Origin of the sequence: Aquimarina sp. AU119 (genome assembly GCF_900312735.1) — a bacterium.
In the GTDB taxonomy this organism is placed as follows: domain Bacteria; phylum Bacteroidota; class Bacteroidia; order Flavobacteriales; family Flavobacteriaceae; genus Aquimarina; species Aquimarina algiphila.
The window spans coordinates 57672-115342 of the sequence record NZ_OMPF01000021.1 but is presented as its reverse complement, the minus strand read 5'-3'; the positions used below and the strand labels follow the sequence as shown (position 1 = coordinate 115342).

53 protein-coding genes (2 of these 53 cut by a window edge) are annotated in these 57671 nt (G+C 32.2%); 20 read left to right on the top strand and 33 right to left on the bottom strand.

Annotation, left to right across the window (positions count from 1 at the left end; translation table 11 throughout):
• Positions 1–2385, bottom strand: the 5' portion of a protein-coding gene (locus DK442_RS17180; RefSeq protein WP_109437132.1) for a M14 family metallopeptidase. Its footprint begins 96 nt before the window's first position; 2385 of the gene's 2481 nt are visible here — the first part of the coding sequence; its start codon is at positions 2383–2385; its stop codon lies beyond the left edge, outside the window.
• A gap of 126 nt (positions 2386–2511) precedes the next feature.
• Here DK442_RS17180 and bshC point away from each other — a divergent pair, with 126 nt between their 5' ends.
• Positions 2512–4107 carry a bacillithiol biosynthesis cysteine-adding enzyme BshC gene (gene bshC, locus DK442_RS17175; RefSeq protein ID WP_109437131.1) on the top strand — a complete coding sequence of 532 codons (1596 nt, stop codon included), beginning with the start codon at positions 2512–2514 and terminating at the stop codon, positions 4105–4107.
• 120 nt (positions 4108–4227) lie between these two features.
• Here the strand turns inward: bshC and DK442_RS17170 are convergent, their stop codons facing one another.
• Positions 4228–4773 carry a pyridoxamine 5'-phosphate oxidase family protein gene (locus tag DK442_RS17170; protein ID WP_109437130.1) on the bottom strand — a complete coding sequence of 182 codons (546 nt, stop codon included), beginning with the start codon at positions 4771–4773 and terminating at the stop codon, positions 4228–4230.
• Positions 4774–4969: 196 nt separating this feature from the next.
• On the opposite strand from DK442_RS17170, the gene guaA reads away from it, so the two are divergent.
• The 5 genes from guaA to DK442_RS17145 all read left to right on the top strand — a co-directional run bounded on the left by guaA (position 4970) and on the right by DK442_RS17145 (position 12104).
• Entirely contained in the window at positions 4970–6499 is a 1530-nt protein-coding gene (gene guaA / locus DK442_RS17165) for a glutamine-hydrolyzing GMP synthase (protein ID WP_109437129.1), read from the top strand.
• 231 nt (positions 6500–6730) lie between these two features.
• Positions 6731–8893, top strand: a complete 2163-nt coding sequence (locus DK442_RS17160) for a LysM peptidoglycan-binding domain-containing protein (protein ID WP_109437128.1) — start codon at positions 6731–6733, stop codon at positions 8891–8893.
• Between the two features lie 577 nt (positions 8894–9470).
• Entirely contained in the window at positions 9471–10007 is a 537-nt protein-coding gene (locus tag DK442_RS17155) for a DUF922 domain-containing protein (RefSeq protein ID WP_109437127.1), read from the top strand.
• Positions 10008–10025: 18 nt separating this feature from the next.
• Positions 10026–10250, top strand: a complete 225-nt coding sequence (locus DK442_RS17150) for a DUF3820 family protein (protein ID WP_109437126.1) — start codon at positions 10026–10028, stop codon at positions 10248–10250.
• A 285-nt stretch (positions 10251–10535) separates the two neighbouring features.
• Entirely contained in the window at positions 10536–12104 is a 1569-nt protein-coding gene (locus DK442_RS17145; protein WP_109437125.1) for an amidohydrolase family protein, read from the top strand.
• Between the two features lie 72 nt (positions 12105–12176).
• Here DK442_RS17145 and lysA read toward each other — a convergent pair whose 3' ends face one another.
• Positions 12177–13409 (bottom strand): diaminopimelate decarboxylase, encoded by a 1233-nt coding sequence (gene lysA / locus DK442_RS17140; RefSeq protein ID WP_109437124.1) that lies wholly within the window; start codon positions 13407–13409, stop codon positions 12177–12179.
• A gap of 153 nt (positions 13410–13562) precedes the next feature.
• On the opposite strand from lysA, the gene DK442_RS17135 reads away from it, so the two are divergent.
• The 3 genes from DK442_RS17135 (at position 13563) to DK442_RS17125 (ending at position 16095) form a co-directional block, all read left to right on the top strand.
• Positions 13563–14198 carry an LON peptidase substrate-binding domain-containing protein gene (locus DK442_RS17135; protein WP_109437123.1) on the top strand — a complete coding sequence of 212 codons (636 nt, stop codon included), beginning with the start codon at positions 13563–13565 and terminating at the stop codon, positions 14196–14198.
• Positions 14199–14325: 127 nt separating this feature from the next.
• Entirely contained in the window at positions 14326–15519 is a 1194-nt protein-coding gene (gene sucC / locus DK442_RS17130; RefSeq protein WP_109437122.1) for an ADP-forming succinate--CoA ligase subunit beta, read from the top strand.
• A 75-nt stretch (positions 15520–15594) separates the two neighbouring features.
• Positions 15595–16095: a cupin domain-containing protein gene (locus DK442_RS17125; protein ID WP_109437121.1), complete on the top strand. Its 501-nt coding sequence runs from the start codon at positions 15595–15597 to the stop codon at positions 16093–16095.
• 39 nt (positions 16096–16134) lie between these two features.
• Here the strand turns inward: DK442_RS17125 and DK442_RS17120 are convergent, their stop codons facing one another.
• Positions 16135–19413, bottom strand: coding sequence for a S41 family peptidase (locus DK442_RS17120; RefSeq protein ID WP_109437120.1), 3279 nt, complete (start codon positions 19411–19413; stop codon positions 16135–16137).
• A gap of 289 nt (positions 19414–19702) precedes the next feature.
• Here DK442_RS17120 and DK442_RS17115 point away from each other — a divergent pair, with 289 nt between their 5' ends.
• Complete coding sequence (locus DK442_RS17115; protein ID WP_109437119.1) at positions 19703–20068, top strand: hypothetical protein; 366 nt, start codon at positions 19703–19705, stop codon at positions 20066–20068.
• A 98-nt stretch (positions 20069–20166) separates the two neighbouring features.
• Here the strand turns inward: DK442_RS17115 and DK442_RS17110 are convergent, their stop codons facing one another.
• Together DK442_RS17110 and DK442_RS17105 are read right to left on the bottom strand one after the other, a co-directional pair.
• Positions 20167–21771 carry a class I SAM-dependent methyltransferase gene (locus DK442_RS17110; protein ID WP_109437118.1) on the bottom strand — a complete coding sequence of 535 codons (1605 nt, stop codon included), beginning with the start codon at positions 21769–21771 and terminating at the stop codon, positions 20167–20169.
• Positions 21772–21843: 72 nt separating this feature from the next.
• Positions 21844–22110 (bottom strand): DUF1456 family protein, encoded by a 267-nt coding sequence (locus DK442_RS17105; RefSeq protein WP_109437117.1) that lies wholly within the window; start codon positions 22108–22110, stop codon positions 21844–21846.
• Between the two features lie 113 nt (positions 22111–22223).
• Here DK442_RS17105 and DK442_RS17100 point away from each other — a divergent pair, with 113 nt between their 5' ends.
• The 4 genes from DK442_RS17100 (at position 22224) to DK442_RS17085 (ending at position 24526) form a co-directional block, all read left to right on the top strand.
• Positions 22224–22625, top strand: coding sequence for a hypothetical protein (locus DK442_RS17100; RefSeq protein WP_109437116.1), 402 nt, complete (start codon positions 22224–22226; stop codon positions 22623–22625).
• A gap of 264 nt (positions 22626–22889) precedes the next feature.
• Positions 22890–23327 carry an Hsp20/alpha crystallin family protein gene (locus tag DK442_RS17095; protein ID WP_109437115.1) on the top strand — a complete coding sequence of 146 codons (438 nt, stop codon included), beginning with the start codon at positions 22890–22892 and terminating at the stop codon, positions 23325–23327.
• 161 nt (positions 23328–23488) lie between these two features.
• The gene (locus tag DK442_RS17090; RefSeq protein ID WP_109437114.1) at positions 23489–24343 is read left to right on the top strand and encodes an SPFH domain-containing protein; all 855 of its coding nucleotides are present in this window, start codon (positions 23489–23491) and stop codon (positions 24341–24343) included.
• A 3-nt stretch (positions 24344–24346) separates the two neighbouring features.
• Entirely contained in the window at positions 24347–24526 is a 180-nt protein-coding gene (locus tag DK442_RS17085; protein WP_109437113.1) for an Arc family DNA binding domain-containing protein, read from the top strand.
• A 77-nt stretch (positions 24527–24603) separates the two neighbouring features.
• Here DK442_RS17085 and DK442_RS17080 read toward each other — a convergent pair whose 3' ends face one another.
• On the bottom strand, positions 24604–25362 hold the full coding sequence (locus DK442_RS17080) for a LytTR family DNA-binding domain-containing protein (RefSeq protein ID WP_109437112.1): 759 nt from the start codon (positions 25360–25362) through the stop codon (positions 24604–24606).
• A gap of 1 nt (position 25363) precedes the next feature.
• Positions 25364–26425 carry a sensor histidine kinase gene (locus DK442_RS17075; protein WP_160114232.1) on the bottom strand — a complete coding sequence of 354 codons (1062 nt, stop codon included), beginning with the start codon at positions 26423–26425 and terminating at the stop codon, positions 25364–25366.
• Positions 26426–26694: 269 nt separating this feature from the next.
• On the opposite strand from DK442_RS17075, the gene DK442_RS17070 reads away from it, so the two are divergent.
• The gene (locus DK442_RS17070) at positions 26695–29076 is read left to right on the top strand and encodes a carboxypeptidase regulatory-like domain-containing protein (protein WP_109437110.1); all 2382 of its coding nucleotides are present in this window, start codon (positions 26695–26697) and stop codon (positions 29074–29076) included.
• Between the two features lie 311 nt (positions 29077–29387).
• Positions 29388–29837 carry a DUF1569 domain-containing protein gene (locus tag DK442_RS17065; RefSeq protein ID WP_109437109.1) on the top strand — a complete coding sequence of 150 codons (450 nt, stop codon included), beginning with the start codon at positions 29388–29390 and terminating at the stop codon, positions 29835–29837.
• A gap of 135 nt (positions 29838–29972) precedes the next feature.
• Here DK442_RS17065 and DK442_RS17060 read toward each other — a convergent pair whose 3' ends face one another.
• The 3 genes from DK442_RS17060 to DK442_RS17050 all read right to left on the bottom strand — a co-directional run bounded on the left by DK442_RS17060 (position 29973) and on the right by DK442_RS17050 (position 31996).
• On the bottom strand, positions 29973–30635 hold the full coding sequence (locus DK442_RS17060; RefSeq protein ID WP_109437108.1) for a suppressor of fused domain protein: 663 nt from the start codon (positions 30633–30635) through the stop codon (positions 29973–29975).
• 85 nt (positions 30636–30720) lie between these two features.
• Positions 30721–30999: a DUF3144 domain-containing protein gene (locus DK442_RS17055; protein WP_109437107.1), complete on the bottom strand. Its 279-nt coding sequence runs from the start codon at positions 30997–30999 to the stop codon at positions 30721–30723.
• 439 nt (positions 31000–31438) lie between these two features.
• Positions 31439–31996, bottom strand: a complete 558-nt coding sequence (locus tag DK442_RS17050) for a lysozyme inhibitor LprI family protein (RefSeq protein ID WP_109437106.1) — start codon at positions 31994–31996, stop codon at positions 31439–31441.
• A gap of 184 nt (positions 31997–32180) precedes the next feature.
• Here DK442_RS17050 and DK442_RS17045 point away from each other — a divergent pair, with 184 nt between their 5' ends.
• Positions 32181–32894 (top strand): hypothetical protein, encoded by a 714-nt coding sequence (locus DK442_RS17045; protein WP_109437105.1) that lies wholly within the window; start codon positions 32181–32183, stop codon positions 32892–32894.
• A 66-nt stretch (positions 32895–32960) separates the two neighbouring features.
• On the opposite strand, the gene DK442_RS17040 is transcribed toward DK442_RS17045, so the two are convergent.
• The 11 genes from DK442_RS17040 to DK442_RS16990 all read right to left on the bottom strand — a co-directional run bounded on the left by DK442_RS17040 (position 32961) and on the right by DK442_RS16990 (position 45380).
• Positions 32961–33305, bottom strand: a complete 345-nt coding sequence (locus DK442_RS17040; RefSeq protein ID WP_109437104.1) for a 5-carboxymethyl-2-hydroxymuconate Delta-isomerase — start codon at positions 33303–33305, stop codon at positions 32961–32963.
• Positions 33306–33446: 141 nt separating this feature from the next.
• Positions 33447–33731 carry a hypothetical protein gene (locus tag DK442_RS17035; protein WP_109437103.1) on the bottom strand — a complete coding sequence of 95 codons (285 nt, stop codon included), beginning with the start codon at positions 33729–33731 and terminating at the stop codon, positions 33447–33449.
• Between the two features lie 28 nt (positions 33732–33759).
• Entirely contained in the window at positions 33760–34794 is a 1035-nt protein-coding gene (locus DK442_RS17030) for an NmrA family NAD(P)-binding protein (RefSeq protein ID WP_109437102.1), read from the bottom strand.
• Positions 34795–34919: 125 nt separating this feature from the next.
• Positions 34920–35786 (bottom strand): AraC family transcriptional regulator, encoded by an 867-nt coding sequence (locus DK442_RS17025; RefSeq protein ID WP_235010982.1) that lies wholly within the window; start codon positions 35784–35786, stop codon positions 34920–34922.
• A gap of 31 nt (positions 35787–35817) precedes the next feature.
• The gene (locus DK442_RS17020) at positions 35818–36837 is read right to left on the bottom strand and encodes an adenosine deaminase (protein WP_235010981.1); all 1020 of its coding nucleotides are present in this window, start codon (positions 36835–36837) and stop codon (positions 35818–35820) included.
• Between the two features lie 62 nt (positions 36838–36899).
• On the bottom strand, positions 36900–38906 hold the full coding sequence (gene uvrB / locus DK442_RS17015) for an excinuclease ABC subunit UvrB (protein WP_109437100.1): 2007 nt from the start codon (positions 38904–38906) through the stop codon (positions 36900–36902).
• A 305-nt stretch (positions 38907–39211) separates the two neighbouring features.
• Positions 39212–39655 (bottom strand): DUF6438 domain-containing protein, encoded by a 444-nt coding sequence (locus DK442_RS17010; RefSeq protein WP_109437099.1) that lies wholly within the window; start codon positions 39653–39655, stop codon positions 39212–39214.
• Positions 39656–39710: 55 nt separating this feature from the next.
• Positions 39711–40667 carry a hypothetical protein gene (locus tag DK442_RS17005; RefSeq protein ID WP_109437098.1) on the bottom strand — a complete coding sequence of 319 codons (957 nt, stop codon included), beginning with the start codon at positions 40665–40667 and terminating at the stop codon, positions 39711–39713.
• A 115-nt stretch (positions 40668–40782) separates the two neighbouring features.
• Entirely contained in the window at positions 40783–43608 is a 2826-nt protein-coding gene (locus DK442_RS17000) for a T9SS type B sorting domain-containing protein (RefSeq protein WP_109437097.1), read from the bottom strand.
• Positions 43609–43633: 25 nt separating this feature from the next.
• Entirely contained in the window at positions 43634–44473 is an 840-nt protein-coding gene (locus tag DK442_RS16995) for an ABC transporter permease (protein WP_109437096.1), read from the bottom strand.
• Positions 44474–44477: 4 nt separating this feature from the next.
• Positions 44478–45380, bottom strand: coding sequence for an ABC transporter ATP-binding protein (locus DK442_RS16990; RefSeq protein WP_109437095.1), 903 nt, complete (start codon positions 45378–45380; stop codon positions 44478–44480).
• A 147-nt stretch (positions 45381–45527) separates the two neighbouring features.
• Here DK442_RS16990 and DK442_RS16985 point away from each other — a divergent pair, with 147 nt between their 5' ends.
• Positions 45528–46595: a hypothetical protein gene (locus tag DK442_RS16985; RefSeq protein ID WP_109437094.1), complete on the top strand. Its 1068-nt coding sequence runs from the start codon at positions 45528–45530 to the stop codon at positions 46593–46595.
• Between the two features lie 206 nt (positions 46596–46801).
• On the opposite strand, the gene DK442_RS16980 is transcribed toward DK442_RS16985, so the two are convergent.
• The 10 genes from DK442_RS16980 to DK442_RS16935 all read right to left on the bottom strand — a co-directional run bounded on the left by DK442_RS16980 (position 46802) and on the right by DK442_RS16935 (position 55683).
• Positions 46802–47662, bottom strand: coding sequence for a tail fiber protein (locus DK442_RS16980; protein ID WP_160114231.1), 861 nt, complete (start codon positions 47660–47662; stop codon positions 46802–46804).
• A gap of 233 nt (positions 47663–47895) precedes the next feature.
• Complete coding sequence (locus tag DK442_RS16975) at positions 47896–48669, bottom strand: sulfite exporter TauE/SafE family protein (protein WP_109437092.1); 774 nt, start codon at positions 48667–48669, stop codon at positions 47896–47898.
• Between the two features lie 57 nt (positions 48670–48726).
• A complete protein-coding gene (locus DK442_RS16970) occupies positions 48727–49785 on the bottom strand; it encodes a nucleoid-associated protein (protein WP_109437091.1) in 1059 nt (352 codons plus the stop codon).
• An 86-nt stretch (positions 49786–49871) separates the two neighbouring features.
• Entirely contained in the window at positions 49872–50378 is a 507-nt protein-coding gene (locus tag DK442_RS16965) for a hypothetical protein (protein WP_109437090.1), read from the bottom strand.
• Between the two features lie 42 nt (positions 50379–50420).
• Positions 50421–51437 (bottom strand): COX15/CtaA family protein, encoded by a 1017-nt coding sequence (locus DK442_RS16960; RefSeq protein WP_109437089.1) that lies wholly within the window; start codon positions 51435–51437, stop codon positions 50421–50423.
• 63 nt (positions 51438–51500) lie between these two features.
• A complete protein-coding gene (locus tag DK442_RS16955) occupies positions 51501–51818 on the bottom strand; it encodes a four helix bundle protein (RefSeq protein ID WP_200825127.1) in 318 nt (105 codons plus the stop codon).
• A gap of 113 nt (positions 51819–51931) precedes the next feature.
• Positions 51932–53356, bottom strand: a complete 1425-nt coding sequence (locus DK442_RS16950) for a CCA tRNA nucleotidyltransferase (RefSeq protein WP_109437088.1) — start codon at positions 53354–53356, stop codon at positions 51932–51934.
• 8 nt (positions 53357–53364) lie between these two features.
• Entirely contained in the window at positions 53365–53934 is a 570-nt protein-coding gene (locus tag DK442_RS16945) for an L-threonylcarbamoyladenylate synthase (protein WP_109437087.1), read from the bottom strand.
• Between the two features lie 9 nt (positions 53935–53943).
• Positions 53944–54876, bottom strand: coding sequence for a glycosyltransferase family 2 protein (locus tag DK442_RS16940; RefSeq protein ID WP_109437086.1), 933 nt, complete (start codon positions 54874–54876; stop codon positions 53944–53946).
• A 3-nt stretch (positions 54877–54879) separates the two neighbouring features.
• On the bottom strand, positions 54880–55683 hold the full coding sequence (locus DK442_RS16935; RefSeq protein WP_109437085.1) for a glycosyltransferase family 2 protein: 804 nt from the start codon (positions 55681–55683) through the stop codon (positions 54880–54882).
• 136 nt (positions 55684–55819) lie between these two features.
• Here DK442_RS16935 and DK442_RS16930 point away from each other — a divergent pair, with 136 nt between their 5' ends.
• Positions 55820–56467 carry a bifunctional 2-polyprenyl-6-hydroxyphenol methylase/3-demethylubiquinol 3-O-methyltransferase UbiG gene (locus DK442_RS16930; protein ID WP_200825126.1) on the top strand — a complete coding sequence of 216 codons (648 nt, stop codon included), beginning with the start codon at positions 55820–55822 and terminating at the stop codon, positions 56465–56467.
• A gap of 10 nt (positions 56468–56477) precedes the next feature.
• The gene (locus tag DK442_RS16925) at positions 56478–57263 is read left to right on the top strand and encodes a Kdo domain containing protein (RefSeq protein ID WP_109437084.1); all 786 of its coding nucleotides are present in this window, start codon (positions 56478–56480) and stop codon (positions 57261–57263) included.
• A 7-nt stretch (positions 57264–57270) separates the two neighbouring features.
• Here the strand turns inward: DK442_RS16925 and DK442_RS16920 are convergent, their stop codons facing one another.
• Positions 57271–57671, bottom strand: partial view of a LytTR family DNA-binding domain-containing protein gene (locus tag DK442_RS16920; RefSeq protein ID WP_109437083.1) — the 3' portion only. The gene runs 346 nt beyond the window's last position; only the last 401 of its 747 coding nucleotides appear in the window; its start codon lies off the right edge, out of view — the gene reads right to left on this strand; the stop codon is at positions 57271–57273.

The window sequence follows — 57671 nt, the reverse complement described above, 5'->3', positions numbered from 1 at the left end:
CATATAGATAATACTTCCACTACCGATTTGAGACTCTCCAAAGACAAGAGAGTTATTTAGGTTTTTTAGGGCATCTTTTCCTGCAAATCCAGATACACTTTGTGGCTGTTCTATGTAGGCTATATTATAACCATCCTTAAGAAATTTATAAGAATTACTTCCTAGTTTTAGACTAAAATACGTATCGTCATATCCAAAAGCCATAGGATGGGATGGATCTACTTTTGTTTTAAAAATACTTCCTGTAATAAAATCTTTGACACTTTTACGTTCTCGTTGATCATAAGGAATAAGATTGCCTATAGAATCCTTATCTTTTTCACTTGCTTCATTTTTCTTAAGGTCAAAACCTTCTTTATCAGCAAAAACACTTACCGCGTTAGCAATAGCAATTACTTTTCCACCGCTACGCACCCATTTTTTTATTTTATCCAACGTGGTTTTATCGAGATATCCATTATAATACCCGTTTGGCATAATGAGCACGTCATATTTACTAAGGTCGATTCTTTTGAAATATTTGGTATCAATGGAAGTAATAGGAAATTTTAGTTGTTGTTCAAAGAAATGCCATATTTCTCCATAACTTAAAGATGAAGTATAATCACCTTTTAATACTGCAATTTTTTGATTATTAATTAGTTTTACTTCTGGAGATCCAAAATCTACGCCATTGCCAGAGAAACTTGTAGGAGTGGTATAGAGTTTACGATAATGTTTGTTAGCAATGTCAACTACTATTTGATCATAATTTTTAGTTTTACGATTATCACTTTTTGTAATAATTAAGCTCCCTTTTTTAAAGCTTTCGGTACCATTTGTAAAATCTTTTTCACTAAAACGTACCCTGATATTATGTTGCAATAAATCAGCCATAAAAGAAGCATCCTCAATACTATTCCACTTGCTTATATATCCAGCTCCAGAAGAAGATACGGTATTGTTTATAGTAGTAGTCTTTTTGTTTCCATTAGCAGCAATTAATGAAGTTGACGCAATGGCATCTAACCCGTATGCATGAGGAATACTCCAGGCGGTAATATCATAGGTAAGAGGATTGCTTAATTTTGCATCGGGTTCAAAGAGCACCTTTACCATTTTTCCTTTGGGTTGATTTACGCTTACTACTAATGCTCCATTACCATTAATACTACCTGCTTTATTTTCTTTAAAGTTAAATCCTGAAATTTTTGCAGTATTAGAGAATCCATATTTAATTTCATGTTTATCCAATAAATTTGTCAGCGCATTAATTTTGTCGGCTTTTCCAGTTAGAACATAACTCTTATATTTTAAATTAGAATTCTCAAAGAATTTCTTAAACTCAGTAGTTAATTTTTCTACATTTTTAGATGCAATTTCGATTGTTGATAACCCGGTTGTTGTATGATGTAAAGCTCTGTCTTTAAGAGTTAAGACATAGCCTTCATCAGTTTGAATACCTAATCCGGCACGTCCATGACCCGCTTGTTCATAAGTCATTCCGATTGCTCCCATAAAAGTTGGGTAAGTATCTCCATAACTTGGATATAATAAATCAAAGCGTTCTCTCGTATAGAACAGCCAGCCTTCTGCATCAAAGTACCTGGCATGATTCTTACCAATTTGTGTTTGAAAATCTCTTTGCCAGGGTGTTATAATTTCGTGAAAAGGTTCTGCTGCAGGAGCAAAATAGTAAGGCTCATTAATACCTTGTTCATGAAAATCTACATGTACATGAGGCATCCAGGTATTGTATACTTTTAAACGCTGTTGCGATTCTACTTGAGTAGCCCAAGCCCAATCCCTATTAAGATCAAATAAATAATGGTTAGGTCTTCCTCCTGGCCAAGGTTCATTATGTTCTGTAGCCAATTGATCTACGTTATATGGTGTTGCTTTTACCTGATTATACCAGTTTGCGTATCGATCACGACCATCGGGATTAATACAAGGGTCTATAATAACCACTGTGTTTTGTAACCAGGATGTCTTTTTGGTAATAAGTTCATAGATAGTTTGCATTGCAGCTTCTGTACTAGAAGCCTCATTTCCGTGTACATTATAACTAAGCCAAACAATAGCGGTTTGGGGTGAAGCCGTACCTTCTGCTATTCCTGCATTTCTGAGGTTATCTAATCTGATGTTCTCAATATTATTAATGTTCTCTTCAGAAGAAATGATAGCATATGTTAATGGTCTGCGTTCATTAGTTTTTCCATAGGTATGATACGTAACCATTTTAGAATGATCAGCAACATGGTTGAAATAATTAATTACTTCGGCATGACGTGTAAATTGATCGCCAATTTCATAACCTAAAAATTCTGCCGGAGATTGTAATTTGTTTTGAGAGTAAGTTAAACATGTCGTTACGACAAAGAAAGTGAATATTATTTTTTTCATTGATTGATGATAGTTTTAAAAGGGTAAAATACCGAGTTAAATTTAGGATATAATCTGTATTAACTAAAATTTAGGATTTACAATCACAATCTAATGTATATTTAACCTCTCAAAAAAAACATACGTATGCCTAGTGACTGTATTCCGTTTCGTGATACGAATTACTTTTCATCTCTTATTTGTGATTATTTAGACGAAAAAGCTGAATTACAACCTTTTTATAATCGTTTTCCTAAATTAGAAAACTTCAAAGACCAAATTGAAGAGAAAAAACAATCATTTTCTGATGAGAATAGAAAGATACTTGTTAGTGCATTAGCAAATCAATACAAATCTGTTACAATATCTGAAGCTACTCAGGAAAATGTTGAGTTGCTTAAAACTAAAAATACCTTTACCGTTGTAACAGGACATCAATTAAATCTTTTTACAGGGCCGTTATATTTTTTGTATAAGATTATTTCTACAATAAATCTAACTAAGGTTTTAAAAGAAAAGCATCCAGAAAATAACTTTGTTCCAGTGTATTGGATGGCGACCGAAGATCATGATTTTGATGAGATTAATTATTTTAATCTTTTTGGTAAAAAGATCCAATGGAATCGTAAGGATGGTGGGGCCGTAGGCAGATTTGATACAAAAGGGCTTGATAAAGTTTTAGAGGTTTTTTCTTCGGAAATCGGATTAGGTCGTAATGCAGAACAACTTAAATTACTATTTAAAGAAGCATATTTAGAACACAGCAATCTTACTGAAGCTACCCGTTATTTAGCAAATAGACTTTTTGGAGCGTATGGTTTAGTAATTATTGATGGGGATGATGCAGATTTGAAACAACTTTTTGTTCCATATGTAGAAAAAGAACTGGTAGAACAAGTTTCATATGCTAAAGTTTTACCAAAAACAAAGGAATTAGAATTACAAGGATATAAGGTACAAGTAAACCCCAGAGAAATCAATCTTTTTTACCTAGCAGAAGGTTTAAGAGAACGTATCATAGAAAATGAAGGAAAATATTTTGTTAACGAAACAGATATTTCTTGGAGCAAGAGTGAAATATTAAAAGAACTCTCTGAGTTCCCAGAGAGGTTTAGTCCCAATGTTATGATGAGGCCTTTATATCAAGAGGTTATTTTACCTAACTTATGTTATATTGGTGGAGGTGGTGAATTAGCATATTGGTTTGAATTAAAAGATTATTTTGAAGCTGTTCAGATACCTTTTCCAATGCTTTTACTTCGTAATTCGACACTGATTCAGACTGAAAAACAAGCAGAAAAAATTGAGAAATTAAATGTTTCTGATACAGAATTATTTTTAAAGCAGCATGAATTAATTAATCGCAAAGTGCGTCGTATCTCTAATATAAATATCAATTTTGACCCGCAGCGTAAACATCTTAAAAAACAGTTTGAAGAGATGTATACATTAGCAGAACAAACAGATGTTACTTTTTATAATGCTGTAAAAGCACAAGAAGTAAAACAACTTAAAGGATTGGATGCGTTAGAAAAGAGATTGTTAAAAGCGCAAAAAAGGAAGTTAAGTGATCATGTAAAGCGTTTAACAACAATGCAAAACGAATTGTTTCCTAATCAAAGCTTACAAGAACGTAATACGAACTTTTCTGAATTATATTTAGAATATGGAGAAGATTTGATACCTATGTTGCTAAAGTATCTAGATGCTCTTAAAGGACAGTTTTTGGTTTTGAAAAAGTAAGTAGGTATTAGCTTTTAGATGAACTCATATTTATTAGATATGAGATATTACATTCTAATATGATTTTAACTATGAATCAAACGTATTATGAAATTCCCGATACGATATATTTTATGTAGTTTACGGAACCAGGAACATACCTTTCCAATTTGTGTTTTCTTTTTTAAACAGTACCCTAATATGATTTGGTCGTTTCAAACGTAAATATTCAATACGGTTTGGAATTAATTTGATGACCGAAAAAAAATGCTTCCCTTCTAGATAATCAACTGCTTCAGGATTTTTTATAGCTTTACCTGGGGATAGTTTAGAAGTGTATTCTTTCCTGGAGTTTTGTGGTATTTGATTCCAAATTGATTGTAATTTGGAATCATCAGTAATAATTTTAGCATTAGCTTGTATTGAAATTTGTAATAATCGCTCGGTATCAAAAAATAATAAGCTAACTGCATCATGCTCTTTGATATGATTCATTTTTTCAGACCTTTTGTCTGTATAAAAAATAAGTTGTAGTTGATCATTGGTTTCTCGAAGTACAACGGTACGCATTTTTGGTGTTCCGTTAATATCTGAAGTCGCTAGTGTAAAGTATCTAAAAGGATGGTCCTTATTTTTTGAGGCAGCTTTTAAGTCTCTGATAATTGAAGAAAAGATGATGTCGGGCATGTGCGAATTTTTTTCTTAAAGTTAATCAATTTAATGAGGGAATCAAAAGTAAAAGGATCTGGATAGTATTATGAAAAAGTAGATTATAATGAGGAAAACGATAAGATCTATGCTTTAAAAATAACCTGTTATAAATAAAGTGAAAAATTATTCTATTCAGGATTTCAGGGTTATTAATTTAATTTTATTTTTGCCTATGCAAAACAACGTACTTATTTTAGATTTCGGATCGCAATATACTCAGCTTATTGCACGAAGAGTTAGAGAGTTAAATATATATTGTGAAATTCATCCCTACAATAACTTACCAGATAATGTGTCAGATTTTAAGGCAGTAATCCTTTCTGGTTCACCTTTTTCGGTTAGAGGAGAAGATGCTCCACATCCTGATTTATCAGAAATTCGAGGAAAAAGACCGCTATTGGCAGTGTGTTATGGAGCTCAGTATTTGGCACATTTTAGCGGAGGAGAAGTTGCTCCGTCCAATACAAGAGAATATGGTAGAGCGAATTTATCATTCGTAAAAGGAGGAGAACAGTTTTTTGAAGATATTACAACAGGTTCGCAGGTATGGATGAGTCATAGTGATACAATTAAAAAATTACCTACTAGCGCGATTAAACTGGCAAGTACAGGAGATGTAGAGAATGCGGCATATAGGATTGAAAATGAAGAAACTTATGCAATTCAATTTCACCCTGAAGTATATCACTCTACCGATGGGAAGAAATTATTAGAGAATTTCTTGATTAAGATTGCAAATATTTCACCTGACTGGACGCCAGATTCTTTTGTGGATTCTACTGTAGCAGAGCTGAAAGAAAAAGTAGGTAATGATAAAGTTGTTTTGGGATTAAGCGGAGGTGTCGATTCTACTGTCGCAGCTGTATTACTACATAAAGCTATAGGAGAAAATCTACATTGTATTTTTGTGAATAATGGATTACTTCGTAAAAATGAATTCTCGGCTGTATTAAAACAATACGAGGGGATGGGACTTAATGTAAAAGGAGTGGATGCTTCGGCACGTTTTTTGGATGCGCTTGCAGGAGAAAGTGATCCTGAAGGAAAACGAAAAACTATAGGAAGGATTTTTATTGAAGTATTTGATGATGAATCGCATAAAATAAAAGATGCAAAATGGCTTGGACAAGGAACGATTTATCCTGATGTGATTGAGTCGGTTTCAGTTAATGGACCTTCTGCTACTATAAAATCTCATCATAATGTTGGTGGTTTACCTGACTTTATGAAGCTAAAAGTTGTAGAGCCATTGCGTATGTTGTTTAAAGATGAGGTGAGAAGAGTAGGAGCGTCGATGGGGCTTGATCCAGAATTGTTAGGGAGACATCCTTTTCCAGGCCCGGGATTAGCTATTCGAATTCTAGGGGATATAACACCTGAGAAAGTTTCTGTTTTGCAAGAAGTAGATGCTATTTTTATAAATGGTTTGAAAGAGAATGGACTGTATGATAAAGTCTGGCAGGCAGGAGCAATTCTCTTACCAGTGCAAAGTGTAGGGGTTATGGGAGATGAACGTACTTATGAAAATTGTGTTGCTTTAAGAGCTGTAGAAAGTACCGATGGTATGACTGCTGATTGGGTAAATCTTCCTTATGAATTTTTACAAAATACTTCTAATGCAATAATAAACAGAGTAAAAGGCGTTAATAGAGTAGTATATGATATTAGTTCTAAACCTCCTGCAACCATAGAATGGGAATAAAAGAGTGTTTTAATTCTAATTTTTGAAGTAAGGAATAAAAATAAGTAGTATAAAACCTTCTGTTAAGAAATTGTTGTCTAACCAAGATTCTTTTTAATAGCGTAGGTTTTATCTAATTCTTAAAGCCATAAAATAATATATAATACGCATAATCAAAAATTTTGAAACCAACCAAAATAGTTGTTAAGCGAATTAGACCTGACCATTTAAAAAAAACAATAAACATAACAGATGAAAAAGTTTTTATTGATCTTTTTGTTATTAATAGCAGCAGGTTCTGCCTATGCTCAGAGGTATAAAAGTCACACCGTTGCTAAAGGAGAAAATGTGTATAGAATAGCAAAACGCTATAATACTACTCCAGAAGCAATATATAAAATAAACCCTACAGCAAAAGATGGAGTTAAAGAAGGTGAAATTCTTGCTATTCCTATAGTCGATGATGAAGAATACAAAACGCATGTAGTAGAAAAAGGAGATACCGTATATAATCTTTCTAAAAAATATAATATTTCTACAGAAACATTCTATTTACTGAATCCAGAAGCAAAAAACGGTATTAATATAGGTCAGGTTCTTAACGTAGGAAAAATAGAGAAGAAAGATCCGTCTGCTATTGATGGTGGCTCGGTAGTTGGTAAAGAGAATGTTCTGGATAGTTTAAAAATCATACCTAAAGAACGAAAAATTGTTCGATTTATAACTCATAAGGTTAAGAGAAAAGAAACTTTATATGGTATTTCTAAAAGATATAAGGTTACTGTCGAGGATATAAAAAAACATAATAAAAGATTGTATTCTGAACAGATCAAAAAGAAAGATAAATTAAGAATACCTGTGTTTGAAGATGAATCTAGCCCAACCGAAATAGTTATAGATAGTACAACTACTAGATTGTCAACAACCACTAGATATACAATTAAACCAAAAGATACAAGATATAGTATTTCCAGAAGACACGGGATTACTATTGGAGAGTTAGAACGGCTTAATCCTAATATGGATACTAACCTTCCCGTGGGGATGCAAATTACGGTTCCAACATCTATTTTCGTTTCGTTAGAAGATACAGTTCAACCGGGCTTTGAGTTATATGAAGTTAAACCCAAAGAAACTATTTACAGAATCTTAAAACGTACAGGGATATCTGCAGATTCTTTATTTAAAATGAACCCGTACTTAAGGGATGGTTTAAAAGCGGGAATGGTAATTACAATTCCCAAGGATACATTAATTACAACGACTAATCTTGTTGAAGCTGGTGGAATTATTGATTTAGGCAAAAGTCTAAATAATTTCGCCCCCAAAAAAGTAGCTGTAATGCTTCCTTTTAGCTTAGATACATTAAATTTTGAAGCCATAAAAGATACAGAAGAGTATCTAAAAAATAAGACAAGCCTTAGAATTGCGTTAGATTTGTATAGTGGAGTTTTAATTGCTGTAGATTCTGCAAGAACAAGAGGGATAACTACAGAGCTAAATGTTTTTGACACGAAGAAGAATAATAATGAAAAATATATAAAGGAGTTAATTGGTCAAAATAATTTTGAGAATACAGATGTTGTTATAGGGCCTTTATATCAAAACAATGCAGAAGTAGTGGCATCTGAACTTAAAAAGTATAATACGCCAATATTTTCTCCAGCTTCAAGAAAAGAATCAGCGCTATATGATAATTTCTTTCAGACAAGACCAACCAATGTAATGCTTCAGGATAAAATCATTTCTTATGTAGAAAAAGACTCTACTGCTAAGAATATTATTATTATTGCACAGCAAGGTAAAAGGCATGAAGAAATAAAAGAAAAATTAAAAGATAAATTTCCTAATGCAAAGATTGCTAAAATAGAAGAAGGAAATTACCTTTATGAAGTTCGGCTTAATAAAGTTTTACATAAAAGTATGCCAAATTGGGTGTTTCTGGAGTCCAATGATGTTGCTATGTTAAGTAATGTAATTCCGTTACTTAATGCTAAAGCAGAAAGCCATCAAGTTACCTTATTCACGACAGATAAAAATACTGCTTTTGATAGTGATGATATAAAGAATGAACAATTGTCAAAACTTCATCTCCATTATCCATCTGTGGACAAAGAATTTGATAATAAAGTAGTAGTAGAAGGAGAAGAAGTAACACCTTTTGTTAAAAGATATAAGAAAGAATATGGTATAGATCCTAATAATTGGGCTATACGAGGTTTTGATATTGCATATGATATTTTGTTAAGATTAGGAGCAGCCGAAAATTTATATCAAGCTGCATCTTTTGAGGGAACTACAGAATATGTAGAAAATAAATTTGAATATTCTAAAAAACTTTTAGGAGGATATTATAATAAAGCGTCCTATCTCATTAAGTTTGATGATGATCTTAAATTAACAATAGTAGAGTAATTTTTGTTAAAGTTTAGCGACTTTAAAAAAGTTATCTTAAGTTTGAAAAATCTAATAAGTATTAATTGGGAATTTTAATACTTAGAGTATTTTCTTATTCAATATAAGTTTTGAATACAGTTAAAATAAAATTTGATCAAAGTAGTGGGGACTTTGATAATGATGCTTCTTAGCGATTTTGATATCAATAACATAAGGTTAACAATTAATCTTAAAATGTTTTAGTTGAAAAAATAATAAAGTCAATAGCATAAATAATACTATGTATTGATAAAATAAAAAAAGATTTTTCTATATCTTTGATATTGTTTGGGTTATCTTTTTTTAATGTTTTTTATTTATAAAATAAGATATCCTTGGCATTATAATTGATAAGTTTTTAAATGTTAAGAAAAACAAAAAAATAATGTAAGATAGATTCTAGAAATTATGTATAATTTAAAAATAGATTGTATATTTAGAATCAAAAAGTAAAGCTATTTTATAGTATGTCAACAATATCTGCCCCATATTGTATCCCTTGACATTGTAAAATGGAAAAATAATAACTATTGGTTGGGCATAATTGTTTGCAATTATGAGTAAGTACTTTACTATTGTTTTAATTTTATTTATTACCAATAATAATGGTTTTGTAGGTAAATTCTCGTACGCAGAAAAAGATACTTTGGAATGGTCGGATTTTAGGGGTAAACCTAAATTTGATAGTCATTTTGCGGCTAGTGTGAATACGGGGATAACTTATCAATGGTCCTATGGTAAAGATAAAGGAGAAATCGAATTAAATTATCAGGTTGATAGTTTTTGCTATCCTTCTCTGTCTTGGGTTAAAAAAGGACATATGTCTGAAGATCTTCTTTCTCACGAACAATTACATTTTGATATTTCAGAATTGCATGCGAGAATCATGCGAAAAAGATTAAAGGAATACAAAGCAGGTAAGAACATACGTAGAGATCTTAATAAGATGTACAAGTTGGTAGAAAGAATGAGGATAAATATGCAAGAACGATACGATGAAGAAACAGATCATTCAAAAAATAAGGTGAATCAGGCAAAGTGGGATAAGAAGATAGAAACTCTCATGTGGTATTATAGGGATTATACAAAATAGTCTTGATTCTAAAATTGTATGGAAATCTCACTCCAAAAAGACTTTTTAGAAAAATTGGCACATACCAAAATGCCATTCGGAAAATATAAAGACAGATATCTTATAGATCTTCCAGAATACTACGTCGTGTGGTATCATAATAAAGGATTCCCAAAAGGAGTTTTAGGACAGCAACTACAAACTGTCTATGAATTAAAATTAAACGGCTTGGAATATTTAATTAGAAATATAAAAAATATGTAATCACATATTTGTAAATAGATAGTTAGAAAGTTTATTCCTCCCCCCCTAAGATTATTTACATTTCGTTGAGTAAGGTTTTATTTTTTAAATAAAGACTTGTAAGTGCACAATTCTTATATGTTCTGTTTATACAGTGTTTAACACAAAAAACGTTGATGTTAAATTCATAGCAGAAGGTATTCAGTTTGTTTTGAATTGAGTATGTTTAATGATAATTTAATACTCTAGAGTTTTTTCTAGGAGTATAAAACACTCTTTTTTTTGTTCTAATCATTTTTGTAAATAATGAAAAACATAAAATACACACTTATCATTGTTTTAGCCATATTAGGCATATTGCAGTCAAATTCACAAGAATTAGGAGAAGGACCTTTTTCTCAATTAATTATTAGAGGTGCCACATTAATTAATGGCAATGGAGCTCCTCCTAGAGGTCCTGTAGATATTGTAGTTGAAAAAAATATAATAAAGGATATTGTAGTAGTGGGATATCCTGGTGTAGAAATTAATTCCTCTAAACGACCAGTATTAAAAACTGGAGGCAAAGAACTTAATGCAGAAGGGATGTATGTTTTGCCCGGATTTGTGGATATGCATGGGCATATTGGTGGTAAAGCGCAAGGAGCAGATTCTGATTATGTTTTTAAATTATGGATGGCACATGGTATCACTACAGTGAGAGAACCCAGCGGAAGAGGAGTAGATTGGACAATGAAGCTGAAAAAATCAAGTGATAAAAATGAGATTGTTGCACCTCGAATTTTTGCATATACTGGATTTGGGCAAGGTAGTAAATTGCCTGTAAGTACTCCGGAGATGGCAAGAGATTGGGTTCGGGAAAATGCAAAAAAAGGAGCTGATGGGATAAAACTTTTTGGAGCCGCTCCAGAAATCATGAAGGCTGCTTTGGACGAAAATAAAAAACTAGGATTACGTTCTGCTTGTCATCACGCCCAAACTGATGTCGCTAGATGGAATGTTTTACATTCTGCAAGAGCTGGACTTACTTCTATGGAACATTGGTACGGGTTGCCAGAGGCATTGTTTGATGATAGGACGATTCAGGATTATCCACTCGATTATAATTATCAAAATGAGCAACATCGATTTGAAGAAGCAGGAAAATTGTGGAAACAAGCTGCAAAACCTTATTCTGATCATTGGAATAAAGTGATGAACGAACTTATAGAGTTAGATTTCACCTTAGACCCTACTTTTAATATTTATGAGGCTAGTAGAGATTTACAAAGAGCACGCAGAGCAGAGTGGCATGAAACATATACATTACCTTCTCTTTGGCGATTTTATCAACCAAGTAAAATTTCTCATGGATCATATTGGCATGATTGGGGAACAGAGCAAGAAGTCGTCTGGAAAGAAAATTATAGATTATGGATGACTTTTGTTAATGAATATAAAAATAGGGGAGGACGTGTAACGGTTGGGTCAGATTCAGGGTTTATATTTCAACTTTATGGCTTTGCATATATTAGAGAGTTAGAGTTGTTTAGAGAGGCTGGTTTTCATCCCTTAGAAATAATTAGAGCCGCAACGTTAAATGGCGCTGAAGCACTTGGTGTATCTGATAAAATTGGATCTGTAGAAGTAGGGAAATTTGCTGATTTTGTAGTGCTGGATGAAAACCCTTTAAAAAACCTTAAAGTTTTATACGGAACAGGAGCGATTCGATTAACAAAGGATAATGAGGTTATAAGAGCGGGAGGAGTAAGGTATACAATCAAAGATGGAGTTATATATAATGCCAAAGAATTGCTGGCAGATGTAAAGAAAATGGTTGATCGAGCAAAAAAGGAAGAGGGCTTTACGATTACTCAACCTGGTGTAAAAGAATGAAATTTATGTTTTTTAGAAAAAAAAGCGCCTGATATCAAATCAGACGCTTTTGTGTATATTAAAACTTTTAAGCTATGATGCTGTTTCAGTAATCTTAGAAAATATATCTGCATCTACTTGGTTTTTTATGAGATCATCAAAGGTTTCACGCTTACGAATCAAGTGAGCTTCTCCTTCATGCCATAATATTTCTGCTGGACGATAACGAGAATTGTAATTACTAGCCATAGAAAAACAATAAGCACCTGCATTTTTAAACGCAATAGTATCTCCTTCATTAATTTCTGAAATTCTCCTGTTCGTGGCAAAAGTATCTGTTTCACATATATATCCTACAATAGAATAAAAACGTTCTTTTCCTTCGGGGTTAGAGATGTTGATAATCTCATGATGAGAATTGTAAAACATAGGACGTATCAAATGATTAAAGCCGCTATCAATTCCAGCAAAAACAGTTGAAGTTGTTTGTTTCACTACATTTACTTTAGCTAAAAAATATCCAGCCTCGCTAACTAAGAATTTTCCGGGTTCGAAACCTAGAATAAGCTCTTTTCCATATTCTTTGCAAAAGGCATTAAAACGTTTAGTGAGTTTCTCTCCGAATTCTTCAATATCAGTTTCGATATCTCCTAACTTGTATGGCACTTTAAAGCCGCTACCAAAATCAATAAAATCAAGATCCTTGAAGTTTTTGGCAGTTTCAAATAATATTTCGCTGGCATATAAAAAGACTTCGATATCAAGTATGTCACTTCCTGTATGCATATGAATACCATTGATATTCATGCCTGTATTTTCTACGATTCTAAGGATATGCGGAATTTGATGTATTGAGATACCAAATTTACTATCAATATGACCTACAGAAATTTTGCTATTTCCACCAGCCAATACATGTGGGTTAATTCTAATACAAACAGGTACATCAGGATGTTTGGTTCCAAATTGTTCCAATATAGAAAGGTTGTCGATATTGATCTGAACACCAAGAGCAGAAACTTGTTCTATTTCTTCTAGCGAAACACCATTTGGAGTAAAAATAATATTACTAGCTTTTACCCCAGCTTTTAATCCTAAATTCACTTCCTGAATAGAAACCGTGTCTAGCCCTGCGCCTAATGAATTCATTAGCTTCAGAATAGTCATATTAGACAGTGCTTTTACCGCATAATTCAGTTTTACCCGTTTGACCTTTTTAAATGCATTAGAAAGGCGGTTGTACTGTGAAATAATTTTTGAAGAGTCGTATACATAAACTGGACTCCCAAATTCTTTTGCAATTGCTAATAAATTTTCATTTTCCATCGTGTCACAAATTTAAGCCTACGAAATTATCAATAAATTTAGAGATAATGTCGTCTAATAAAGAAAAAATCTACCAATGTAGTAGATTTAGAGATTTTTAACGAGTGTTTAAGGGGCTTGTGCCTCGTTAATTAGTACTTTTATTAAAAAAATATGATACCTCTTTTTCCTTTACAGACAGTTGTTTATCCTGGAGAGCGTTTGCCTTTACATATTTTTGAAAAAAGGTATCAACAATTAATACAAGATTGTGAGGAAGAAGGAATTTCTTTTGGTATACCAACATATATTGATGATAAATTAGAGTATGGAACCGAAGTAAGACTTCAAAAAGTTGCTCAAAAATACCCAGAAGGAGAGAGTGATGTAATTTGTATTGGAACAAGAATCTTTAAAATAAAAAATTTTTATCAACAGTTTCCGGGTAAACTTTATGCTGGAGGTGAGGTCGAATTTCTAAAAGATAACGATAGTAGTCCAGAAGAACTTCAGGAAGAATTGCTTAAAAATATAGCTATCTTGTATGTAGAGTTAACTATAGAAAATCCACCGGTATTTGATATTCCCTTTGTAAGCTACCAAGTTGCGCATAAAGTTGGTTTGGCATTACACCAAGAATATCATCTGTTAAAACTTCGTACAGAATTTGAAAGGCTTAATTATCTTATTGGCCATCTTAAAATAACAATTCCCGTGGTACGCGAGATGAATAGAGCAAAAGAAGTTATCAAAATGAATGGTCATTTTAAGAATTTTGACCCCCTAGATTTTGAGGATTTTGAGTTGTGAGAAATGAGTATTTTCTGAGTCATTTTAGGAATTAATTTAAGCTAACTTTTTTTACCGTAAAAGATTGGCACAGTAACTTCACTTTTCCTATTTTTGAAACTCCTAAAAAAGGCAAAAAAATAATAGTATGAACTTACACGAATATCAGGGTAAAGAGATATTAAACAGCTTTGGCGTACGTATTCAACGCGGTATTGTTGCGCAAAATGCAAATGAAGCTGTTGCTGCAGCAAAACAATTAACTGCTGAAACCGGAACAGGATGGCATGTAATCAAAGCACAAGTTCACGCTGGTGGGCGTGGAAAAGGTGGAGGTGTTAAGCTTGCTAAAAACCTTAAGGAAGTAGAAGAAATAGCGGGTCAGATCATAGGAATGAACCTGATTACTCCTCAAACTTCGGCAGAAGGTAAAAAAGTACACCAAGTATTGGTGGCCGAAGATGTGTATTATCCTGGAGATAGTGAACCAGATGAATTTTATATGTCTGTATTATTAAATCGTACTACTGGTCGTAATATGATTATGTATTCTACAGAAGGAGGAATGGATATTGAAACCGTTGCAGAAGAAACTCCCCATCTTATTTTTACAGAGGAAGTAGATCCAGCTGTTGGATTGTTACCTTTCCAGGCAAGAAGAGTTGCATTCAATTTAGGTTTAAGCGGAGGAGCGTTTAAAGAGATGACTAAATTTGTAATGGCTTTATATACAGCTTACGTTAAATCTGATGCATCATTGTTTGAGATTAATCCTGTTCTTAAAACTAGCGATGATAAAATCATGGCTGTAGATGCTAAAGTGACAATAGATGATAATGCACTATACCGTCATAAGAACTATGTAGATATGAGGGATATTCGAGAAGAAAATCCTATTGAAGTTGAAGCAAATGAGGTAGGTCTTAATTATGTTGACCTTGATGGTAATGTTGGGTGTATGGTTAATGGTGCAGGTCTAGCAATGGCTACCATGGATTTAATCAAGCAAGCAGGTGGTGAACCAGCTAACTTTCTTGATGTTGGTGGTACGGCAGATGCTAAGCGTGTAGAAGAGGCATTTAGAATTATCTTAAAAGATGATAATGTAAAAGCAATTTTGATTAATATTTTCGGTGGTATTGTTCGTTGTGACCGAGTTGCACAAGGTGTTGTAGATGCTTATAAGAATATGGGTGATGCAATTAAAGTGCCGATTATTGTTCGTTTACAAGGTACAAATGCAGATATCGCAAAAGAACTTATTGATAACAGTGGGCTAGATGTGCAAAGTGCTGTACAGTTTCAAGAGGCTGCTGATAAAGTACAAGCAGTGTTAGCATAACAACTAATAATCTTATGTATATTAGAAGCGATCTGTTTAAGGTCGCTTTTTTTTGCATAAAAAATAAATGAAATAATGAATAAAGTTGAAGAGATAGTAGATAGATTAGAGATGAATTCTCATCCAGAAGGTGGGTATTATAAAGAGACTTACCGAAGTGAAAGTATGATTCCTCAACATGTTTTAGGAGAAGGATTTACCGGAGCTCGTAATTATAGTACGGCTATTTATTTCTTACTTACATCTAATAATTTTTCAGCATTTCACAGGATTAAACAAGATGAAATATGGCATTATTATGAAGGGTCTTCGTTGTATGTTCATGTCATTGATCCTAATGGTAAATATAAAAGGTATAGTGTTGGGATAAATCTAGATCAAGAAGAACTACCTCAATTAGTAGTTCCTGCCGGCTGTTGGTTTGCTTCTAGTGTAAAAAATAAAGATAGTTACTCTTTGGTAGGGTGTACCGTAGCTCCTGGATTTGATTTTAGTGATTTTGAGTTAGCAGAAAGAAGTGCTTTAATTAAAGAATATCCAAAATATAAAGAAATAATCACTCAGTTTACAAGATAAAAAAATACCTGATTTACTAATCAGGTATTTTTTTGGAGTTTAATTCCTTGCCCGTTTAGGATAAGGAGGTCTTTTTCGTTCCTTTATTGGATTATTTTGGAGCTCCTTTAGGATAATTTCGATTGCTTTTTCTAATTGAGGATCTTTACCTTCTATTACCTCAGACGGGAGTTGTTCTACTTCTATATCTGGTGCGACACCAACATTTTCAACAATAAACCCATCTTCGGTCCAGATAGCTACATTAGGGGCAGTAACACTGGCACCATCAATAAATTCAGGAAAACCTAATACTCCAACTAAGCCTCCCCATGTTCTTTTGCCAACTAAAGTTCCAACTTTAAATTTTCTAAACATCCAGGGTAACATATCACCTCCAGATCCTGCAGTCTCATCAATAAGCATCACTTTTGGCCCCTGGATCGAAGCACTTGGAGTTTTTAGATCTCTACCATATCTGAAATTCCAATGTGATTGATAAGGGTTTAGTAAAAGGTTAATATAGTAATCAGCTATTTGCCCACCGCCATTAAATCGTTCATCGATAATAATTGCTTTTTTATTGGCTTGAGGATAGAAATATCTTTTAAAATATTCATGACCTGCTGTAGTGGTGTTAGGTACATATACATAGGCAACTTGCCCGTTTGTCGCTTTGTTTACTTTTTTTAGGTTTCCTTCTATCCAATCACGATTTCGTAATGAATATTCACTAGTTACAGGTGTTACTTTTATGATTCTTGAACTAGTATAGTCTGGATTAGGTCCAACGGTTAATTCTGTTATTTTGTTGGCAGTATTTTCAAAAAGGCTAAAGATATTTTGGCTACTATTCAGATCTTTTCCATTTATCGCCAATAAGTAATCACCTTCATTAACATTGATACCGGGTTCTGTTAAAGGAGATCTTAATTCTGGATTCCAGTTAAGTCCTCCAAATATCTTTTTAAATTGATATCTACTATTTGAGATTATGAAATCAGCTCCCAAAAGTCCACCAGGTATACGTTTAGAGGTATTCAATTGTTCCCCGCTTCCCTGAAGTCTATGATGCCCAACCGACAATTCGCTGCACATCCATTGTATGGTTCTGTTTAGGTCATTTCTACAAGATAAGTGCGGTAAAAATTGAGCATATTTCTCTTTCATAGCTTCCCAATCAGAACCATGCATCCCAGGATCATAGAAATAATCCCTATTAATTCTCCATGCTTCATTAAAAATATTTGTCCATTCTTGTGAAGGATTGATTTTTACTTGAATATCTTTAGTTTTTAATACATTATCTCCATTTTTTGGTTTTTTACCTATTTCTGTAATTCCCCACGTATTCTTTTTATTGTACAACATTTTCTTACCATCAGAAGAAATCACGTAAGTGTCTAATTCCATAATTTCAGTGTCTTTACGCTCTTTTAGGTCGTATTGATGAAGTGTTGGAGATTCGTTATTATTATTTGTACTACCGGATATATATAATATTTTATTTTCTTCACCAGAGTTTAAATCATAATACAATCCTGCTTTTATGGGTAAATCAATAATCCTGTTTTGTATTCCATTAAGATCAATCTGTATCGGTTTAGAAGTATCTTCTTTTTTAGAATCTTTATTGTCTTTAGATTCTTCTTTGCTATTTTCTTCTTTATGCTCTTCTTCATCGCTTTCTTTTACAAAAGGTGAAATTGTACCTTTCTGCAGTGTTACCAGGTATATAGAATTTGTAAGCGACATGTCTTGATTAGATAGGTCAAACCAATTTACCAGAGGTCCAGCATCTGTCGAAGCAGTAAAATATATGTATTTTCCACTAGCGTCAAAAACGGGGTCACTTACGTTACTTAAACCATCAGATATAGAGTAAGACTTTGAATCTTTAACGTTATACAAGAAGATTTGTTCAAAATTGCTTTCTATGATTTTTGAGTATAAAATCCAATTAGAGTCTGAAGACCAATCTCCAAATAAGTCCCTAAAAGGTCCTGGATAATAATATTCATCGCTATTTATTTTGGTGATTTTTTTTGAAGTAATATCCAAGATATATAGATTTCTTCCATTATCAGAAAAGCTAATCTTTTTACCATCGGGAGACCAGTTTGTATAGGCATAAAACCCTGTTCCTGAAACTTTAAATTTTTTGGTTTTACCCTTGCCATCTTGTGATTTGATATGAAGTTCATATTCTCCAGAAACATCAGAGAAATAAGCAATTTGTTTCCCGTCGGGTGACCATGCCGGATACTTTTCATGACTCCCTGGACTTAGCGTTAAATTTCTAGGATCACCTTTATCTTTAGGGACAGTTATGATTTCACCTCGATAATCAAAAACTGCTCTTTTTCCGGAAGGGGATATATTTGCGGAACGAATGTGCCGATCGCCTTTAACGTACCGCTCTCGTAGTTCTAATAAGTCTGTGCCGATGCCTATCTTTAATTTGGTAGTGTTTTTTTGTGTGATGTTATATATATGAAGATACCCAGCTTGTTCCAAAATAATTTTGTTCTCGTTAAGAGCTGCGTTTGTGATAGGGAAATCATTATATTGAGTAAGTTGGTTTATTTCGTTTGAAGAAGTATTGTAGGAGAATAAATTAAACTCTCCATTTCTATCACTTAAGAAAAAAACTTCATTTCCTTTCCACATAGGCTGTACATCGTTACTTCCTCCATTTGGTTGAGGAATTTTAACGATAGATTTATCTTTAAAAGAAAATAACCAAATATTTGCGGTTGTTCCTCCTCTGTAATTTTTCCATTGATGAAAACGTTCTCGAATAGGGGTGTAGGCCATATAATTTCCATCAGGAGAGTAAGTCGCATGCCAGGCATTAGGTATTTCTAGCTCAGTTGGATATCCTCCGTTAATAGAAATTTGATATAGTTTTGAATACCTGTTGGTGTGAATTGCTCTTTGTGAATTAAATAATACAGATTTGCCATCAGGAGAAAAATTAAGAGTATTATCTCGTCCAGGATGCCAGGTAAGTCGTTTAGGTATTCCGCCATTAACAGGAATTATAAATACATCAACATTACCATCATACTCCGCACTAAAAGCAATATGCCTACCGTCTGGGGAGAAAACCGGATTGGATTCAATACCCTTGTCTATGGTAAGTCTTCTTGGTTGAGTGCCATCGAGATTGGCAACCCATAAATCTTCTGCATAAATAAATGCAATATTTGATTTGCCAATTGTAGGTTGATGCATCATTCTGGTATCAGTAGGATCGATAGAAAATGATTGTAGTGGGATAAAAACTAAAGTAAATAATACTATGAGTTTAGAGAGTGCGAAATTAAACTTCTTCATTATTGATATAAATATTTGTAATCTTGGTGTGATATAAGCTAGGTGAAAATACAGTTTTCTCAATGGTGTTTTGTTAATCATTTTTTAAATTATCAATTATCATTTTTTTAAAGCTTAATAGAAAGGTGATATCATAAAAAAAGTACAGAAGAACGAAGGTTTTTGATTTTGTTTTTTCCTAACTAGTATTTGTTAGTTTGTTAACATTTGTTAAATGTAAGGTTATGGTGTAACAAACTTATGGTTCTCGTTGTCTTATAGGTATGAATCAATAAAAAACGAATAAATCATGAAAAAATTAAATGTAGTGCTTTTGGCCATTGCATTTGCAATAACAAGTGTTGCAAGTGCCAATACAAACCCAACAACTAAAGCACAAAATGTTATTAACAAAAAAGTAAAAACATTATTAAAGAAGCCTTCTTTTAAAATAGCAAAAGAATTGACAGCTTATGTAACCATCACTATAAATGATGAAGGAGAAATGGTAGTATTATCTGTTGATACAGAGAGCGAAGAATTAGAAAGCTTTATCAAGCACCGTATAAATTACAAAAAAGTAGGAGCGCAGGTGTATGCTGATACTAAGTTATTCAAATTACCAGTTCGTTTGGTGGAAGAATCTGTCTCGTTTGATGGAGGAATATTGTTATAAAACATTAGGAAAAATTGTTAAAATCCCGGGATTCATCAACCGGGATTTTTTTGTTTAGATACTTTACTAAAAGTAAAACTTATTTGATTTATGGATTTCTATTTGCCAATTATATAGTTGATACTTACTGTAGCTAACTCAGAATTTGGAAATTTAGAGAAATATTTTGAATCACTTTGCAGACCAACTTCTTCAATTATCTTTAGAAAGGAATCAATTTCCAAAATATATTGATCAGAAAAACCATGAGTTGCATCATATGCGGTAGCCGCAGTTTTACCAAGACTTTGAGAGGTTAGGTTTGGTGCTATGGTATGCAGTTCAATAACAATTAAACCAAATTTGGCAATATAGGGTTCCCATTTCTGAAAATGGTCTTTTAAATTACGTTCTACATCATTATTATGTAATCGTTTTCCGCGATAGCTAAAAGCTCCCGTAGATTGACTCGGTGCGTCAAGTTGAGATACTGGTTCACTCCAAATTCTATTATGATCAAGAAATGTTCTCACAGACAATAGATCCTTTAATTCTATAGTGTAATTTTCTTTTAGGTCTTTTTGAAGTAATTCGGGATCACTAATATCCCCCCAAATAACTTTTGCCCATATGTCTGCCTGAATTAGATTTGCTCTGGTAACTTTTAAGGCTGCTTTATTATAATCTGCACCAACAAGAAACAAAGGATAGTCATCGAGGTGTTTTCCTCGTAATGTTTTTGAAGCTATTACTTCAAAAAGATGAATTAAAAATGCTCCGTTACCACAGCCCATATCCAAAATCCCTTTTGGTTGTTCATTCAAAGGTTTATTAAATAAACTAATGATAATTTCGTCAATTTTTTTAAAGTAAGTAGTGTGTGCACCCCCGCTTCCCCAAACATTCATTTCACGATCTACATGAGTTTCGGTATCTTTTTCAGAGTTCCATAGTGCATTAGGGTTTCCAAATAGTAAAGAGTCCATTTGTCTAAACATAGGAATATAAGAAACGGTAACTCCATATGCAGAAGCTCTTTTGGCAAAAAACAATCCTTTGTTAGTAAACGTATAATTAGTACCTGACTTACTAAACCAGCCTAGGTGGCTCAAAAATGTAAGAATGGTATCGAAGCTTTCTGGAAATTTATGATATTCATCAGCACTAAAGGAGGCTTCCATGAAGTATTTGTGAAACATACCTCCCATGCCTAAATGTACTGTGGTAGGTCCTACTAAAATCCCTTCAATATGTTTAAGAATTTGATCCTGAATTAGAGTAGTTGTTATATCCTCTGAAGGTAAGAGGTCAAAACGATTTGTATATTTTTTAAATAACTGTTCAAGTTTTTGAAATGGATCCATTTCGAATTTTCGAGGATGAAATTTACCCGAATATTCCAGTAGATTTACAACATCTTTATAAATATGAAAATGATCAAAGGCTGATTTAGAGATAGAATTGGTCTGTATTATTATTTCATCATTATCTATATTATATTCTAACCAGCCCTGGGCACTCAATATACGTAGTGCTACATTAAGGTATCCTTCATTAGCTTTTTTTGCTTCAGAAATTTGTGAAATAGATGTTTTCTTATTCTCCAGAAGATAATCTGTAATGTTGTTTTTATGTAAAGAATATGCGACCGGAGCAACCGCAATTCCATCTAAATGACGAAAAAGTTCTTCTCTATATACTTGTTTTTCTTCGATAGATAGCATAGATACTTAATTTGACGGTTGTAAGTTTGTTAACTTCAACCAAATTAAGCATTTATTTTGAAGTGCAATATCCTATTTTGGATTCTTATTGTTTGGAGAGGTTTTCTTTTTTTCAGGCATTGGACCCCTTAGGTGAATAATTAGTCCATTTAAAAAGTTACGAAGAATTTGATCTCCGCATTCCATGTATTTTGGGTGATTTTCATTTCTAAAGATTGCACCTAATTCACTTTTAGTTACCTTGAAATCAACTAATGCACAAACTTTTACAATATCATCATCACGCAATTTGTGTGCGACTCTAAGTTTCTTAAAAATGTCATTATTTGTTAAACCCATAAGGCAAAGGTATATTTTATAATTGAATTGATATAAGATATGCGAAAGGATTATTTGATGAAGCATGTAATTAGTTGAAATTTATTATTTTCGACAAAAAGTAAAAGGAATATATGTACAGTAAAGAAGAAAAATTGAGTTTACTTTCAGAAATGGTAGAATTTGCAAAAGTAGACAAGGAGCTTAAAGAACAAGAGTATAATTTTATTTTGGCAGTAGCAGCACAACTTCAAATTACAAAAGAAGAGATAGATGCTTTGGTAGAAAAAGAAGCTGAAAAAAAGAGTTTGCAACCAGAATCACAGAGAATTCTTCAATTTCATAGATTAATTTTGTTAATGAATGTAGATCAAGAGACCTCTCAGGTAGAAATTCATAAAATCAAAGAAATAGGATTGCATATGGGGTTAAGGACAGAGGCTATTGATACAGTTCTTGAGAAAATGCATGATTATCCAAATAAAGTGATTCCTCCAAAAGAATTAATTACAATTTTTACCAGATTCTATAATTAGAACATATTAAAAACACCATGCTTATATGATTAAGTGTGATTTTGTTTAAAAAATTTATAGTGAATACAATATTTAACCCACAAAATTCCCTTTGTGGGTTTTTGTTTTTATGAGGTTTTGTCATTCTAATAGTAAATAGATTTGACAAAATGTCATTTTATGATAGTGTATTTATGACATAATGTCTTAAAAATATTAATGGAACTCTAATTGCTATGTACTCATTGAAATTATGATTTAAAATAATCTTTAAAATAAAATATAATGAGTTTACTTAAAAAAACAGACAGATTACCTTTCCTTTTTGATGATTTTTTAGCTACCGATTGGTTCGGAGGAACAGCTAATATTGGTAAAATAGCAAACAGTACTCCTGCAGTAAATGTAAAAGAAACAGATGAAGATTTTTATGTTGAGCTTGCTGCTCCAGGTCTATCAAAAGAAGATTTTAATATCGAATTGGATAACGACGTGCTTACAATTTCTTCAGAAACAAAGTCAGAAAAAGAGACTTCAGAAAATAAAGGTAAATACACGCGAAAAGAGTTTAGTTATAGCACATTCAAAAGATCATTTAGCTTACCTGATACAGTAGAAGGTACAGGAATAGAAGCTTCGTATGAAAATGGAGTACTGTTGGTAACGATACCAAAAAAAGAAGAAGCAAAGATACAACCTAAGAGGTTGATAGAGATTTCATAAAGTGATTTGATTTGAGATTTTATTTAGTTAGTTAATGTTGTAAAAACGCCTTTTGTAAAAAAGGCGTTTTTGCTTTTTATGGTTTCATGTCTACCATAGAAAAGATTTTTTTGAAATTTGAATTATTTTTTGTATTATTATGATATCAAAATGATATTATTATGAAATATGAAAACAAAATGAAACCAAATAATGGTTATATAGTATTAGGAGTATTGGTATTGGTGATCATTTCAATGCTATTAGGGATTATTTTCACAGAGAACCCTTTAATTCTTGCCTTATTAGTTGTAATAGTTTTTATCATTAAGGGCTTTTTTATTGTTAATCCAAATAGTTCTAAAGTTATGGTGCTTTTTGGAGCATATAAAGGAACAGTAAAGGATAATGGCTTCTTTTGGACTAACCCTTTTTATTCGAGGCAACGAATTTCTTTGCGAGCCAGAAACTTCTATAGTGAACGGGTAAAAGTGAATGATAAAATTGGGAATCCAATCTTGATTAATGTAATTTTGGTGTGGAAAGTAGAGGATACTTATAAAGCAGCCTTTGATGTTGATCAATATGAAGAGTTTGTGAGAGTACAAACAGATGCGGCAGTTAGAAAACTTGCGGGTTCCTATCCTTATGATAATTTTGCCGATGGACAACATGAGGTAACATTGTTATCAGGGATGGATGAAGTAAATGAAGCTTTGGAGAATGAAATTACAGAACGTTTGGCTATTGCTGGAATACATGTCATGGAAGCTAGAATAGGGTATCTTGCCTATGCTCCAGAAATTGCAAGTTCTATGTTAAAGAGGCAACAAGCAGTTGCTATAGTTGCTGCGCGTAAAAAGATAGTAGAAGGAGCAGTGGGTATGGTAGAGGATGCGTTATCTAAGTTGTCAAACGATAACATTATTGATTTTGATGAAGATAAAAAGGCATCTATGGTAAGTAATCTTATGGTTGTTTTATGTGGAGATAAAGAAGCGACTCCTGTAATTAATACCGGTACACTTCATTCATAATATATGAGTAAGAAAAAATCATTTGTTCTTAGAATAGACCCTGAAACTTTTAAGTTAATAGAGAAATGGGCAGATGATGAGTTTCGTAGTGTTAATGGTCAATTAGAATGGATGATACATAAAAGCCTTAAAGATGCTAAACGATTAAAAACCAAAAATAAAGATAATTCAGAAGAGAAATAATACTATGTTCCTTGGTATAATAGTATAAAACACCCTTTTGTAAAAAGGGTGTTTTTATTTTAACGTATTTCTTTTTGTTATAAATCTAACCACTTTTTGAAATTAGAAGTTCGCTCTCTCGATACAATTACATTATCATCATCCGAAGGCCTTAATTTTAAGAGTAATCTACTGTTAAAATAACTATGAATTTCAATAACAGCTTTAACAGAAACCATAAACTTTCTATTGATTCTAAAGAATTGTACAGGGTCTAAAATATCTTCTAACTGGTCGATAGAATATTCTATAGGGTAATGTTGATCTTTATGTGTGTGTAAAAAAATCAATCCTTCATCAGATTTAAAATATGCGATGTCGTCTACACTAAAAGTGTTAAATTGATTACCGACTTTTACCATAAATCGTTTCTTAAATTCTTTAGAAAACAGGTTTTTAATTCGCTCAAATTTTTCATTTTCTATAGCTGTGCTATCATTAGGGAGGTTTTTTCTATATTTTGTGAGTGCGTTTTTAAGATCTTTTTTGTCAATAGGTTTTAAGAGATAGTCTAAACCATTGTATTTAAAACCTCTAATCGCGTATTCGTTATATGCAGTAGTAAATATGACCGGTGGATGATCTTCTAAAGTGTCAAGAATATCAAAACCATAACCATCATTCAATTGAATGTCTAAAAAAATGAGATCAGGTAAAGGGTTATTGTCAAACCAATGTTTACCGCTCTCTACAGAAGTAATCTGACCTGCAATTTCTATTTCTGGAGCAAGTTCTTCTATAAGACTAGCAAGACGTCTAGAAGCAATATTTTCATCTTCAATAATTATAGCGGTCATATTATGAAATTTTTACAATGGAAACTTCTTTAATGTTTTTTGATAAAAGAGGAATAGTGACTTTAAAATAGTCATTCTCTGCTGTTACCATAACTTTTTGATTGGTATAAAATGAATATCTCTTTTCTATATTTTTAAGACCCAATTTTGTGGATTCTTCTTTTTGCTTTCTTATATGTAAATTGTTTTGGATAATAATATGATTATTATCTGTAGAGATAATGTTAATCTCTAATGGTTTCTCTTTTGAATAATAATTATGTTTTAGTGCATTCTCCACTAACATTTGTAAGGTTAATGTTGGAATTAGGTATTCATTTTGATCAACAGAAATATGAGTAGTAATGCTTAATGCTCCTTCATGTCTAACATTCATCATAAATATAAATGAATCCAAGAAACTCAATTCTTTTTTAAGACTCACTAGGTCTTGTTCGCGGTTATCCAGAATATAACGATAACATTTTGCTAGCCTAGATACAAAGTCAGATGCCAAATCTCTATCTTCATACATGAGAGAGGTTAATGTATTTAAACTATTAAATAAGAAATGAGGACTGATTTGATTTTTTAAAGATTTATATTTAGAAGCCATGGCTTCTTTCTTTAATAGATTCATGGTATTTTCTAATTCTTTTTTTTGTTTGAGAGCATAATAAAAAAGATTAAAAATAATCGCCGTAAACCCGAGAATAATAGCCCTGAAAAAATCAATTCTAAATCGTAGCCATGGATTGTGAGCATCAATGTTACAAATGTTTTCGAATTCGAAGATAGCTAGATAATATACCAAGGCAGTAACAGGAACAACGATCGACATATTAACGGCTATAATTTTCATTCCGTTATGCATATCCAGGCTGCTCCCTAGTTTGGATTTTGTTGCTCTCTGTATTAACCAATCATTAGTCTCCCAGGCAAGCATGAGAAGAAAAAAAGCACTACAATAATAAAAAATCCCTGGACCATCAAATGGACTACCATCATCATCATGATCTATAGTAAACTTTACCAAAAAGTAAATCAAGTTTACAATAAGAAAACGAATGGTAAATTTTTTCATGTAGTTTTTTGAAATCATACAGTATACTGATAATTAGTACTGGTAAAGATACATAAGTAGTTTTTTAGAAATTAAGTACACGTTCCTGAATTGTTGTATTAAATGTTGAATTGTAAGAATTCGACTTTAATTTGAAAATGATACTCCTATTAGCGCTATTAACAATTGGTTCTTGTTTTTAGACATTTCAAACACTAAATCATCAATCAAGTGTTTTTCGTTTTTATCTGGGGTAGTAAGATTGCACATTTGATCAAAACTAAAAGATCATGAGAAAACTTATTTTTGTAGTGTTTGTTTTGTGTTGTATAGTAACCAATGCACAAACTGGAACTATTAAAGGACAAATTACAGATAAACAGTCAGAATCACCTTTGCCAGGAGCAACAATTGAATTATTGTCAGAGGCAGAACCTATTGGTGTTGTGACGGATTATGATGGATATTTTAGGTTAGAAGACATTCCTGTCGGAAGGCAAACTATAAGAGTGAGCTTTATTGGTTTTGAAACCATAACAATGCCAAATATAATTGTAACTTCAGGGAAAGATGCAGTAGTAAATGTTTCTTTAATAGAATCCTTTGCGCAATTGGATGAAGTGATTATTACCAATAAAAATGCCAAAGCCAAAGCAATTAATAAGTTGGCATCTGTCTCTGCCCGACAATTTGGAGTAGAAGAGGTGACACGTTTTTCTGGTGGTAGAAGTGATGTTGGACGTTTGGCAGCAAATTTTGCTGGAGTTTCTTCACCAGATGATAGTAGAAATGATATTGTGATCCGTGGTAATTCGCCAACGGGATTATTATGGAGGTTGGAAGGAGTGCCTATTCCAAGTCCAAATCATTTTTCTACAGCAGGTACTACAGGAGGTCCCGTATCGGCATTAAACCCCAATCTTTTGAAGAATTCAGATTTTATTACTTCTGCATTCCCTTCAGAATACGGAAATGCAATAGGAGGTGTATTTGATCTTGGATTAAGAAAAGGAAATATGGATGATTATGAGTTTACTGCTCAGGCAAGTGCTTTTACAGGGTTAGAAGCTATGGCAGAAGGGCCTTTGGGGAAAAATCGAGGGTCATTCTTGGTTGCAGGAAGATATTCTCTAATTAGCCTTGTTGGAGGAGGAGGAGGAGGTACATCAGCTGTTCCAAATTATAGTGATCTATCTTTCAATGTAGACTTTGGAAATGGAAAGTTGGGTAATTTTTCTTTATTCGGAATTCTTGGGAATTCGGATATCGAATTTTTAGGAGATGATATTGAAGAAGATGATATTTTTGCAGCAGAAGATGAAAATGCATTTGTAGAATCTGGCTTTGGTGTGGTTGGATTGAAACATCAGATTAGTATTAGTGAAAATTCTTTTTTAAGAACAATCATTTCAGGCTCTTTAAGTACAAATACTTATGAAGAAGATCGATTTATAGAAAAAAATACACCGGAGCAACGAATTATACGATATAAAGAGTCTGATAATAATGAAACTCGTTTTACATTTTCCACTATGTTTAATTCAAAGCTAAGTAAAAAAAGTACATTAAGAACAGGTGTTTTGATAGGAAATTATGGAGTAGAATTAGAAGATCGTGATCGTGATAAACAGGAAGATAATGATGGAGATGGAGATCCGGATTTAGTTGTGTTTAGAGATATTGATGAGAATTTAAGTATTATAGAACCTTATATACAGGGGCAATTTAGACTCACGGAGAAGCTAACATTAAATGCTGGAATACATGGACAATATAGTACTCTTAATGAGCAATTTGTTATTGAACCAAGAGCAGGCTTGAATTACAAAATGGGAAACCATCAATTAAGTATTGGGTATGGATTACATCATCAACCTGTGCCTCTGCCTTTGTTGTTTTTAAATGAGAATGTTAATGGAGAATTACTACAGACCAATAAGGATTTAGACTTTGTTAGAAGTAATCATTATGTGTTAGGGTATGATGTGAAAATTAGTGATGGCTGGAGGGGTAAAATAGAGGTGTATTATCAAGATATTGATAATGCCGGAGTCGAACCATTTCCATCATCTTATTCTACTCTAACAGAAGGTGCAGATTTTAGTTTTGATAATGATAGAGTGTCATTAGTCAATGAGGGTACTGGTTTTAATCAAGGTGTAGAACTGACATTAGAAAAATTCTTTAGTAAAGGATACTATGGGTTAGTTACGGCATCTTTCTTTGAAAGTAAATATGAAGGTAGTGATGGTATAGAGAGGAATACACCTTTTAACAATGGTCAAGTAATAAACTTTTTGGCAGGGAAAGAAGTCAAAGTTGGTAAGGAAAAGAAAAATGCTCTTCTTTTTGATACACGACTTACGTTTTCTGGAGGAAGGTATTTTACTCCGGTTAATCTGGAATCTTCACAACAAGCAGGCTTTGAAGTTCTGCAAGAAGATATTGCATTTAGTGAGCAATATGATGATTATTTTAGATGGGATGTAAAGTTTGGGTATAAGATTAATAGTAAGTCAAAAAAGCAATCTCATCAATTTTATGTGGATTTACAGAATGTTACTAACAAAACAAATGTTTTTGAGCGTAGATATAATCGTGTAACTAATCAAATAGATCAAGTAGATCAAACAGGTTTCTTTCCAGATTTTGGATACAAATTTCAATTTTAAAACATTACAAGCTAAGTTGTTGATTCTGTGATTATCCTTTTTTTAAGGAGGAGAAACAGCCTGTCTTTGTTTAGACAGGCTTTCTTTTAATATCATATTACTTAATTTTTTACTTTCGATAAATAAACCCAAATTCATTTTTGTAATTAATAAAATTTCTTATTTGTTGATTACATATTGATGTTTAAAAATGAAGTAGTTAAATTTTATAAAGAAACAATTTATCTAAAACTGTAATGAAATCATAGTTTTAGACTTGATTATTGTTGGATTTGTAAAGATACTTAATCAACCTTCAAAAGCATAATTTCATGAAAAGTGAATTAAATAAAATAGAACACTATCTCGTTCATCGAGATAGTTTAAATAAAGAAGTTTCTAAAGTGGCAGTTGCCTGGCATTTGGATCATAGTCTTAAAGTGATCAATAAAATTTATGACTCTTTAAAAGATTCTAATCCAGATATGTATAAAAATAAATTTAGTACCGCTCGTACATTATCTTTTACGTTTGGATATATACCAAGAGGAAAAGCAGCCGCGCCACTATCTGTTCAACCTCCAGATACCATAATGACTGCTGATATTGTTTCGCAGTTAGTAGAAGCCAGGGAGAAAGTAAGAAAAATAGAATCGTTAGATGATCAGTCCAATTTTAAGCACCCGGTTTTTGGACAGTTAAATAAAAAACAAACTAAACGATTTTTGGAAATACATACTAAACATCATTTAAAGATTGTAAAAGGCATATTAAATGAATGATTGTTATATGTTTTATGGTTAGAGTAAACGTTTTGTATGAAGTACATTGCGTAAATTCAGAATTAAGTTAATTTAAAAGAAAAGTATTTTTACCAAATCAACAAGTGCATTTGTAGAATGTCATGCGTTAGTTTTTTATACTACAGGGTCTCTATCCAAATCACTATATGGATAATGCCCTTTTTCTTTTAATAATTTAAATAATTCATCACTCCCATTTTGCCTTGCAAAATCCATTTCACTTCTAAATATTTGTAAACAAAGTAAAAGATGGTGTTCTCGGTCTCCAATTTTAAGTTTTTTACCATCTGGTTCATATAAATCAAAGACCAAACACGTGTTTTCTTCATTTTCCCCATTAGGAATTTCAATTGTTTCCTTTGGATTAAGAACAGCTTGAGATGAATACATTCCAATTGATGTCAGAAACCCGCAGACCTTTCGTTCAATTAGGTTAAATGGAGTTTGGACTTCATCATTAGTGTTATAAACATATTTGGTAAAGGAAACTAATTCGTAAGTACCTAATCGATTCTTTAAAGGACCATTTCCATCTGGGTTTAAAAGTTCCATTGTAGCAAATCCAGTTCCTTTAATATGATTTGGGAAATAATACATATCAACAGCTCCACCAATAGAAAAAGGGATAATAGCATGTCCTACTAGATTATGCATTTTACCAAGAACTTCTTCAAGTCCTTTTGATTTTAATTCATAGTCTTTTTCGTGCTCCTTTTCAGTAAATTCTTTTTCAACAGGTGTTTCTTTTTTCCCAAATAACCTTTTTAGAAAACTCATATTTTTATTATTGTTTTTTTTTGATTACACATAACGTTATAGATATGTGTCGTAGCAGCATAAAATGTTACCTAACCATCCCTATTTATTTCATATAACGATCAAAATTTTCAATATAATCAGTTAGATTTTCTCTTAGCATTTTTTCACATTCAATTGTGAAATATTTGATAGTTTCTTCTTTTGCATTTTTCATTTCTGTCGAACTATTCCAACCGGTTGCACTAATCCAAGCATTAAATCGAGACACTCCATACATCATTGAAGCACTTACTTCTCCTTTGGTAGCGTTATTTAACTGATCGTTTGATAGATTTATATGTTCATCAGCTCTATCATAGAATTTTTCATCTGTTTTACTCATTGTTTTTTCGTTATTAAATTTATACAATACCTCTTATTATGTCTAGTTTATTTGAAGGGCATCAGGTGATAAAAAATCAGAAATTGTTCTTTCTGTCCTTTTTGGGCTACTTAAATATTTAATATTACATTCTGCTATCTTTCCTTTTTGATATGAATGTATTTACTGTTTGTGGTTTATCGATATATTCTTTTTGTAAAATAAGAGCTATCGGTTTCTCCGCACCTATTTTATTTTTGGAGAAATCAAAAGCCTCTTCATATGTTGAGAATACATAATAGTAATCACCTCCTTTTTCGATATTATCAGCTCCTAATTCAGGATGAAGCCATACACGGTACTAAAAAACTTCATCCCAAACATAGTCACCTCCATTTTTTACTATTGTAGGGTGTTTTTTCATTTTTAAAAGACATGTATGTGATTTGTCATAAGTTTTTTAATATTCGCTAACTCCTAATGAATATTGATAAAGATCGATTACCCTTTTTTTTGTCAGTTCAGAAATGTTACCAGCTACTATTACTCTTTGGATACTTCCTCCACCAGAATATTTTTCTTTAGATAACCTAACAATAAGTTTTATTTCATCATCTCTAAATTCTATCCATTTTCTCTGGCTTTGTCGCAATATTTTTTTATCCTCTTCATCTAATCTATTCAATAAAATTTTGTAATACTTATTTAGTAATTCATCATATTTTTTATTTGAATAAATTGCTGAGTCTACCATACTTGCTGTCGAGTAGTCAATTTCTAATCGCCATAGTGTTTTTAATTCTATTTTGGTGGTGTCAAGAGTAAATTCAATTAATTGATTTTTTTCTAAAAATGAATTTTCGTACTTTCTTTCTAATGTATTTTTTAAGCTTGTTAAACTGTCTTTTATTTTAGTTTTTATTTTTATTGAATCCTCTTTTGTTATTGATCTTAGATTTTGTGACCAGCAATTATTTAAACATGTGATTAATAAAGTTAATAGTAATACGATTCTCATTTGAATGTTTTTCAATTTGTGCCGATAATGATAAAACCAATTAGGTTTATTTCTTTTATATGTGCTTGTAAATATAATTTTTTCAATAATTAGATGTTTGTATACCGTTCACTTTCTATTGAATAGTAGTGTACTAAAGACTTTTTCTTACATTTATTGAAATGATAATTGTATTACTTAGAGGATGAAAGCATTAGAAGAGATTACTTGTAGAGTGTCAAAAAAAAGAGCTGTCATTATTAGAGCCATAGATGCCAATGTTTCTTTGAGTAATGAAGTTTTTGCAATAAATTGGTTTAATACCAAAAATAGATCACTATACAATTTTTATAATCTTCTAGCTGCAAGAAGTGTATATAAAGTAGGAGCAAGGCCTATTTTTAAAGGAGAAATAACTAAAAAACTTATAGGTAATTCTGATCAACATAGAGAAATGTTATTAATTGTTAAATACCCATCGGTTGCTAGTTTTAAGAGCTTGTTGGATAACTTATATTTTAAGTTAATTAGTGTTTTTAGGATTAAAGCAGTGCAGGATTTTAATTTTGGATTTAGTTCTAAAAATGACTTAAGTTTTAATAAAACAAAGGATAAATCAAAAATATATATAATCCATCATTATCAAGGTAAAGTTGATCATGTATGGTTACAGGAAATGATTAACCTTGCTTCTAAATATAAAGTGCATCTCTTTTATTCTGGATCAATTTCTTCTCGATTGTATGTTAAAGATAAGAAGAAAGAAGACAAAACAATTCCATGTATGTTAGATGGTGTTTTAGTTTGGTATGCCGATACAGAAGAAGATATAACCTCTTTTGTTGTTGATAAAACGTATAAAAACCTTCTTACTCAGGTAGCTAACTCTTACGTCGGAATACTAAAAAGATCCCTCTAACGCTTAGAAGAGATATTTCGATGTTAATATGAGTTTTCTAATATAGAATTATACATTATCAAAAAACTATACCATTGATTTATTACAATACGAAGATTTCTCAAAATCTCTGATATTTATAGAGAGTATAGGAACATCTGGGAACATAGATTTTAAAGTAGTCACGATTCTTCTGGATAGATCAGCTTTTTGAGCATCGGTTCTGCCTTCCATAATATTACCAAAAATGTGTATGAAATCATCGCTAGTATTTCCGATAGTATAATATTTAAATGGATTTATTCTTACCTTAATATCTCCTTTATCAAAAAGATCTGTAGACTCTGCTGTGTCATATACTGCTTGAATAATTTCTTCTGGGGACCTGAGTTTAATAATGTGTTCAGAACAGTCTAGTACAAAATGTGGCATGTTAGAATTTTTGTATAAAAATAATTAAAAGAAGTAGTAATATGAATTGAGTTTTCATAAAAAACTATTAATAAAATATTCTTGTTATACATCAAAAAAATCCCGACATTTTTTTGATGTCAGGAAAGGTGATTTTAGGGTTTAGAAGAGCATTTTTAATGGTTCTAAAGGACCTAGTGGGATATATTCAAAATCCAAAAAACCTTCTTGTACTAGAGGAAGTTGATCAAGTGTTTTTCTTGCTTCTTCTATAGATTCGCATTCAAGAATAAATACAACTCCGGGTCGGTCTTTTCTAAAATAGAAAGTTCTGATTTTTTCTTCCAAATATAAATTTATAGTAGCGGCTAGTTCCTGTGGTAAATGTGGAGTAAGTATTTCATCGTTTACTCCTTCTTTCATCTTGTCAATTGCTAAAATTTGCATTTTTTAAATGGTGTTATTATTAGACATTTTATGTATGAGTTTTTCTCCAACCTTTGGATTGAGAAGAGAAAATGGTATTCTTAAATTCGGGTAAGTGTTGTTGTTTTTCAAAGTGTTTAATATTCAGAGGTGATGTGAGCATTGCCTTTATCATAAAAGCAATTGCTTTTAATTTGTTTTTCAACGTTTGTTTGGTAATGGATTGAGGGACTAAAAGTTTTCTGATAATGGTTTCAAAATCATCTGCTTCTTTTCCAACAATATCTTGTACAACTGTTGTGGGGGCATTGTTTTCCCAAGTTCCTAAGCGTCCTTCATTTATATAATATGGGATTTGAGAAATATCCATTTTGGGGTATTTATAAGCTTTTAAAACTTTTGTAATCATTTTATCTGAGAGTTGACTGACAGTTATTTTTCGTCCAATTACTTTCTCTATCGTCGCTGCCATTTGCGCTGCAGAAAGTAACTCCTTACCTGTTATTCGGTAGATTTGATTAACATGATTTTTTGGAGCCTTTAAGATATGAGCAGCAACCAAACCAATATCTTCGCTAGAAGGAGGTGCGTTTTTTCCAAAATCGGGGAACATTCCAAATTGAGTTAGAGGGTGAGGTGTCATAACATATGGAAATGCAAAAAGCCCTGGATTGAGGATCGTAAGATTAGAAGTTGATCTCTTAAATATAGTGTCTACAAGAGCATGTTCTTTGGTGTAGATACTTGGATGTACATGAGAACTTAACCATTGCGTTAATAAAACCACATGCTCTAATTTTAATTCATCTACAACAGTAGCAAAAGTAGCTCCTTGAAAAAGGATATTGGGATATGTGGGCACAAAATATGTTCGCTGAATACCTTCTAACGCTTTGCGCACATCTCTAATGTCACACATATCACCTATAAAAATTTCGGCTCCAAGGTGCTTGAGTTCTTTTGCCTTTTTTGAATTAGAGTTTCTTACAAATGCTCTAACAGGAAATCCTAATGTTAGTAACTCTTTGGCTGCAGGGAAACCTGTATTTCCATTTGCCGCAGTGATTAAAATTTTTGGTTTCATTGTCGAATTATTTTGGAAGTACTATGAAGCAATGTCATGATGTATCTATAATACCTTTTGTTTTCAAAAGTTTATAGCACAAAAATAGATTGATGAAACTGTAAGAAGTATTAGAATTGGCTCAATTACTTTTGTGATTGGCTCATTCTGTACTGCGATGGAGAAAGCGTATATTTTGCTTTAAACGAACTGGAAAAATGCGCTAAATCGTTAAAAAGACAGTCATATGCGATATTGCGTATGGGTTGGTTGGATATACTAAGAAGTGTAGCGGCTTTTTCTAAACGTCTATTTTTTATATAATTTGCAGGACTATCGTTATAGATTTTTCTGAATTCTCTTTTAAAAGAAGCCAAACTGTGATAAGATAATTTTGCAAGATCAGATACCGTAATAGGAGAAAAAATATGGGCTTCTATCACCTCCTTTAATGAAAAGGATTTTGGCGAAAACAAATTATACATGATTTTGATAATATTGTCGGCATCTTTGGTGTTTAATAGAAGTAGGATGATTTCTTTAAATTTTAGGATTAATAGTTCTTCACTGGCAAGATTAGGGTTTTCAAAATAAAATAGAAGGCCGTCAATATATTTCCGAATTAGAATATCAGACTGTACTAGTGCCATATTAGAACTATAAGAATATTGTTCTTTGTTCGTTAGGAATGCAGGAACTTCTTTCTCATAGATTTTTTTAAGTACTTCGGGGCAAAAGTGAATGGCAACAATTCCACATTGTTTTGTTTTAGGGTCAGGGATTACATCATACATATAATTTCCACACTTCATCAAAACACCTTCGTTTTGATTTACAACGAGATGTTCTTCCTCAGAATATGAATTGCTAATACCTTCAGTAATATATAAAAAACACGCCTCATTTTCTAATGGGTTTGGGTTTTTGAACGGAGGTGTTACTACAGCTTTTTCAAAAACTTTCTTATTAAATAGTGTAATGGTATGATGCTCTATTACCATTTTTTTATTCACTTATAGTATGATGATAGTCGATTAAAAGCATTTAATGATTTTGAAAATATTGATCAAGTTCTAAAAGTTTCTTTTCTTTTTCTGTATCGGGTAACCAACTAGCTTTAAAACTATTCTTTACAAGCTCAGTAATTTGCTTTTTTGAAAGATCAAGAGCTTGTGCAATACCCCAGTAATTTTCATTCATATACCCGCCAAAATAGGCTGGATCATCAGAGTTAACAGTTACCAAAAGGTTTTTATCCATCATTTTTAAGATGGGATGATTTTTTAAATCTGTAACGACTTTTAATTCTAAATTAGATAGAGGACATAGAGTAAGGGGTATCTGTAATGCTGCGAGTTTTTCTACAAGAACTTCATCATCAAGGCAACGATTTCCATGATCAATACGAGCTACATGAAGCAAATCCAGCGCTTCCCAAATATATTCTGCCGGACCTTCTTCTCCAGCATGAGCTACGGGGGTGAAACCTTCTTCTCTGGCTTTTGCAAAAACACGTTCAAATTTTGATGGGGGATTCCCTACTTCTGAAGAATCTAAACCAACTCCGCCGATCCATTCCTTAAAGGGTAAAGCTTGTTGTAATGTTTCAAAAGCAGAGGATTCATCGAGATGTCTTAAAAAAGACATAATCAGAACATTTGTGATTCCTAACTTCTTCTCACCATCCTGTAAGGCTTTATAAATTCCATTAATTACTGTATCAAAAGAAATGCCTCGGTCAGTATGAGTTTGGGGATCAAAGAAGATTTCAACATGTTCTACATTTTGCTCATGCACTTTGGTAAGGTAGGCCCAGGTAAGATCATAAAAATCCTGTTCTTCAATTAAGACATTGGCTCCAGCATAATAGATATCAAGGAATTCCTGCAGATTATTAAAACTGTATGCATTTTTCAATTCATCAACAGTAGTATATTTTATTTTCTTATTGTTTCTTTTTGCAATTTCGAACATCAATTCGGGTTCGAATGTTCCTTCTATATGTAAATGAAGTTCTGCCTTAGGGATTACTTCAATAAATTTTTCAATTGAAATGCTACTCATAGTAGTTGAATATTTTTTGAATTTATAATTATAAGTAATTCATAGTATGTTATTTCAAAAAATCACACTTTTTGATCTTGAATTTTTCCTTGTAACATTTTAATCTCATCCCTTAGTCGAGCTGCAGTCATAAAATCTAGTTCTTTTGCGGCTTTTTCCATTTCCTTTCGAACATTTCGAATGCGGGTTTCGAGTTGTTCCTTGGTATAATATAATGTTTCTTCTTCTGCAGCTTGTAATGTAGGAGCGTTTTCAAAAGTATAAGGCTCAACCTTTTTGCCAGCAAGAGCATTGTCTAATGATTTTTTGATAGCTTTAGGAGAAATACCATGTTTCTTATTGTAAGCAATTTGTTTCCCTCTTCTATACTCTGTGTCATCTATTGTTTTTTGCATACTATCAGTAATCTTATCCGCATACATAATCGCTCTACCGTTTACATTTCTGGCAGCTCTACCAACAGTTTGAACCAAAGATCTTTTGTTTCTTAAAAAACCTTCTTTATCAGCATCCAAAATAGCGACTAGTGATACTTCTGGTAGATCTAGTCCTTCACGAAGTAGGTTTACACCGATGAGCACATCAAAGATTCCTTTTCTGAGATCTTGCATGATTTCTACTCGTTCTAATGTATCTACGTCACTATGAATATATCTACATCTAACTTCTATTCGTGTTAGGTACTTTGCTAATTCTTCTGCCATTCTTTTGGTTAGAGTAGTAACCAAAATACGTTCATCGACTTCAATTCTCTTTTGTATTTCTTCGATAAGATCATCAATTTGATTCAAGCTGGGACGTACTTCGATTATTGGATCTAATAATCCGGTTGGTCTTATGATTTGTTCTACATATGTTCCTTCACTTTTCTGTAGCTCATAGTCGGCAGGTGTTGCACTAATATATAAAACCTGGTTTTGTATCGCTTCAAGTTCTTCAAATTTTAAGGGGCGATTATCCATTGCAGCAGGAAGCCTGAACCCGTATTCTACAAGATTTTCTTTTCGAGAACGGTCTCCACCATACATAGCATGGGTTTGAGGTACTGTAACATGACTTTCATCAATAATCATCAGATAGTCATCAGGAAAGTAATCCAATAAACAAAATGGTCTTGTTCCAGGAGCTCTTCCATCAAGATAACGAGAGTAATTTTCTATTCCAGAACAATACCCTAATTCTTTAATCATTTCGAGATCAAAATTAGTGCGTTCTTCAAGTCTTTTTGCTTCTAATGGTTTTCCTATTTCTTTAAAATATTCTACCTGCTTACCCAAATCTAATGCTATTTGATCAATAGCGCCGTTCAATACTTCAGGAGAAGTCACAAACATATTGGCAGGATAGATATTTAATTGATCATACTTTTCAATGATTTCATTAGTCTGAACATCAAAAGCTTCAATTTCTTCAATTTCATCTCCAAAAAAATGTACTCTAAATGCATCATCAGCATACCCTGGGAAAATATCTACAGTATCTCCTTTTATTCTAAAATTTCCATGCTTAAACTCTGCTTCAGTTCTGGAGTATAAACTTTGTACTAAGCGATGTAATAGAGCGGTTCTGGATACAAATTGTCCTGCTTGTATTGAGATTACATTTTTCTGAAATTCTACAGGATTACCAATACCATATAAGCATGATACAGATGCTACGACAAGTACATCTCTTCTTCCTGATAACAATGAGGAAGTTGCGCTTAGTCGCATTTTTTCGATTTCATCGTTGATAGATAAATCCTTTTCTATATATGTTCCCGAAGTAGGAATATAAGCTTCAGGCTGGTAATAGTCGTAATACGAAACAAAATACTCTACAGCATTCTTAGGAAAAAACTGTTTAAACTCTGAATAAAGTTGTGCCGCAAGCGTTTTATTATGAGCTAATACCAAGGTAGGGCGTTGTACCCTTTCAATTACATTGGCAGCAGTAAAGGTTTTTCCTGAACCTGTGACTCCAAGAAGTGTTTGATACTTTTCATTTGCCTCTATACCTTCTGCTAGTTGTCGTATAGCTTCTGGCTGATCTCCGGTAGGCTTGAATTCAGATTCCAGTTCGAACTTCATTGTATACTCTTTCTTTTTAAGAATAAAGATACTGAATCAAAACACATATGTAGAGCTATTTATTCTTAAAAATATCTAATGATGTTATTCGTTTTAAGAAAATTGAAATTCAATACGATTCGATCCTAAAATATTATGAAAATGTATAGGTGAGGCTACTTGATGTAGTACAAGTAGCCTCTTTACTCAAATAAAAAACAACATAGGGAATTATAAATAGATTAATTGACTCATTTAATATTGATAAAGTCGTATCAGAACTCACCATTTGTGTTCACATTTTGCAGATAAACTATAATATAATTTTAAGTATCATTTTCTACATTCGATATGATCCTTTCTACTATGCTCTTTAATTTTTTATCAAGTTTCTTTATATAATCATTATCACTAGAGTTGTAATATTTATATTCTTTATTATTAAAGCGTAAGGTGGTAATTGATCGGTCTAATCTTTTTTTAAATATTACATCTTGATGAGGATCTTCATCCAGTATATTTTTTAAAGTTTTAATTTCTCGATTATCTAATTTCCTGTTTATGTTTTTTACAACAGGAACATTACTTATCCCGGAATAAGAAATAGAACCATCATTGTATATCCATAAATCATAAACTGGACATTTGCCATGACAAGGGCTTTTGGAATAGTAAATTATAGCTTCTTTTTGAGAAGAAGTATTTAGAGTTTTTTGTACAGTGTTACAGGAGAAATTTATACATATTAATATAATAATAAAAGGTTTCATAATCTTATTTGTTTTGATTGCTCTGACTTTTTCGACCCGTTACAGGATTATCTTTTTAATTTTTATGGAGTCTACAATGAGATTTGTTCTTATCCCCGATAGAGTTTGCTCTTTTCCATGATCCAGGATTTGGTAGAAAGTTTCTGTTACTCTTAGCGATGTTTCCTCTTATGTAGTTTCGTAGTTTTATCATTTTATCATCATCATACATGATTTGAATTTTTTGTTCGGCTTTGCTATTTCCTGATACACCTTTTTCTCTTGTTGTAAATGTTGCAAAAACTTCAGCGATATCTTCACCAGGATTTGTAGATGCGTATTGGGTTACATATCGATCTTTATATTTATCATAAAATGCCTGTGCTTCGGTTTCGCTATTTGCATTTTGAAATTCATCCCAGATATCTGCCCAGTGCTTTTTTTGAAGTTGATTAATGTTCGAGTTATCTCTTGCACAACCTTCTCCTGTATAAAAATTTTGACAATTACTTTCTTCAATAGAAGAGTCAACCTGTGTATCATCCAAAGTAATGATATGTCCAAATTCATGTATTATCGTATATGCAAGTTCTCCTTTTGCATTAAATCCACCCTCGTAAGCATAATCTATTGCGATCCCCATTTGCCATTTAGAAAGATCTTTTGTGCGTTCTACTACGTAGCCAAGAACACCTTCTTCTTCGCTTTCATCACCATAATAAATCATGAATTCATTCATTTTTGATCGATAATCAAGAGGAATAATTTTTTTTGTAAGGTTCCATATTTCTTGATGCTTTTTAATGTCTTTTTGTAATACTAAAGCATTTCCTGTTACGTCAAAATCCTTTTGTTTTATAATATTTTCTCCATCAACTTTATAGAGTGTCAAATTTTTTAATGAGTTATCTTCATTTTGATTATTATCGGTACTTTCTATGGGTTTTGCTCCGTCATCATCATTACTACAGGACAGGATAGAGAAAGTTATAATACTTAAAAAAACCACTAATATGTAATTCCATTTTTTCATAGGATACTTTTTAATTTAAATGTCTTTATATTCTAAAAACAAATGAATTTTAAAAGACCCTACTTTTTTTTAAAAGTGGTGGCTACAGATAAGAAAATTTTATTTGCGAAGTTTATTATCGAATTAAGGAAAAACTTCCGGTAAGAATTCTACCATCATCTAATTCTACACGAAACCAATATTGACTTGAAGGCATTATTTGACCATTATATATACCGTCCCAGCCAGAGCTTCCTGCTCTTAATTGCTTAAGTAATTTTCCATGGCGATTGAAAATGAAAATTAAAGAATTAGACATGACCTCGGTAGATATTCCTTCAACATTCCAAGTTTCATGAAAGCCGTCTCCATTAGGAGTAAAATATTTTGGAAAACCAACAACAGAAATATCTTGTGTAATTTCAGGGACACATCCGTTTTTATCTCTTACATAAATCGTATGAAATCCCGGGGGTACATTTGTAAAAGTGGGATCGTCTTGATAGTTACTCAAAACTCCTTCTATTTCGATAGCATATTCATAGTTTCCTAGACCTACTGCATTAACTGTGACGGTATTATTATCTCGAGCATCATTGATATCTATAGATTGTATGGTTGCTATACTGGAAGCAATTACGTTTATAGTTCTGGTTTTAGAACATCCTGTCAGATTACTCGTAATTTGGGCGGTATAAATTCCTGGTTGTCTAACAGAAATGGTTTGACTAGTTTCATTGGTGGACCATAATATTGTAAAATCACTAATGTTACCATTTAATGGTATACCGGCATCAATATCGATACTGGTTTCATTTTGACATAAGAAATATGATGTGTCTGCTTCTATTTGAGGGAGAGGTATTACAAAGAGGCTAATGCTACTAATTCCAAAACATGCTCCATCACTTTCTTCAGCTTTAGCATAAATGATATCATCTCCTTGAGTATTTTGTGTCGTATTTGTATATGTTGTGATAGGATTTCTATTTAATAATGCGTCTTCTGTACTTGCGTAATAAGAAATTGTAAGTCCTGTAGTTGTTATTCCAAATAATACTTGAGCATTTGCTTCTGTAAGATTAAAAGTGGTAAATCCATCTTCTAGACCATCATCGTCACAAGCTCTAAGTTCTACATCATTTACATCTGTAGTACTTACTTCTAATGTAACGGATGTAATATCAAAGCAATTAGGATTTCTTGTATTTAATACACGAGCATAGATTTGCTGATTATTCATACTGTTTTCGAATCTATCTTCATTATTTATTCTAGGAGTTCCTGCCATAGCAGAAGTCATATCATTAAAAAATTGAGTGCTATACTCTGAGTTTCCACCCGTAAGTTGATCGTCAATTGTATGTAAATCAAATATAGTAATGTTATCTCCGCTGGTTTGATAAGCATCACATTGTGTCATAGTTGCTGGAGCGGCTACAGGAACATCAAAGAAGGTAGCATTTGCAACTCCGATTAATGGACAACTACCATCATTAAGATCAATTTCTAATCTATAATTGCCTGTTGAAGTAATATCTAAAAAATTAGTGGTATTTGTGGTAGGAGCGTCATTAATAAACCAGGTATATGTAGCACCTGGAATATTGAGATATGATAGTCTATAAGTATCACCATCACAGAGAGGAAGATTTACATCATTTGGATTACCATTATTGATAATATCAACAGTCTGTGCAAAAATAGATTGAATGAATGGAGGTAACCCCAACCTAACATTTCTGGTCCCGTCTACATTAACTAATATTCCTTTTTCGTTATAAATTACATTATTACCTAATTCTTCTGGGTTTTCTATAACCCCAAGATAATTGCCTTGCTCTGACGCAAAATTAAAAAGAGCTCGATATATTTTTCCATCTGGACCTAATTGTAGTGCTCCTTCATTAAAATCAAATGAATCCTGACTATTCTCATTTTGGATTCTGATTCCGCTTGCAGCTATTTGATTATCAGGGAGTGATAAATCGTATTGCATAAGAAAGCTTCTTCCATTTCCTTCATCTCCAAAACCAATCGTACTGTAAAGCCGTTGTCCGCTCTGTGAAAACTCTATTCCATATGGAGAATCTCCATTATAAAGTTCGATTTCATTAGATATGATTCCTGTAGTATTGTCAAAATTGTATAATAAAACTTTTCCTGGCCCATTTCCTGCAGTGACCGTGGCAAAGCCAAAATGTGCCACAGCAATTTTATCTCCCTCTGGGGAAGCTTTTATATATCCTAATGCATTACGGCGATATCCTGAGAGGGGCACAGTAACTCCTACACGTGAGTTTACCGGAGTAGTATTAACGCCAGTTTGATCTACCTTAAAAGCATAAAAAGTATCTACAAAATGAGTAATTACCCAGAATGAATCACAATCATCACTTTTAATAGCGGTTATCTTTTCTGAACATTTATATGCACTATCCAGAAGTCCAGATGTATTATAAGTAACCAATGGCATGTTCTTTTGTCCGGGAACAACTGCTCCATTTCCTCCATTTAGAGACATATCTACTATAGAGAACATAAAACCATCATTTACGCCATCTCCATCAGATGTTAGAGGATCTGTATCTGCATTATCGTGATGAGGTTCATCTACGGTAAAAATGATATAGATATTTGGTGTATTGGGTTGCGGAACAATTAAAGCAGATGAAGTACTCGAAGGATCTCCTTTCAAACCAGTTCCATTATCCATAATATTATGAAACCGATCCCAAACAGTGATTCCGTCAGTATAAAATAATAATCCCCCGGTAGCATCAGAAATTGTGGTGCATCCTTCTAAAGTATCTATTTGGCCATTAGTAAGAGCAGTAGGAGGGGTAGTATTAAAACTGATCCCTGCATTTTGCCCAAAATACCAATTATTAGCCTCTCCTTGACTTTGTGCCGAGAAGTAAAAAAAGGAAACAATAATAAAAACGGCATAAATATTCCGCATACTTGAGCTCTAAAACTCAAATATATTATAAATCTCTCTTTTTAAGTAATCTGTAGGAAAGATTGATGAAAATTGCTGTCCAAACCAATACAATTAAGATCTCATACCAATGTACAGCATAATCACTTTTAAAATTTTCTCCTAACTGATTTGCTGCAGACTGTACAAAATTTAATCTGGTAAAAGGTTCATTAACCAGGTTACTCATGCTTTCTAAAGGAAGAAAAGGTATTATTTTATCAATGATATCCGAATCAAATTTCCATTTAAATAGACTAGAGAGTAATCGGACTAACCCTTCTATAATTTGCCAGAATATTAAAAACCCTAAGGCAAAGGCAGATCTTTTGATTAAAATACCAAGGAACATACAAAATGAAAAGAAGCCTACCAATTTTAAGAAGTAAGCAAAAATGAATTCTATCCCCGAAAAGACAATTGAAAACTCATTGTAATCAGAAAAGATCAATCCAAGAATTAATGATACTATGAATAAAAATACGGTCGAAATAAGAGAAAATACTACAACGGTAAGAAACTTTGATGCTAAAAATTCTTTTTTACTTAATCCATCGATCAAATTTTGTTTTAGTGTTCGATTGGTATATTCATTTGCCATAATAGACACGATAACAATCGCCAGAAAGAGTTTTAACCATGCTGCGATATAGGCATTAAAATGCCAGATATATGGAAAGTTAAAGATTCCTTGATCTGCCAAACGGAAGTTTACTCCTCCAAAACTAAATTCATAAGAAGCAATCAATGCAATGGCTGTAATGAGCACAAAGTATGTAATCGTTAATACTTTGGCAGCTTTATTATACCTTAATTTTTGAAATTCTATATTGAGTAGTCGTAACATGGCTTTAGTTTAAATTGTTGGTTAATTGTAAGAATTGTTCTTCGAGGCTTTCTTTTCGTTTTACCAGGTGCGTAAGAACTATCCCTTCTTTAAATAATTGCCTGTTAAGACTTTCTGCATCTAACTCATGTGCTAAAAACGCAATAATTTTATTATCATCCTCTTCTTTAAAGTTTTTAAAATCTTTATGTTTTGATAACCAGGCTACCAAAGCTGATTTTTGTTCGCTTTTAAGCTCAAAGAACCCATAACTTGCGTTCATTTCATCTACTGGTCCAGAATATAATTTTATCCCTTTTCTTATAATAACTACATGACTACATACTTTTTCTACTTCATCCAGTAAATGAGATGCCAAAAGAATAGTAGTTCCCTGAGATGCGATTTTTTTTATGATTTCTCGGATTTGGTGTATTCCTTGAGGATCGAGTCCGTTTGTAGGTTCGTCCAAAATTAAAATTTCCGGATCATTTAACAATGCAGAAGCAATCGCCAGACGTTGCTTCATCCCCAGAGAAAATGTTCTGAATTTACTGTCTTTACGATCTAGTAATCCCACAACTTCAAGTTTTTCCTCAATTTTTGCAGCAGAAACACCTTTGATTTGGCATACTAGTTTTAAGTTTTGTGCAGCGGTCATGTATGGATAAAAGTTGGGACGTTCTATAATTGCTCCAACTTTTTTTAATGCATCATGCGTAGATGTGTTTCCATCAAACCAGGTAAACCCACCAGAAGTACTATTAACAACATTAAGAACAATTCCTAAAGTAGTGGATTTACCACTTCCATTTGGTCCTAGAATCCCATACACATTTCCCTTTTTTATAGTAAAAGAGAGGTCTTTGACGGCTGTAATTGGCCCAAACTTTTTAGTAAGGTTATTTATGGTCAGTATATTTTCCAATTGTAATTGTTTTTGGCGGTTATATAAAACAAGACGACAAGTATAGAGATTTGTTACAAGATAGTTGATAGTTATTCGTGGATTATTCTTAGTTTTTAGAATTTGGATTTGAAATTTGTAAATTGCTTCTCTTAGAGAAAGTCTGTTATGGAAGAAAAATTAATGTCGAAGAAAAAACCGACGTACCCTATAAATGATCAATTAGATGCTTACCTGCGTGAATGTAATCGAAAAATCAAGATTCCTGTGTTTTATGATGATTTGTTGAGGTTTTCGGGATCAATAGTAGTTTACGATAGTAATGATGAAGATACGCTGTGGGTGAGAGTATATTATGAAGAGCACGAGAGAGTAGAGATAGAGTCAAGTCTTAAAAAAGTATATACAATCTTACATTCTGATGGTAATGAAGATGCTATTGAATTTTTAAATATTGATGCTATAGATTATTGTACGTTTGGAAATTCAAAGCCTTTTAGAATTAAAGTTAGAAATATCCTGAATGATAATTATACCTATGTTTATGTAAAAAAAGCGGATGCTTCGCGTATTTATGGATTAGAATTAGAACATATGTTTTCTCCAAACCGTATTAACTTTTTAGTATATAAAAATACGCTGATAGAAGAACATATTGCAGGGATTCCCGGAGATGTATTTATTAAGGATTTCTTGCCAGATCTAAGTGATCAGGCTAAGTCACAGATAGCCAAAGAATTTGTGAAATTTAATGAACGATGTCAGATGCGGTTGTTGGGTGATATGCGCTCTTATAACTATGTGATCATACCGATTCATGATTTTGATCATGTTGAATATAAAATACGTGCCATTGATTTTGATCAACAATGTTTTGAGGGTAAATTAAAGGTATATCAACCACAATTTTTTAAAGAAAATTTTGATATGGTGGATATTGTGATGAATAAATTACAACCCAGTTCTATCGAACAATATAAAAAAGAAGAACGTTCTATTCTTGCCAAACGAATATTAACATCCAGATCAAGATATGAAACGTTGGTTGATTGTATGTGTGAAGACACGATTTCTACACAAGAAAATTTGAAAGAATTAAGGGAGCATTTATATAATTTTACCCTTGACTTAAAATTTCGTCGTAGTCGTTCTATGGGAGAAGTACTAAAAACTGCAATGGATTTTGTACGACGTAATTATGAAAATGTAAATATGAATAGATTGTTGGAAGGCTGAAGTCCGAAGCCAGAAGCTTTAGATTGGATGACCGGGGGTCGGAAGCTAGAAGCTGTATGCTTATAGTGAAAAGTGGAAAACTGAAAATTAGAAGCGCAAAAAAGGTTGAAATAGGATGTCTGAGTTCATAAGTTAAAAGGCAAATGTTAGGAATGGGATGTCCAATAATTACTTCGGACATCCGACTCCAAGCTCCGGACTCTTTTTTACCTTTTCTTAAGTCCCTCAACTTCTTGCTGAAGTTTCTCTATTTTTTTATTTTGAGCAATCATATATAGCGTAAGCTCTTCAATTTTTTGAAGAAGTTTTGCATTCATTTCTCCTAGTTGTATCCCTTCTTTTTCTACTTCTACAGCAGAAGGAATATTTGGTAAATGTCCTTTCGTTGCAATATGATCCTCTACTTCCTGTAATGATAATAGCTCATAATCATTCTCAAAAACATAATCTGGCCAGCCAGTTAAATCTACTTTTACTTCTTTTGTATGTATTTTACCATTTACAGCCAGTTTGGAGTCTGGTGTCGTTGTACCTATTCCTACGTTACCATTTCCTTTAATAACTAATCTTTTACCAGAATTAGTCCAGAATTCTAAATCATTATTTCCATAGACGTACATTCCAAAATTGTTGGGGTTATTAGCAGAAATACTACCATCGGAGCCAATAATACCAAGGCTAGTACCATTGTTTTTAAATAGTAAATAATTTTTATCTGGGGCATTTGGATTAATTGTTATTGCTCCACCTAAGCCTACACTACCATTTTCTTTGATTAATAAGCCATTTGTAGTGCTATTAATGTTGAGTCGTAAATCTCCCCCCTCATTTTGCCAAAATTCGGCACCATTACCGCCATTGTATGCTCCTGAAAGCTTTATTAATGGAGAGCCTGGTGATTTTACTCTAAATTGTAGATAATCATTTAGAGAACTTGAAACATCTAATAAATAGGAAGGACTTGTTGTCCCTATACCTACATTACCAGTTGCAGGAAAAGTGTTTTGTGCTACACTGTTCAATGATATCAAAACACATGACACCGATAGAAAAATTATTTTCTTCATAAATTAAAAATTAAATAAATAATGATTTTAATGTAGGGTAGGAATTCGATGGCTAAGATATATAAATATGTTTTTCTTTACCACTAAACGCTGATGTTTTTAGGAATCTGAGTTAGAAGTCAGAAGACGGAGGTCTAAAGAAAATATAAAAAACGGAAAAATTGGTCATCCTAATATAAGGAAAGAGCAATATCATAACTCAAACTTCTAACATCTGGCATCGGTCATTCAAGTTATAAAATCCCAATTCCCAAAAGCAATGCAAAAACAATGAGTAAGACTCCCACGACTATTTGTATCGTATTGATAGTAATTTTTTTAAGGAATTTGTTTCCTATATAAGCTCCAATAAAAGCCATTGCTGTCGCGAGACCAAGCATTGTGTAATTAAGCTGATTGCCTAACTCCAAAATATCTTTTGCGTATACTGCAATTCTTGAAACATCGATAAAACAAGCAATAACAACTCCTGTCGCAATAAAAGCTTCCTTACTTAATTGAGCTCGTATTAAAAATGCAGTACGCAAAGCTCCCTGATGACCAGACATACCGCCAAAAAAACCACTTAACGCACCTCCAAAAGGTAAATATTTAGTATCAAACTCTAATCTTTTTAGTTTTGGAATTAAGTCAAATAGAGAAAAAAAGATCAGTAAAACCGAAATACATATTTTGATTACCGTGATTTGATACGATTTGTCAAAAAACTGATAAGTAAATACCGGTTCTAGATTCGTGAGTTTACCAAGTGTGTATGCACCTAAAAAAGCAAATAAAATTGCAGGTAGCCCAAAACGCAATACTGTTTTAATATTAGCTTTTTTACCTACCAGTGTAAGTTTAAATAGGTTATTGAGTAAATGTACTATTGCGGTAAGTGCAATTGCAATATCAATAGGAAAGAATAAAGCAAAAACAGGCATCAATAATGTGCCTAAACCAAAACCAGAGAAAAATGTTAACCCCGATCCTAATAATGCTACAATACCTACTATAATGTAGTCCATGGTTTATTTAAATGCTTTTACCTTAGACTTTCACCTTCTATTTTTCGGCTTCAGGTTTTAAGTCTTTTGCTCTTTGTTAAAATATACCAAATAGTAATACATCTGTTTTTCTTCATCCCATCCTTTTTCTACAAACTTCTCGGCAGATTCAGGATTTATAAAGTCCATTTTGATTTGGACATTAGTATCCAGATTGATTACATTTTTCATCTTCTTACGCGCAGCGGTTACGGCATTGTTAGCTATAGGAAAAGAAGTGAGGTCCTCGATTTGATATTTAGGAGCTTTTTCGGTTTTGTAGTGCTTAAACTCTGGAATAAGGTCTGGGTTATCGATTACTTCATTTAAGAAAGCTGATTCTTCAAACTCATCGTTTTTGGCAAAATGGTTCACTGCGCGATTCATAAACATTACCTCTTCTTTTTTATCTTCGGCAGGAAGTACTACATCTTTGGCAAAGTCCTGGCAGAATTTCATATACTTCTTTGTATAGAAATTTTCATCGGCAAAAGCTTCTACGCCTAAGAAATTTTCTAACCAATATTTTGTGTCATAGCGATTAGAATCTACAGATAAAATTTTATATCCTTCTTCTTTTTTGTGATTGAAAATCAAACACCCTTTGTCTAATTTATTTAAGTTTACTCCTTGTTGAATCAATAATTCTATATTGGTTTCTCCTTCTTCAAACTGAAGGAAGTCATGTTTTAATTCAGATTTAAAGATTCCAATAGCATCAACTTTTTCATTATCTATAGCTACATTGTCTAAATAGGTTACATAGACCTCTCCACTTTTGATATGTGGATGGTTGGATTGTTCATATAATAGAGAAGCAATTCTTTTTGACCTTTCATGAACAGAAGAAGGGTTTTCAAAAATCTCGGTTACAATCTTGAATAAAGGGTTGAATTCTACATCTACTTCATTAGCAAATTGAAAATAGTTTTCTTCTTTTTCTCTAAAAGGTTTAAAAAAATACTCTTTTAGAATTGCTGTTAGCTCATCATTAACCATGTAAGGTGATTCCGAAAGAAATATATTTTCACCTTTGTTTTTATTTCCGATTTTATGAACAGAAAGAGATTCAATTTGAGTGCTATATAAGTTGATCATAGTTTTTTAAGTTTCATAGCTACAAAGTAGCAAAGTTGTTGAGTAATATTAATTCGAAGCTTTAATCGGTTTGATAAAAACCAGAATTAGTTCCAGTTTTCATCAAAGCCAAGATCATCATATTCGTCGAGGTCCATAAAACTTTCATTTTCTTCACCATTTAAATCATCTGCTTTGAACTCCTTTTCAGGAGCATTATCAGGTAATTGACCATGTACAAACATTATATTTGGATATTCTCTTCCGTTTTCATATTCTGCAATTTCTGCCAGTTCTACCAAAAACGTCCACATACTCAAAAAATCATAGATATAAATTAGTTTGGGAGAAGCTTCATGAGCAACGTCAATAAGAGTAGTTTCATTCATTAAACGAACAGGCTGATTGCCATCGCTCATATCAAATAATGATATTTCTTCACCTTGATTCCATTGATCATCACTAATATAAAAGGATGCCATTTCGGTTCCGTCAAAACCAAAAGATTGTGTAATTACATTGTGAAACTGCTCTAGAGTAGCTTCTTGTTCTATTTCGATATCTCTAAATACATCTTCTTCTGTATCCAGGATAACTCTAAAACGATAAATCATTCTTAATTAATTTGGAAAAACAAAGATACTATAAAAGCATTGTTATTTACTAAAACGGTGTAATGAAAAAGTCATTGCCCCAAGTAAGAAAAATGCAACAACTTGATGTAACACTCCTAATGTGATTGGGACCCTATATACTAGAGTGAAAATACCCAACAAAAATTGAATACCAACTATAATTAGAATTATATGCAATGAATTAGTCTGGATTTTATTTTTTTCTACATGCTTACCTTTATACCAGACTAGTACAATGAACCCTACAACAATATAAGCTAAATAGCGATGTATGAACTGTACTCCACTTTTTCCTTGGATAAAATTCATTATTGTTGGAGATTGCTCTATATATACTGATTCATGAATTAGTGCACCATCATTCATTAAAGGCCAATGATTATGTAAAAAACCGGCATCAAGACCAGCTACAAATGCACCATAAATAATTTGAATAAGTAATATTCCTAAAGTCCATCTCAGAAGGTTTCTAAATTTAATATTTATATTTTTTTTCACTGGATATATAAGATCTAGAGCAACCCAAAGTGTATATGCGAAAGTTATAAATGCAGAGGTGAGGTGCATAGCGAGTCTGTAATGACTTACATCAGGTCTGTCAACCAATCCACTTTTTACCATAAACCAACCAAGAAAGCCTTGAAAACCTCCCAATAACATAAGAATTATAGATTTTCTAATTGTGGATTTTGTAAGTTGTTTAGTGATTAAGAAATATATAAAAGGAATAATAAATACAACGCCAATAAATCTTCCAATAACTCGATGTATCCATTCCCAAAAGTAGATATCTTTAAAATCTTCAAGAGTAAATTGGTTGTTTATTTTTTGGTATTCAGGGTATTGTTTATAAAGATCAAAAGCTTCATTCCACTCTGTTTCATTCATTGGAGGAATTGTACCCGAAATTAATTTATAATTAGAGATAGATAATCCTGAATGTGTAAGCCTTGTAATACCTCCTACAACTACCATAATAAAAATTAATAAACATCCTGTGAGTAGCCAGTATATTACTTTATTATTGTCTTTTTTCATTTTTTTGTTATAAAAAGACTCTGAGATATTAAGAATCTTAGAATCTAAGATGGTATAATTTTATTAAGAATCTTTAATTTTTTTGATATAACTAACTAGCATACGCTCAATTTCTCTTGTATCTTCAAATAAAATATTGAAGTTGTTTTCTTGTAAAAAAGAAAGATTTTTGCCTATTTCTAATTGAGTCTGTAACTCGAAAAGTGAACTTATTGCAATGTTTAAGAATCTTAAGTAATCATTTTTGCCCATTCTTCCATATCCTTCAGCAATATTACTTGGGATTGATACAGATGCTCTTCTGATTTGAGAAGTCAATCCATATAGTTCTTCCTTTGGAAATGTTTTTGTTTCAATATATATTCTAGTGACTAATTCCATTGACTTTTACCAAATGATTAAGTTTCTGAATGTACTCATGATTCACTATGTATTTGATTAAGTCTCAAAAACTATAATGTTATAATTTTTTTGAAACTTAGATTCTTTGTTCCTTAGCTACTTTTTAATCCTAACTCTTTTCCTTTTTTTATCATAAAATCATATGCAGCATCATGATCATTTAATATTTCCCCTTCCAAAATCGCTTCTTTGATTGCTTCTTTGATGATTCCAATTTCTCTGGAAGGTCTAATATTAAAAGTCTTCATAATTTCTTCTCCTGTAACCGGAGGTTGGAAATTACGAACTTGATCACGTTCTTCTACCTCTACCATTTTTTGCCTTACAATCTTAAAGTTATGATGATACTTTTTAAATCGTTTGGGATTCTTGGTGGTGATATCTGCTTCGCAAAGCGTCATTAATTCTTCGATATAATCTCCAGCATCAAAAATTAGCCTTCGTACTGCAGAATCGGTAACTTCGGATGCGATTACAATAGGTCTAGAGCTCATAAGTACCATCTTCTGAACGAATTTCATTTTTTCATTCATCGGCATTTTTAGGCGCTTGAATAGCTTAAATACCATTTTAGATCCCACAAATTCATGTCCATGAAAAGTCCATCCCACTTTTTTGCTGAATTTTTTTGTGGGAGCTTTACCAATATCATGTAATAATGCAGCCCAACGTAACCAGAGATCATTTGTGTTTTGAGATATATTATCTACAACTTCTAGGGTATGATAAAAATTGTCTTTATGACGTTGTCCTTCAATCTCATCAATTCCTTTTAAAGCCATTAATTCTGGAAGGATGTAGGATAGAAGTCCTGTTTTTTCGAGTAATTTAAAACCAACAGAAGGCTTGTCGCTAAGAAGAATCTTATTTAATTCTACAACAATTCGTTCTTTTGTAATGATTTTAATACGATCCTTATTATATGTTATAGCTTTTAAAGAAGTGGTTTCAATTTTAAAATTAAGTTGAGTCGCAAAACGAATTGCTCTCATCATTCGTAGCGGATCATCAGAATAGGTAATGTTTGGATCTAGCGGAGTACGAATTATTTTTTCCTGTAAATCCTGTAAACCTTGGAAAGGATCTAATAAATCCCCAAAATTTTTATTTGATAAATGAAGGGCGAGAGCATTAATAGTAAAATCTCGTCTATTTTGGTCATCTTCAAGCGTTCCGTTTTCGACTACTGGATTTCTGCTATCTTCTGTATATGATTCTTTTCTTGCTCCTACAAACTCTACTTCAATATCATCTAATTTTAGCATTGCAGTGCCATAGGTTTTAAATACCTGCACTTTGGGCTTATTGGGAAGAAGATTAGAAACTTCTTTCGCCAATTTAATACCACTACCCACAGCGACAATATCAATATCTTTGGCAGTTCCTCTTTGTAAAACGTAATCCCTCACGAATCCCCCTATAACATAGCTCTCTAATTTTAGATGTTCTGATGCCTGGGTAATCGTTTTAAAAATTGGATGTTGTAGAGCGTCTTTGTAATTTTTAGCTTCCGACATGAATCAATTTACTTCCTGATAATTTTTACGGTACTATCGCCTCCTATTTTGATAATTGAAGAAGGTTTTGCACCTTTATTTTGTAGTGGCAAATTTACAACATAGTCTACGCCTTCCAAAATAGCAGAAGCTATTTCTTCAAAGTTTTTTGGAGTAGATGTACCGCTAATATTAGCTGATGTAGAAACAATGGGTCTTTTTAATTTCCGAATTAATTTTCCACAAAAAGGATCTCTGACTACTCGAATTCCTAGGGTATTGTCATCTGCTATTATATTTTCGGCAACTCGTAATGGTCTGTCATAAACTATTGTAGTTGCTTTTGTAGCATATTTTAATATATCATAAGCCACCTCAGGAACTTCTTCTACATATTGTTGTAGCATTTTAAAATCACTGACAAGACATATCATAGACTTGCTTTCTATTCGTTTTTTTAGCGCAAATATCTTATCTATAGCGTCTGCATTAGTAGCATCACAACCAATACCCCAGACAGTATCTGTTGGATAAAGAATAATTCCCCCTTTTTTTAATGTTGTAAGTGTCTTTTCTAATTCTATTTGTTGATCAACCATTACTTTGTATTAAATATCAATAGGTTTGATTTGTTGTTTATGTTTTAATGACCTCGTTAATGGAGCCTGTAGTAAAAGTGTATAAAACAGAGGCCAATACTTAGGTTTTATGATACTGCTGAAAAAATACCTGATCTGTAAATATGTTAATAGTACATAAAATGATAGCATACCATAATGTTTTTTGATAACATATAGTAATGATATTTTTAGTTCTATCTTTATTTTTACAGATTTTTCAGTACTTGCCCCATGATAATGTATAAAAGTAGCATCAGGAACAAGAAACGCAGATTTATTTATTTTGGATAAACGTTTACAAATATCTGTTTCTTCATAATACAGAAAAATATTAGTATCAAAACCGCCCACCAAATTAAAATCATTAGCTCTAAAAAACATAAAACTTCCGGCCACAAATTGTCCTTGTTGAGGTTCTGTGTATAGCCTTTTTCTTTTTGGGTACTTTTTAGAGTTTAATTTCTCTAAGAACTTTCTTCCTAAGATTTCTCTCCCTAAAGAAGCAAAATGATCAATAGTGGGGAGTATTTTTTTATCCTCATTAAATGCTTGAGGTCCACAAACGCCAGCATTGGTATTTGTATCCATAAAATTTTTCAAAGAAGAAAGACAATCACTTTCTAGAATAGTATCATTATTGATAAAAGCTAAGTATTTGCCAGTAGCTTTTTGCACTCCAATCATGTTACCACTTCCAAACCCTGTATTTATATTACTTCTAGTGAGCTCTATTGTAGCATCTATATCAATGGTGTCAATATACTTTTTTAATGTTTGATAGCTCTCTTTCTCAGAACCATTGTCTACTATTATATATTGACAAGATAATTGAGGAGAAGTATGTTTTATAAGAGATTTGATACAGTTAATCGTATATTCCTCAGAATTATAATTAATGATTATAACTGAAATATCATACATACATTATTTTTTTAGATATTGATCTACACCCTTTTCTATATAAGTAACTCCTTTTTCAGTAGTTTCTTTTTCTATAATTTCATTAAGGTGAATATGGCTTTTGTCCTGTTCATGATGATATATATGAAAAACAATACCTTTAAATTTTAATCTTTTTCCTTTGATACCAATATTAAGCAGACGTTGAATCATCTCACTATCATCAATTCCCCATCCTGTTAGTGATTCGTTAAAACCATTTACTTTAAGAAAATCTTCTCGCCAGAAAGACATATTACACCCTCTTAGTTTAGATGATCGTTGATCTTCTTTTTTATATCTTTTTGCTAAAAAAGGAATACGCAATGTTCGCCCTCTTTTTTTAATGCCTTTTGAAAAGAAATGAAAATGCGTTTGTTTTTTTTCAAAAAGGGTATTTAAATAATTTTCCTGAATATTAACACGACTTCCATATAAAAACACTCCTTTTTCTGCTAATGAAAGATGATCTTTTACAAAGTCTTTATGCATAATAATATCACCATCAATCTCAACAATATAATCATATTTAGCACTGGCAATTGCTTTATTCATAATTGCCGGTTTTTGATTTTTATTATCCTCGTGCCAGATGTGATATAATGGAACAGGAAAGTCTTTCTGCATCTTCTTGATTAGTAATGCCGTATCTTCTCCAGATCCATCATCGGCAACAATTACTTCATTGGGTAAATGCGTTTGCTTTTTTATGCTTAAAAGTAATAGTTCAAGGGCTTCAGGCCAATTGTAGGTGGGAGTAACCAAGGAACATGTGGGATATGCCTTCATTTAGAATGATTTATTTTGCAAAGTAACGGATTTTCATCATAAGAATTTGACATCAAAAATAATTATAATAATTCAATATGATATTATCTGTAGAATAGTGCTTATTATTTGAATATATTTGCAAAAATCAAAACCCATGGATTACGAGAATAAACCTCAGGGATATTATGATAATATTCGACATGAAATGATCAAATATCTTCCGGATACTGCAAAAAAAATAATAGATATAGGATGTGGTAATGGAGCTTTTGCTATTGCACTTAAAGAAAAAACAGGAGCAGAGATCTGGGGAATAGAATATATGGATGATGAAGCCCAAATAGCAAATGAAAGATTGGATAAAGTGTTTTCTGGGAAGTGCGAAGATTACTTGGATGAGCTACCAGATAAATATTTTGATGTTATTTACTTTAATGATGTATTAGAACACCTTGTGGATCCTTATATGGTTTTGGATAAGGTAAAACATAAATTGACACCAGGTGGAGTAGTAATTAGTTCCATTCCTAATGTGAGATACTACAATACCTTTTTGAAAGTGTTGTTTAAAAAAGATTGGAAGTATGAAGGGCATGGAGTAATGGATAAAACACATCTTCGTTTCTTTACGGGTAAAAGTATTAAAAGGATGTATGAGGAATTAGGGTTTGAAGTAAAGGAACATGAAGGTATTAATGGAAGTAAATCTATTAGGCCATATTTATATAATATCCCTTTGTTTTTTGCCCATATGGATATAAAATACCCTCAATATGCTACAGTAGCTACTTATAAAAACTAGCTTATAAAGGATGCGAAATAAATTTGTTATACATTCTGAATATATAGGAATTCAAGATGAAGTTAAAGAGACGATTAAGAACTTTGAAACTTACAATGATATACTAGGTGATGCAGAACGTAATGTTATTAAGATTGTAGAAATTGGAGGTGAAAAGTATACGATTAAATCATTTAAAGTTCCTAACCTTATAAATCAGATTGTATATAGATTTTTTAGAAAATCAAAAGCAGAACGATCTTATAATTATGCAAATAATTTGTTAGCACTAGAAATAAAAACTCCATTTCCTTTGGCCTATGATTTATATACTACACCATTTTTATTTAAAAAAAGTTATTATGTAAGTGAGTTATTAGAGTGCAATCTTACTTATAGAGAATTGGTGAGGCAGCCAGATTATCCAGATCATGAAAACATTTTAAGAGCTTTTACCCAGTTTACCTATGATCTTCATGAAAAAGGAGTGTTATTTTTGGATCATTCGCCGGGCAATACTTTGATTGTGAAAACAGATACTGGGTATGATTTTTATTTGGTAGATCTTAATAGGATGGAATTTAAGGATTTGGATATGGATACCAGAATTCGCAATTTTTCTCGATTAACACCTAAAAAAGAAATGGTTGCTATTATGGCTAATGAATATGCCAAGTTAACTGGTGTAGATGAATCTATGATTTATCAAAAAATGTGGGGTCTCACGGAAGCCTTTCAGCAGAAGTTTTACAAAAAAAGAGCTTTGAAAAGGAAAATATTTTTCTGGAAAAAGAAATACAGAGAAGAGAGTAAATAATGATTGATTATAGTGAAAGCCATTTTTTAAATTTCCCTAATTTTTCTATAGCAACGAATATGTTATCCTCATTGGGCGATGGATTTAATGATACTTTTATTCTAGATTTTGAAGTATAATACATTTCGCCAATAGACTTTAAGTTTATAATGTATTTTTTGTTAATTCTAAAATAAACAGAGGGGTCTAATTCTAATTCTAGTTTTTTTAGTGAAAAGTCGATAGGCATTTTTTTTCCACTCCAAAGCGCTATAAAAGTAAGTTTTTCTTGGGTATAGAAATAAGCAATTTCAGTAATGTCAACAGTTTTTAAACTAGAATTCATTTTTACCAAAAACCTTTTTTTAAAACCTTGTCCATTATGTAGATATAAATCTTTGTATTTTGGAAGTTCTTTTTTGTTAAGCA

Bases quoted from the DNA above. Each gene is read 5' to 3' on its own strand.
- DK442_RS16985 (WP_109437094.1), top strand. From the start codon at position 45,528: ATGGAAGAAAAATTAATGTCGAAGAAAAAACCGACGTACCCTATAAAT.
- DK442_RS16940 (WP_109437086.1), bottom strand. From the start codon at position 54,876: ATGTATGATATTTCAGTTATAATCATTAATTATAATTCTGAGGAATAT.
- DK442_RS17045 (WP_109437105.1), top strand. From the start codon at position 32,181: ATGAAAGCATTAGAAGAGATTACTTGTAGAGTGTCAAAAAAAAGAGCT.
- DK442_RS17145 (WP_109437125.1), top strand. From the start codon at position 10,536: ATGAAAAACATAAAATACACACTTATCATTGTTTTAGCCATATTAGGC.
- DK442_RS17085 (WP_109437113.1), top strand. From the start codon at position 24,347: ATGAGTAAGAAAAAATCATTTGTTCTTAGAATAGACCCTGAAACTTTT.
- DK442_RS17030 (WP_109437102.1), bottom strand. From the start codon at position 34,794: ATGAAACCAAAAATTTTAATCACTGCGGCAAATGGAAATACAGGTTTC.
- DK442_RS17120 (WP_109437120.1), bottom strand. From the start codon at position 19,413: ATGAAGAAGTTTAATTTCGCACTCTCTAAACTCATAGTATTATTTACT.
- DK442_RS17100 (WP_109437116.1), top strand. From the start codon at position 22,224: ATGTACAGTAAAGAAGAAAAATTGAGTTTACTTTCAGAAATGGTAGAA.
- DK442_RS17065 (WP_109437109.1), top strand. From the start codon at position 29,388: ATGAAAAGTGAATTAAATAAAATAGAACACTATCTCGTTCATCGAGAT.
- DK442_RS17080 (WP_109437112.1), bottom strand. From the start codon at position 25,362: ATGACCGCTATAATTATTGAAGATGAAAATATTGCTTCTAGACGTCTT.
- DK442_RS17010 (WP_109437099.1), bottom strand. From the start codon at position 39,655: ATGAAACCTTTTATTATTATATTAATATGTATAAATTTCTCCTGTAAC.
- DK442_RS17020 (WP_235010981.1), bottom strand. From the start codon at position 36,837: ATGAGTAGCATTTCAATTGAAAAATTTATTGAAGTAATCCCTAAGGCA.
- DK442_RS17115 (WP_109437119.1), top strand. From the start codon at position 19,703: ATGAAAAAATTAAATGTAGTGCTTTTGGCCATTGCATTTGCAATAACA.
- DK442_RS17135 (WP_109437123.1), top strand. From the start codon at position 13,563: ATGATACCTCTTTTTCCTTTACAGACAGTTGTTTATCCTGGAGAGCGT.
- DK442_RS17170 (WP_109437130.1), bottom strand. From the start codon at position 4,773: ATGCCCGACATCATCTTTTCTTCAATTATCAGAGACTTAAAAGCTGCC.
- uvrB (WP_109437100.1), bottom strand. From the start codon at position 38,906: ATGAAGTTCGAACTGGAATCTGAATTCAAGCCTACCGGAGATCAGCCA.
- DK442_RS17060 (WP_109437108.1), bottom strand. From the start codon at position 30,635: ATGAGTTTTCTAAAAAGGTTATTTGGGAAAAAAGAAACACCTGTTGAA.
- DK442_RS16925 (WP_109437084.1), top strand. From the start codon at position 56,478: ATGCGAAATAAATTTGTTATACATTCTGAATATATAGGAATTCAAGAT.
- DK442_RS16965 (WP_109437090.1), bottom strand. From the start codon at position 50,378: ATGATTTATCGTTTTAGAGTTATCCTGGATACAGAAGAAGATGTATTT.
- sucC (WP_109437122.1), top strand. From the start codon at position 14,326: ATGAACTTACACGAATATCAGGGTAAAGAGATATTAAACAGCTTTGGC.
- DK442_RS17055 (WP_109437107.1), bottom strand. From the start codon at position 30,999: ATGAGTAAAACAGATGAAAAATTCTATGATAGAGCTGATGAACATATA.
- DK442_RS16955 (WP_200825127.1), bottom strand. From the start codon at position 51,818: ATGGAATTAGTCACTAGAATATATATTGAAACAAAAACATTTCCAAAG.
- DK442_RS17040 (WP_109437104.1), bottom strand. From the start codon at position 33,305: ATGCCACATTTTGTACTAGACTGTTCTGAACACATTATTAAACTCAGG.
- DK442_RS17095 (WP_109437115.1), top strand. From the start codon at position 22,890: ATGAGTTTACTTAAAAAAACAGACAGATTACCTTTCCTTTTTGATGAT.
- DK442_RS17105 (WP_109437117.1), bottom strand. From the start codon at position 22,110: ATGGGTTTAACAAATAATGACATTTTTAAGAAACTTAGAGTCGCACAC.
- guaA (WP_109437129.1), top strand. From the start codon at position 4,970: ATGCAAAACAACGTACTTATTTTAGATTTCGGATCGCAATATACTCAG.
- DK442_RS17155 (WP_109437127.1), top strand. From the start codon at position 9,471: ATGAGTAAGTACTTTACTATTGTTTTAATTTTATTTATTACCAATAAT.
- DK442_RS17160 (WP_109437128.1), top strand. From the start codon at position 6,731: ATGAAAAAGTTTTTATTGATCTTTTTGTTATTAATAGCAGCAGGTTCT.
- DK442_RS16995 (WP_109437096.1), bottom strand. From the start codon at position 44,473: ATGTTACGACTACTCAATATAGAATTTCAAAAATTAAGGTATAATAAA.
- DK442_RS17035 (WP_109437103.1), bottom strand. From the start codon at position 33,731: ATGCAAATTTTAGCAATTGACAAGATGAAAGAAGGAGTAAACGATGAA.
- DK442_RS16960 (WP_109437089.1), bottom strand. From the start codon at position 51,437: ATGAAAAAAGACAATAATAAAGTAATATACTGGCTACTCACAGGATGT.
- DK442_RS16980 (WP_160114231.1), bottom strand. From the start codon at position 47,662: ATGAAGAAAATAATTTTTCTATCGGTGTCATGTGTTTTGATATCATTG.
- DK442_RS17000 (WP_109437097.1), bottom strand. From the start codon at position 43,608: ATGCGGAATATTTATGCCGTTTTTATTATTGTTTCCTTTTTTTACTTC.
- DK442_RS17125 (WP_109437121.1), top strand. From the start codon at position 15,595: ATGAATAAAGTTGAAGAGATAGTAGATAGATTAGAGATGAATTCTCAT.
- DK442_RS16975 (WP_109437092.1), bottom strand. From the start codon at position 48,669: ATGGACTACATTATAGTAGGTATTGTAGCATTATTAGGATCGGGGTTA.
- DK442_RS17075 (WP_160114232.1), bottom strand. From the start codon at position 26,425: ATGAAAAAATTTACCATTCGTTTTCTTATTGTAAACTTGATTTACTTT.
- DK442_RS17070 (WP_109437110.1), top strand. From the start codon at position 26,695: ATGAGAAAACTTATTTTTGTAGTGTTTGTTTTGTGTTGTATAGTAACC.
- bshC (WP_109437131.1), top strand. From the start codon at position 2,512: ATGCCTAGTGACTGTATTCCGTTTCGTGATACGAATTACTTTTCATCT.
- DK442_RS16935 (WP_109437085.1), bottom strand. From the start codon at position 55,683: ATGAAGGCATATCCCACATGTTCCTTGGTTACTCCCACCTACAATTGG.
- DK442_RS17050 (WP_109437106.1), bottom strand. From the start codon at position 31,996: ATGAGAATCGTATTACTATTAACTTTATTAATCACATGTTTAAATAAT.
- DK442_RS17005 (WP_109437098.1), bottom strand. From the start codon at position 40,667: ATGAAAAAATGGAATTACATATTAGTGGTTTTTTTAAGTATTATAACT.
- DK442_RS16945 (WP_109437087.1), bottom strand. From the start codon at position 53,934: ATGGTTGATCAACAAATAGAATTAGAAAAGACACTTACAACATTAAAA.
- DK442_RS17150 (WP_109437126.1), top strand. From the start codon at position 10,026: ATGGAAATCTCACTCCAAAAAGACTTTTTAGAAAAATTGGCACATACC.
- DK442_RS16950 (WP_109437088.1), bottom strand. From the start codon at position 53,356: ATGTCGGAAGCTAAAAATTACAAAGACGCTCTACAACATCCAATTTTT.
- DK442_RS16930 (WP_200825126.1), top strand. From the start codon at position 55,820: ATGGATTACGAGAATAAACCTCAGGGATATTATGATAATATTCGACAT.
- DK442_RS17090 (WP_109437114.1), top strand. From the start codon at position 23,489: ATGAAATATGAAAACAAAATGAAACCAAATAATGGTTATATAGTATTA.
- DK442_RS16970 (WP_109437091.1), bottom strand. From the start codon at position 49,785: ATGATCAACTTATATAGCACTCAAATTGAATCTCTTTCTGTTCATAAA.
- lysA (WP_109437124.1), bottom strand. From the start codon at position 13,409: ATGGAAAATGAAAATTTATTAGCAATTGCAAAAGAATTTGGGAGTCCA.
- DK442_RS17110 (WP_109437118.1), bottom strand. From the start codon at position 21,771: ATGCTATCTATCGAAGAAAAACAAGTATATAGAGAAGAACTTTTTCGT.